This window comes from Ruegeria marisrubri, assembly GCF_001507595.1.
Classification (GTDB): domain Bacteria; phylum Pseudomonadota; class Alphaproteobacteria; order Rhodobacterales; family Rhodobacteraceae; genus Ruegeria; species Ruegeria marisrubri.
The window spans coordinates 114,707-169,688 of the sequence record NZ_LQBQ01000001.1; the positions used below are offsets into that span (position 1 = coordinate 114,707).

The following is a 54,982-nucleotide window of genomic DNA, read 5'->3' on the forward strand; positions in this document are numbered from 1 at the left end:
CGGCTGTTCGTGCGGCCTCGGGGGCGATCTACTCGGGGTGCAACGTGGAAAACGTGTCCTACCCCGAGGGGACCTGCGCCGAGGCCGGTGCAATCGCGGCCATGGTCGCGGCGGGCGACACCGAGTTGACTGAGGTGTTCGTCGTCGCCGACAGCCCCGAGCCCGTTACCCCCTGCGGCGGTTGTCGGCAGAAACTGGCGGAATTCGGCAAGGGCGACGTGGTGGTTACCATGGCCAACACTGGCGGTGTGGAACGGAAAATGACCATAGCCGAACTGCTGCCGGGTGCTTTCGACACCTCTCACATCGTGGGGCGCTGAGCATATGGATGCACGCTCGATCATCGCGAAACTGCGCATGCGCGAAGTGCCCACGCCAGAGGAACTGACATGGTTTGCCCAAGGCCTCGCCGATGGCAGCGTAAGCGACGCTCAGGCGGGCGCCCTTGCCATGGCGGTCTGCATGGGCGGTCTTGGCCGCGAAGGGCGGACGGCCCTGACGCTGGCGATGCGCGACAGCGGCCATGTTCTGACATGGGACCTTGATGGCCCGGTCATCGACAAGCATTCGACGGGCGGGGTGGGCGATTGCGTCAGCCTTGTGCTGGCCCCGGCGCTGGCCGAATGCGGGGCCTATGTGCCGATGATCTCGGGGCGCGGGCTGGGGCATACCGGCGGCACGCTGGACAAGCTCGAATCCATTCCCGGTGTCACCACGCAGGTGGGGCAGGCCCGTCTGGAACGGATCCTTCGGGACACCGGCGCGGCGATCGTCGGGGCGACCGCGCAGATCGCGCCGGCCGACAGGCGGCTTTACGCGATCCGCGACGTGACGGCGACCGTGGAAAGCCTGGACCTGATCACCGCCTCGATCCTGTCCAAGAAACTGGCCGCGGGGCTAGAGGCGCTGGTTCTCGACGTCAAGGTCGGCAGCGGCGCCTTCATGAAAACCATCGAGGATGCCCGCGAATTGGCGACGGCGCTGACCGAAACGGCGAACGCCGCGGGGTGCAGGACTTCCGCCCTGATCACCGACATGAACCAGCCGCTTGCACCCGCCTTGGGCAATGCGCTGGAAGTGACCGAGGTGATGAAAGCGCTCACGGGCGGGCAGGAGTCCCCGCTGGTCGAAGTTTCGGCGGAACTTGGTGGGGTGTTGCTCGCCGACGCCGGGCTGGCCGAGGATGCAAAAGAGGGTCGTGCAAAGATCAGCGAGGTAATCCGCGACGGGCGCGCTGCCGAGAGATTCGGCCGGATGATGGCCGCCGTTGGCGGCCCCGTGCACTTTGTCGAGGATTGGGCAAGGTTCTTGCCCGAGGCCAACGTGATCCAGGAGGTCACTGCACGGGAAACAGGTTATGTTACCGCGATAGACGGAGAGGCTCTGGGCCTTGCCGTCGTCGCGTTGGGCGGAGGCCGGCAGGTCGAGAGTGATATCATCGACCCCGCGGTTGGCCTGTCGGGGATCGTGCGACTTGGGCAGACGGTTTCCAAGGGCACCCCTCTGGCGGTCGTCCATGCCGCACGCGAGGATGCGGCACGCCATGCCGCTGCGGCGGTGACGCAGGCGATCACGATTGGCCCGAAACCGCTCGAGGTGCCGAGCCTCATTCACGAAAGGATCGGATCGTGACGCGCGCGTTTCTCGTGGTGATGGATTCTGTCGGTATCGGCGGGGCGCCGGATGCCGATCAATATTTCAACGGCAGCCTGCCTGATACCGGCGCCAATACGGTCGGCCATATCGCGCAGGCCTGCGCCGAGGGGCGCGCCGAGGAAGGGCGCTCTGGCCCGCTGCACCTGCCCAATCTTGACGCGCTGGGTCTGGGCGCGGCGGTCCGGCTGGCCTCGGGCGATGCCACGCCGGGGCTGGAGACTGCGCCGACCGGGCTATGGGGCTGCGCGCGCGAGCATTCGCGCGGCAAGGACACGCCTTCGGGCCATTGGGAACTGGCAGGGCTGCCGGTGCCGTGGGAGTGGCACTATTTCCCCGACACGGTTCCGGCCTTTCCCGAAGACCTGACCCGCGCCGCCGCCGAGGCGGCCGGGACCAAGGGCATTCTCGGCAATTGCCATGCGCCCGGCACCGCCATCATCGAAAGGCTGGGGGCCGAGCACATGCGCACCGGCTGGCCGATCTGCTACACCTCTGCCGACAGCGTGTTCCAGATCGCCGCGCATGAGGAAAGCTTTGGCCTCGACCGTCTGCTTGCCATGTGCAAGGCCCTTGCCCCGCGCCTGCACGCGATGAAGGTGGGGCGGGTGATCGCGCGTCCGTTCATCGGCTCGCCCGAGCAGGGGTTCACGCGCACCACCAACCGCAAGGATTTCGCCATTCTGCCGCCCGCGCCCGTGCTGACCAACTGGGTGCAGGACGCCGGTCGCCGCGTACACGGCGTCGGCAAGATCGGCGACATCTTCTCGATGCAGGGTATCGATTCCTCGGTCAAAGGCTCGGATGCCGAGTTGATGACGCATCTGTCGCGACTGGTTGACGAGGCAGAAGAGGGCAGCCTGACCTTTGCCAATTTCGTCGAGTTCGACAGCGTCTATGGCCATCGCCGCGACATCAGCGGATATGCCCGGGCGCTGGAATGGTTCGACCGCGAGATCGGCGTGATCGTGCAAAAGCTGCGCGAGGGCGACCTGCTGGTGCTGACCGCGGACCATGGCAACGATCCCTCCTGGAGTGGCACCGACCACACGCGCGAACAGGTCCCCGTGTTGATCGCCGGTCGCGGCGCGGGAGAAATCGGGCAGGTAAACTTTGCCGACGTGGCCGCCAGTGTCGCCCGGCATCTCGGCGTTCCGGCGCAAGGACCGGGAAGGAGTTTTCTGTGACCGTCACCGAGCTTCCCAAGATCGAACTTCACCTGCACCATGAAGGCGCGGCGCCGCCCGCGTTCATCCGGCAGCTCGCGCATGAAAAGCGGGTGGACCTGAGCGGGATCTTCAAGCCGGATGGATCCTATGATTTCAGGGGCTTCGCGCATTTTCTTGAGGTATATGAAGCCGCCTGCGAGGTGCTGAAAAGCCCCGAGGATTTCCGCCGCCTGACGCTTGCGATCCTCGAGGAAAGCGCGGCCAATGGCGTGGTCTATTCGGAAACCTTCCTCAGCCCCGATTTCTGCGGCGGAGGGGATCTGCACGCCTGGCGCGACTATCTGAACGCGATTCAGGATGCGGCAGATGAGGCCGAGCGCAAGCTTGGCATCACCCTGCGCGGTGTCGTCACCTGCGTCCGCCACTTCGGCCCCGAACAGGCCAAGGCCTCGGCCCGGTGTGCGGCGGAAACGGCCGGCGACTGGATTACCGGCTTTGGCATGGGTGGAAACGAGGGCGTCGGGCGGCAGGGCGATTTCGCCTGGGCCTTTGACTGTGCCCGCGAGGCCGGGCTGCGTCTGACCACGCATGCCGGTGAATTCGGCGGCCCCGACAGCGTGCGCGAGGCAGTGCGCGAGTTGGGGGTGGAACGCATCGGCCACGGTGTCCGGGCGATTGAAGACCCTGATCTAGTGCACGAGCTGGCCGACCGGGGCGTCACGCTGGAAGTTTGCCCCGGCTCGAACGTCGTTCTGGGCCTGTATGATGATTTCGCCTCTCACCCGATCGCCAAGCTGCGTGATGCGGGCGTGAAAGTCTCCGTTTCCACCGACGATCCGCCGTTTTTCCATACCACCATGCGGCGGGAATATGAGATGCTGCACAAGGCATTCGGCTGGCAGGCCGAGGATTTCGCCGCGATCAACGAAACGGCGTTGAGCGCGGCCTTCTGTGACGAGGAAACCCGGGCGCGGGTCAAGAAAAGACTGGAGAAGACATGAGCGAACACCTGACTGTCGTCGATCACCCGCTGGTTCAGCACAAACTCACGCTCATGAGGGAAAAGGGCACGTCGACTGCCGTGTTTCGGCAGCTGCTGCGCGAAATCACCCTGCTTCTGGCTTATGAGATCACCCGCGAGATGCCGCTGACCACGCGCCATATCGAAACCCCGCTGGAAGAGATGGACGCCCCCATCCTGGCCGGCAAGAAGCTGGCGCTGGTGTCGATCCTGCGCGCCGGTAACGGGATGCTGGACGGGGTTCTGGAACTGGTCCCGTCGGCGCGCGTGGGCTTTGTCGGCCTTTACCGCGATGAAGAGACGCTGAAGCCCGTTCAATACTATTTCAAGGTGCCCGAGGGGCTGAAGGACCGGCTGGTTATCGTCGTGGACCCGATGCTGGCCACCGGCAACAGTTCGGCCGCGGCCATCGACCTGCTCAAGGAGGCCGGGGCCAACGATATCCGCTTCCTCTGCCTTCTGGCCGCACCCGAAGGCGTCGGCCGCATGAAAGAGGCGCATCCCGACGTGCCTATCGTGACTGCAGCCGTGGACCGTCAGCTGAACTCCAAAGGCTACATCATGCCCGGTCTGGGAGATGCGGGCGACCGGATGTTCGGCACCAAGTAAGGTGACGCCTATCAGCTATCCGCCGCAGATGTTCTGCAGGATCACCCAGTCACGGTCGGGCAGGATCTGTTCCAATGCCCGGCCGGCCATCGGGTCGGCTTCGATCAGGCCCAAAACGGTTTCCCCAGTGACATCCAGCGCGTAGGCGTAGGGCGTCGAGGGCAGGGCGGTCTGGGCAAAGACCGAAAGCAGTTCCTCGTCATCGACGGCGGGGCGCGGTTCCGCCAAAATGCGCTCGCCATACTGATCCAGGGTCTCGGGGGTCAGTTCTCCGGTCGTCAGCAGCCGGAAAGAAGCCGCCGGCCCCGCGCGACCGAGAAGATCGGAAAGCGGCTTTTGCTTCATTGCCCGGGCGCGCTCGGCAAGGACAAAGCCGGCGGCGACGGCGGGGTCTTCGTAGTCCTCGATCAGTTCCCGGTTCAACAGAACGGTTCCACCGGGCAGGATCACGCTTTCGGTGACGCCGGAGGGTAGGATGACGATCCGGCGCACCCCCGTCCGCTGCGCGAGGCGATCCAGGATCGGCCGAGCGTCTTCGGAGGTGCAGGCCTTGCCCGACACGCGTTCGATCCGGCGCAGGATGGCGTCTCCGATCTCCTCGCTTTTGACCGGCGGCACGACCGATACGACGTGACGTTTCAACGCGCCCGGAAGCCAGAAGACCAAAAGCGCAACAACGCCCGCCAGAACCCCGGCGGCACTGAGCCACCGCAGGCGCCCCGGGCGCGGACGCGAGCGTTCGATGGCCTTTTGCAGCCGGTCGATGGCCTCGAGCATGATGGTTTCGGATTCCGCAAGTTCCAGCGTTTCGCCCGGATCCCCGTCGGGATGGAAGATCGCGGGAAAATCCCCGGGGTTCTGCCGCACCAGGGCGGCAAGCGACCAATGGGCCAAGGCCTGTTCCTTGAAGTCGGAAATGGTAAGCGTCGCCTCGCCAATGGAAACAACAACCTCGCGCCGCTGCTCGTCCGGCGCTGGCCGCCACAGACCTGTTGCTTCGATCCGCTCGTATTGTTTCAGGGCCGTCATGCGGGTGACTACTGCTCGTTTTTCTTTGTCTGCAACTTAACATGGTCAATTCTGACACGGCAAACGAGTAGAGAGTCGGCAGCCCCGTTTTTTTGCTAGTTGGCCGGAAACCGGCAGCCGGTGTCGCGTTGAGGTCAGGATGGCAGGGAAACCGGTGATAGAAGGCGGCTCATGCAGGCAGTCCAACGAACATCGCCGATGACGGCATCGTTTCTGATGGTCGCGGCGATGGCGATCATCGGTGTCATCGACAATTTCGTGATCCGTCTGGCGGAAGACATCGGGCTCTGGCAGTTCCACTTCACGCGCTCGCTGCTGATGCTGCCGCTGGTCGGAGGCCTGTCGTTGTTGGGGTTGGGTGGCCTGAGACCGCAACGCCCGTGGGTGGTTGCCCTGCGCAGCGCCTTGATCGCGACCGCGATGCTGTTCTATTTCAGCGCCCTTGCCCTGATGCCGATCGCACAGGCGTTGGCGGGCCTGTTCACTTCGCCGATCTTCGTTCTGCTGATCTCCTCTGTCGCCTTGGGGCAGAGGATCGGCCCATGGCGCATCCTGGCGGTAATCGTCGGATTCGCCGGGATACTTTGCGTTCTTCAACCCGATCCGCAGGCCTTCGACGCCAAGGTGCTGATCCCCGTTGCTGGCGGGCTGTTCTACGCCATGGCGGCCGTCATAACCCGGACCTCCTGCGCAGGTGAAAGCACCGTGGCGCTGTTGGGCGGAATGGTTCTGGCGCTTGGCATTGCCGGGGCGGCCGGGCTGATCGGGTTTTCACTCTTCCCGGTCGAGCCTGTTCCCGGCCCCGAAGGGTTCGTCCTGCGCGGGTGGGTCTGGCCTATGGGCGGGGCCGCGCCGTGGGTCTTGTTGCAGGCGGTGGGTTCGTCCATCGCCGTTTTCATGCTGATCAAGGCCTACCAGCTGGGCGAGCCGTCCTATGTCGCCGTTTTCGAGTATTCCGTGATGATCTTTGGCCCGCTCTTTGCATGGATCGCGCTCGGGCAGGAACTCGGAGTGCCCCAGATCGTCGGGATCGGGCTGATCGCCTTTGCTGGCGGGACAATTGCCCTGCGGTCGAACTGAGGTTTCTTCATGGTGGTCAGACGGGTTAGCGTGGCGCCATGATCATCTCGCCCGGTCGCGCATATGTCTTTGTCCACATACCCAAGACGGGCGGAACGTCCCTGGCGCAGGCGCTGGAAACCCGCGCGATGAAGGACGATATCCTGATCGGCGACACGCCGAAGGCCCGGAGGCGGCGCAAGCGCCTGAGGGGTGTGCAGGCCCGGGGGCGGTTGTGGAAACACGCGACGCTGGCCGATATCGACGGTTTGGTTTCACCGGATGATCTGGCTGGCCTGTTCGCTTTTACCTTGGTGCGGAACCCTTGGGATCGCGTCGTAAGCTATTACCACTGGCTGCGAAAGCAGAGCTTTGACCACCCGGCGGTGGAGCTGGCGGGGCAGTTGGATTTCGAGGGGTTCGCGTTGCATCCGCACACGCTCGCCTCGTTGCGCCATGCCCCGGCGCGGCACTACATGCAGCGCGCGGACGGCATCGAGCAATGCGCCGCCTATATCCGTATCGAGAATTTCTGGGAGGATGCAGAACCGCTGTTCGAGCATCTGGGGTTTGCGGTCGAGCTGCCTCGTCTCAACCGGTCGGAGCGGGCAGGGGATTACCGGGTATACTATTCCCCACGTAGCGTCGAAGCCGTGGGCGATGCCTGTCAGGAAGATATCGCGCGGTTCGGTTATCGGTTCGAGTGACACGCGCAAAGGAAAACCGGCGCATCGGGTGATGCGCCGGTTCGATTTGCCTATCAGGCCGCCTTGGCTTCGGGGTTGAAGCGGCCATAGAAGGTCTGGCCCTTCTCGGCCATCTCGCGCAGCAGCGGCGGGCAGGCGAAGCGTTCGCCATATTTCTCGGCCAACTGGTCGCACCGCTCGGCCGCATAAGGCGTTCCGATGATGTCCAGCCAGCTGAGCGGGCCGCCCGACCACGGCGCAAAGCCCCAGGCGAGGATGGCGCCGACATCGCCTTCGCGGATGTCCTCGAGCACACCTTCTTCCAGCGCGCGAACGGCCTCCAGGACCTGCGCGAACATCAGGCGTTCCTGCACTTCGATCAGGTCCGGCTGTTCTTCGGCCAGCGGATACTTCTCTTGCAGGCCCTTCCAGTAGCCGATGCGCTTGCCCTTCTCGTCGTAGTCGAAGAAGCCGGCGTTGGCCTTGCGGCCCAGTCTGCCCAGTTCCTCCATCCAGAAGATCAGATCGTCGGCGGGGCTTTCGGGATAGGCGTCGCCCATGGCCGCCTTGGTCGCCCGCGCGATCTTGGCGCCCAGATCGATCGAGGTCTCGTCGGTCAGCTGGATCGGCCCCACGGGGAAGCCCAGCTGACGCGCCGCGTTGTCGATCAGAACCGGGCTGACGCCTTCGGTGATCATCCGAGCGCCTTCGTTGACGTAGGGAATGATGCAGCGGTTGCAGTAGAAGAACCGGGCATCGTTGACCACGATCGGCGTCTTGCGGATCTGGCGCACATAGTCCAGAGCCTTGGCCACGGCGCGATCACCGGTTTCCTTGCCCTTGATGATCTCGACCAGCAGCATCTTCTCGACCGGCGAGAAGAAGTGGATGCCGATGAACTGATCGGGCCGCTTGCTGGCCTTGGCCAGTTCGGTGATCGGCAGGGTCGAGGTGTTCGAGGCAAAGATGCAATCCTCGGGGATGATCTCTTCGACCTTCTTGGTCATCTCGGCCTTGACCGCCGGATCCTCGAACACGGCTTCGATGATCAGGTCACAGCCTTCCAGCTTCTGCAGGTCGGGCGTTGCGGTAATCAGGCCCAGCATGGCCTCTTTCTTTTCCGCCGTGACCTTGCCGCGCTTCATGCCCTTGTCCAGATAGGCTTCGGTATAGGCCTTGCCCTTGTCGGCGGCGGCCTGATCGCGGTCGATCAGCACGACCTCCATGCCCGCCTGCGCCGAGACCAGCGCGATGCCCGCGCCCATCATGCCGGCGCCCAGAACACCGATCTTCTTGACCGACTGATCCGGGATGCCCTTGGGGCGCACGGCGCCTTTTTCCAACGCCTGCTTGTTGATGAAGAGCGATCGGATCATTGCCGAAGAACTGGGGTTCATCAGGACGTTGGTGAACCAGCGTGCCTCGATCCGCAGGGCGGTGTCGAAATCGACCAGCGCGCCTTCGTAGATCGCGCTCAGCAGCGCCTTGGGGGCCGGGAAGGCGCCCTGGGTCTTGCCGTTCACCATCGCGGCCGCGCCGACGAAAGTCATGAAGCCCGCCGGATGATAGGGCGCGCCACCGGGCATCTTGTAGCCCTTGGCATCCCACGGCTTGACCAGATCGGCATCCTTGGCGTTCAGCACCCATTCCTTGGCCGCGGCGACCGGGTCATCGGCGACCGCATCGACAAGGCTTGCGCCCTTGGCCTTGGCCGGGTCCATCATCTTGCCTTCCAGCAGAACCGGGGCCGCCGCCATCGCGCCCACCATGCGCGAATACCGGGTGGTGCCGCCGCCGCCGGGGAAGATGCCCACCAGGATCTCGGGCAGGCCGATCTTGGCCTTGGGGTTCGAGGTCATCACGCGGTGATGGCAGGCCAGAGCGATCTCGGTGCCGATACCGGCGCAGGTGCCGTTGATGGCGCAGGCCACCGGCTTGCCGCCCTTCTTGGTCTTGGGGTCCATGCCCGCCAGTTCCAGCTTGCGCAGGATGTGGTGGCCACCCATGACAAAGTCGAAAAGGGCCTGGGCCGGGTTGTCGCCCGCTTCCTCGCGGACAACGGCCAGCGTGTTCAGGTCCATGCCGCCGGCAAAGTCCTTCTTGGCGCTGGTGATGACGATGCCCTTGACCGCGTCGTCGGCAAGCGCCTTGTCGATCATGCCGTCCACGAGTTCAAAGGCCTCGCGGGTCATGACGTTCATCGACTTGCCTTCGGCGTCCCAAGTGATGAAGGCGACGCCGTCCGCGTCCACGGAGTATTTGAAATCAGCCATTTGTTCTTCTCCTTACACGCGCTCGATGATGGTTGCCGCGCCCATGCCCGAGGCAATGCACAGCGTTGCGAGGCCGGTTTCCTTGTCCTGGCGTTCCAGCTCGTCCAGCAGGGTGCCGATGATGATGGCGCCGGTTGCCCCCAGCGGGTGGCCCATGGCGATCGAGCCGCCGTTGACGTTGACGATTGCCGGATCGACGTCGAAGGCCTGCTGGAAACGCAGCACGACCGAGGCAAAGGCCTCGTTCACCTCGAACAGGTCGATATCGCCGATCTTCATGCCGTTCTCGGCAAGGATCTTCTCGGTCACCGGAACCGGGCCGGTCAGCATGATGGTCGGGTCGGTGCCGATCTTGGCCGTGGCCTTGATCCGCGCGCGCGGCTTGAGGCCGTATTTCTCACCGAATTCCTTGTTGCCGATCAGAACGGCCGCCGCACCATCCACGATGCCCGACGAGTTGCCGGCGTGGTGGATGTGGTTGATCTTTTCCAGGTGCGGGTATTTCAGCATCGCCACCTTGTCGAAGCCGGGCATTTGTTCGCCCATCATCTGGAAGGACGGGTTCAGCGCGCCCAGCGATTGCATGTCGGTGCCGGGACGCATGTATTCGTCATGATCGAGGATCGGCAGGCCGTTCTGGTCCTTCACCGTGATGACGGATTTCGAGAAACGACCCTCGTCCCATGCCTTTTTCGCGCGGCGCTGGGATTCAACGGCCAGGGCGTCGGCCTGGTCGCGGGTAAAGCCGTATTCGGTGGCGATGATGTCGGCCGAAATGCCCTGCGGCACGAAATAGGTTTTCATCGCGATGCTCGGGTCAACGGCGATCGCCGCCCCGTCGCTGCCCATGGCCACGCGGCCCATCATCTCGACACCGCCCGCGATATAGGCGTCGCCCGCGCCACCCTTGACCTGGTTCGCGGCCAGGTTCACGGCCTCCATGCCGCTTGCGCAGAAGCGGTTGATGGCAAGGCCGGGGATGGACTCGTCGAGATCCGAGGCCAGCACGGCCGAACGGGCAAGACAGCCGCCCTGTTCCATCACCTGGGTGACGTTGCCCCAGATCACGTCCTCGACGGCGTGACCGTCCAGATTGTTGCGCTCTTTCACCGCGTTCAGGGTCAGGGCGGACAATCGCAGCGAGGTCACCTCGTGCAGGCTGCCATCCTTGCGGCCCTTGCCGCGCGGGGTGCGCAGGGCGTCATAGATATAGGCTTCGGTCATAATGCTCTCCTTAAGCTCGATCCGACGGGTTGCCGGGCATCAGGTCATAGGGGGATTTCCAGCCGGGCTGCTCGCTGAGGCGGGTCAGCCAGGCGTCGATATTGGGCCACTCGGCTCGGTCAAAGCCGAAGGGCTCGGGGTAATAGAGGTAGCCGCAGCAGCTGAGGTCGGCGTTGGTCACACCGTCGCCAACGATCCAGTCGCGGCCCTCGAGATGCGCGTTCAGCACTTGGTAGGCGGCTTTCAGGCGGCCTTGGTTGAACGCGATGACGTCGGGATTGCGGTGCTGTTCGGGCAGGAAATTCATCAGGAAACGGGTCATGCCGGCCATCGAACTGAGCTTGTGATTGTCCCACAGCACCCAGCGCAGAATGTCGTAATTCTCTTCCCGGGTCCTGCCGCCGAACTTGCCGGATTTCTCGGTCACGTAGGCCTGGATCGCGCCTGACTGGCTGGTGCGAAAATCGCCATCCACCAGAACCGGCGCCTCGCCCATCTCGTTGACGTTGGCGCGGTATTCAGGCGTGCGGGTTTCGCCGTTGAAGAAATCCACGAAAACCGGTTCCCATTCGAGTCCGGACAGCTCCAGCGCCAGAGCGGCCTTGTAGGAATTCCCGCTTTCTCCAAAGCAGTATAGTTTGATGGTCATTTCTTGTTCCTCCCGTGGCGTGTGTGGCGAAGCCGGAATTGAGTATTTGGAAAAAGGTGAAGTGGCTTCGGTTACGCTCGATTAACTTTCGTCTGCTTTGGTGACCTTGCGGTACAGGCTGGAGAGCCGATGACCGCAAAAGGTGAAGTCGTCCCTGTCCTGATGGCGAGAGCGCCCGGTGGCAGGGGCGCATCTCTGCTTCATCTTTTCCCAAATACTCCCGCCGGAGGCTCCCGACCGCGCCGCGCGCGCAATCGTCGATGTGATGCGGTGACGTGTTCAGCGTTTGCGCTCCTCCAGTTCCGCGTTGAACAGGCGCAGCCTGTGAGTCAGGTTTTCGCCGTCGATCACGCTGTTGAAATTCTCGAAAAGAAAGGACAGGGCCTCGCCTTCGTCCAGACCTGCCTCGCGCGCGAAACTCTTGAGCTTGCGATAGCCATCCTCGGTCATCGCGACGGGGAAGCGGCGGGTCAGGCGGAAACGTTTCGGCATGGGTGTCCTCCGGGGTTCTGGCTCCGGGCGATGGTGCCCGGAGCCAGACTGGGATCAGAAGTTCGCCGCGTCCAGAGCCATCACGGTATCCGCGCCCGACTGGATGCGCGTCAGGTGCATGGCCGTGGCAGGCAGGCGGCGCGCCATGTAGTAGCGGCCCGTTGTGATCTTGGTCTCGTAGAAATCCTTGTCGGACGTGCCGGCATCCAACGCCTCTTGCGCGGCCTTGGCCATCTGCGCCCACATCAGGCCCAGGCAGACATGGCCGAACATGTGCATGAAGTCGTACGAGCCGGCCAGAGCGTTGTGCGGGTTGGTCATGCCGTTCTGCATGAAATACATGCCCGCTGCCTGAAGATCCTTGGATGCGGCTTTCAGCGGTTCTATGAACGCCTTGTCATAGGCCTCGTCCTTGCCGGCGTTTTCCTTGCAGAAGGTTTTGACCATGTCGAAGAAGGCCATGACGTGCTTGCCGCCGTCCTGTGCCAGCTTGCGGCCGACCAGGTCCAGCGCCTGAACGCCGTTGGCGCCTTCGTAGATCATGGCGATGCGGGCGTCGCGGGTGTATTGCGACATGCCCCATTCCTCGATGTAGCCATGGCCGCCATAGACCTGCTGGGCCTGAACGGTCATGTCATAGCCCTCGTCGGTCAAAAAGCCCTTGATGACCGGGGTCATCAGCGAGATCAGCCCGTCTGCGTCCTTGTCGCCAGCGCGGTGCGCCTTGTCGATCAGGGTTGCCCCCCACAGGATGAAGGCCCGCGCGCCTTCCACAAAGCTTTTCTGGTCCATCAGGCTGCGGCGGATGTCGGGGTGCACGATCAGCGGATCGGCCGGGCCGTCGGGGTTCTTGGCGCCGGTCACGTCGCGGCCCTGCAGACGGTCCTTGGCGTATTCGAGAGCGTTCTGATAGGCGGCTTCGGCCTGGCTCAGGCCTTGCATGCCCACGCCCAGACGCGCTTCGTTCATCATGGTGAACATGGCGCGCATGCCCTTGTGTTCCTGACCCAGCAGGTAGCCGGTCGCGCCGTCATAGTTCATCACGCAGGTCGAGTTGCCGTGGATGCCCATCTTTTCTTCGATCTTGCCGACCGAAACGCCGTTGCGCTCGCCCAGGCTGCCGTCTTCGTTCACCAGGAACTTGGGCACGATGAACAGCGACACGCCCTTGATGCCTTCGGGGCCACCGGGGATCTTGGCCAGAACCAGGTGGATGATGTTGTCCGCCAGATCATGGTCGCCCGACGAGATGAAGATCTTCTGCCCGGTGATCTTGTAGCTGCCGTCCGCCTGCGGTTCCGCCTTGGTGCGCATCAGGCCCAGGTCGGTGCCGCAATGGGGTTCGGTCAGGTTCATGGTGCCGGTCCATTCGCAGGACACCATCTTGGGCAGGTAGGTGTTCTTCTGCTCTTCCGAACCGTGGGCCAGGATCGCCGAGGCCGCGCCGTGGGTCAGGCCCTGATACATGACGAAGGCCTGGTTCGCGGCCGAGAACATCTCGCCCACCGCGGTTCCCAGAACGTAGGGCATGTTCTGACCGCCATATTCCTCGGGCATGTCGAGACCGGTCCAGCCACCTTCCTTGACCTGCTCGAAGGCCTCCTTGAAGCCGGTCGGCGTATAGACCACACCGTTTTCGAAACGGCATCCTTCCTTGTCGCCGACAACGTTGAGGGGGTGCAGAACATTCGTTGCAAGCTTGCCGGCTTCTTCCAGCACGGCGCCGGTGAATTCGGCCTCAAGCTCGCTGTAGCCCGGAATATCGGATTCCGAGATTTTCAGGAAGTCGTGAAGAATGAACTGTGTGTCTTTGGTCGGGGCGTTGTAGACGGGCATGTGATGCTCCCTGATTGTCTGAAGTCCGGGGAATTCAGGCCGGCGATCTCATTCGGCGGCCTTCTTTTTTTCCTTCATCGAGGCGATCACCTGCTCGCCCCATTTCAGTTGCTCCTTAAGATCTTCGATGGCCTGCGTCAGCTCTTCACGGCGCGCTTCCATGTCACGCAGCCGCTCGCACGCGATCTCGTAGGTGCGGGTCAACTGGGTCAGCTGCTGGTCGCCTGTATGGTACAGGTCCAGAAGCTGCCGGATTTCCTCGAGGCTGAAGCCGAAGCGCTTGCCGCGCAGTATCAGTTTCAGCCGGGCCCGGTCGCGCTTGGTGAAAAGCCGCTTCTGACCTTCCCGGATCGGGAACAGAAGCTCTTTCGCTTCGTAGAAACGCAAGGTGCGGGGCGTGACGTCATAGGCCTCGCACATTTCGCGAATGGTCATCAGTTCTTCGGTCATGTCTCAAACTCTCATCACTTGCGCCATGGGCATGAGGTGCGCAGTTGATGGGCGTTTTACAACATGTGATTGACGTTAACGTAAGCTCGACGCTGCGTCACGAAATTGTTGACGTAACATCAAGTCGCGTAAGCTTACCTTGCGGCAACAAAATTGCGCCTGAAACTGCGTTGATCGCAGGGATTCGGCGGCAGGGAAAACGTTATCGGCCGGTCATTCCGCCGCGCGGACCCCTATAGAAATCCCGCCGCGCCTGGCGTTTCGCCGCGACTTGGGCGTCCCATTCTTCCTGCGACACGCCCGGGGGCGCCGTTCCGTATCCGTTCGGACCAGTGTCGCAGCCGGACAGGCTGAAGGCGAGGCCAATCAGCAAGAGGGCGAAAAGGAATCGTGTCGGCCGCATCGGGAAACCTCCCGCGTAGATGTCCTGCCCCATCGCGCCAGCGTCTGGAATCGCAGGCGGATCGGCATCAATTAAGAGGATTGCTGCGTTGGCGTCGCGGTTCAATGGCGAAAGAGCCCGGATAACGGCGACGTGACACATCGTCAGCGAAACGAGTCAGGCCAGGCTTTGGGCCGTCTGATCGCGCAGCCGCTGCAACTCGTCCATCGCCTCGTCCAACTGTTCCCGCTGCTTGCGGAGTTCCTCCATCTGCCGATCGGCCATTTCGACGAAGGCCGCCATCTGGGCCTGATTGCCCTCGTCCTCGTAGATCAGCAGCCACTGGCGGATTTCTTCCAGCTGAAAGCCGAACTTGCGGCCCCGCAGAATCAATTTCATGCGGGCACGTTCCCGCGGGCCGTAGAATCTCGAGCGCCCCTCGCGGTCGGGCTGCAGGAGTTCGATGTATTCATAATAGCGAAGGGTGCGGGGGGTGACATCAAACTCCGCGCACATCTCCTTGAATGACAAACGGGTGTCGGACATTCCTATTCTCCTCGACTGCAACCTATGGCGTCGTGCTGACGAGCGCAACAGGTGGGCTTGCTCTTTGCATCGCGGACGGAACATAAAGGGACAACGCAGGGACAGGATCCAAGCATATGCAGGACAAGACAAAACTGGCGCGTCAATTCATCGAGGCGATCCCTCATGCCAAGGCATTGGGGCTGGAACTGACGTATATCGGTGCGGGCGAGGCGGAAATCTCGATGCCCTACAACGAGGACCTGATCGGCGATCCGCGCACCGGCGTGATTCACGGAGGCGCCGTGTCGGCCATGATGGACACCTGTTGTGGCGCGGCAGTGATGAGCCACCCCTCGGCGCCGGGGGGAACTGCCACGATCGACCTGCGGATCGACTACATGCGCGCGGCCACGCCGGGCCAGCGCATCACCACCCGGGCCACCTGTTACCATATCACCCGGAACGTGGCTTTTGTCCGCGCGACCGCGATGGATGACGATCAGGATCGGCCCGTCGCGACCGCGTCGGGATCATTCACGGTGGAGGGCAAGTAACATGGCGCGTTCCCGTCCAGAACCGATGCAGGTGGTTAAGCAGCGCCGAGACGCGGCCCTCAAGGCGCTGGTCGAAGGTGTGCCCTATATCCGTTTTCTCAACATCAGCTTCGACCGCCGCGGCGACGAGCTGACCGGTGTGTTGAATTTCGACGAAAAGCTGATCGGCAACCCGTTCCTGCCGGCGATCCACGGCGGCGTCACGGCAGCTTTCCTGGAGGTCACGGCGGTCATCACCCTCAGCTGGGAGCACCTGTTCCCCCGGATCGAAAGTGGCGAGATCGACGCCGACGACATCCTGAAAGACGAGAACATCCGCTTTCCCAAGACCATCGACTTCACGGTGGACTACCTGCGCTCGGGCCTGCCCCGCGATGCCTATGCCCGTGCATTCATCAGCCGCTCGGGCCGCCGCTATGCCTCGGTGCGGGTCGAGGCCTGGCAGGACAACCATGCCAAGCTGTTCGCGCAAGCCTCGGGGCATTTCCTGATGCCGCAGCCCAAGCCTGGCAAGGGCTGACTGAACATGCAGGACGCTTCGGCGCCGATCACGCTCCGCCGTGTGCTGCACATTGCGCTGCCGATCGTTCTGTCCAATGCAACGGTCCCTTTGCTGGGGGCGGTGGATACCGGTGTCGTCGGCCAGATGGGCGAGGCGGCACCGATCGGTGCCGTGGGTATCGGCGCCGTGATTCTGTCCACGCTGTATTGGGTGTTCGGGTTCCTGCGCATGGGAACGACCGGGTTGGCGGCTCAGGCCCGCGGGGCAGGGGATACGGCCGAGACCGGCGCCCTGCTGATGCGTGGCCTGCTGCTGGGCAGCGCCGCCGGAGCCGCCTTCATTCTGTTCCAATCAGCCCTGTTCTGGGGCGCTTTTGCCCTGGCCCCGGCCAGCGCCGAGGTCGAGACGCTGACGCGCGACTATCTCGAAATTCGTATCTGGGGCGCCCCGGCCACGATCTCGCTTTACGCGGTGACGGGCTGGCTGATCGCGATCGAGCGCACGCGGGGCGTTTTCATCCTGCAGGTCTGGATGAACGGGCTGAACATCCTGCTGGACCTCTGGTTCGTTCTGGGGCTGGGCTGGGGGGTCGAAGGGGTCGCCACCGCGACGCTGGTTTCGGAGTGGACCGGCCTTGCACTGGGGCTGTGGCTCTGCCGCGATGCTTTTGCCGGGGACCAGTGGCACGACTGGGCCCGGATATTCGACCGCGCCCGGCTGCGCCGCATGATGCAGGTGAATGCCGATATCATGGTGCGCTCGGTTCTGCTGACGCTGTCCTTCACCACGTTCCTGTTCATCGGCTCGGATCTGGGTGACGTGAACCTGGCGGCCAACCAGGTGTTGTTGCAGTTTCTCTCGATCACCTCCTACGCACTCGACGGCTTTGCCTTCGCCGCCGAGGCGCTGGTCGGGGGCGCGGTGGGGGCCAAAGATCGGCACCAGTTGCGGCGGGCCGCAATCGTTGCCTCGCAATGGGGCATCGGTGGCGCGGCGGTGTTGAGCCTTGTTTTCCTCGCCGCCGGCCCCCTCATCATCGACCTGATGGCAACCGCGCAAGAGGTGCGCGCGGCGGGGCGGGAATACCTGGTCTGGGCCGCGATTGCGCCGGTTCTGGGGGTCGCCAGCTGGATGCTGGACGGCATCTACATCGGAGCAACCTGGACCCGCGCCATGCGGATGGCGATGATCCAGTCGGTCGTCGCCTATGTGGTCGCTTTGGTCATTCTTGTGCCGACCCTCGGCAACCACGGACTGTGGGCCGCGCTGATGGTGCTGAACATCACGCGGGGACTCACGCTCGGGCTGCGTTACCCGAGGCTCGAGGCGCAGATCACCTGAGCGTCAGAGCAGATCCAGCAGCTTTTCCGGAGGGCGGCCGATCACGGCCCGCTCGCCCCGTATGGCAAGTGGACGTTCGATCAGGATCGGGTTGGCGGCCATAGCGGCCAGCAGGGTATCGTCCGGATCGGTCTTTGACAGCCCGAGTTCCTTGAACATCTTTTCGCCGGTCCGCATCATCTCGATGGCGGAAGTACCCAAGGCGGCCTTGGCGGCCTTGAGTTCCTCGAGCGTCGGAGCATCCTCGAGATACTTCCTGATCTTCAGTTCCACGCCGCGCTCTTGCAACAGCGCCAGCCCCGCGCGGGATTTCGAACAGCGCGGATTGTGCCAATATTCGATCACAGCCAGTCCTCTCTCTTGCTGCCCACGGCCTGGGCCACGTTGTCGAACCCGTCGCGGGCCAGCAGGGCGTCCAGCCCATGCGCGATCTCTGCCGCCAGCGACAGGCCACCGAACACCATCGCGGTGTAGAATTGCACCGCCGAGGCGCCGGCGCAGATCTTGGCATAGGCCTGCTCGGCACTGCTGATGCCCCCGACACCGATCAGAGGGATGCTGCCCTCGGTCAGCTGGCTGAGCCGCGCCAGAACGCGGGTGGATCTTTCAAACAGCGGCGCGCCCGACAAACCACCCGCCTCGGTCTTGTGGGCGCTCTTGAGACCCTCGCGGGACAGGGTGGTGTTGGTCGCGATGACCGCATCCACCCCTGTTTCCTTCGCGACCTCGGCGATGTCCGCCAGCTCGGCCTCGGTCAGATCGGGGGCGATCTTCAGGAAGATCGGCAAGGGGCGGGGAAGGGCATCGCGGGTGTCGATCACCCCGGCCAGCAGCGCCGTCAGCGCCGCCTTGCCCTGCAGATCCCGCAGCTTTTCGGTGTTTGGCGACGAGACGTTGACCGTGGCGAAATCCAGATACTCGGCACAGTGGGCCAGCACCTTGGCGAAATCGCCGGGGCGGTCGGTGCTGTCCTTGTTGGCGCCCAGGTTGAGGCCGATCACCGCGTTCTTCGGGCGCTGGGCCAGACGTTTCGCCATCGCCTCCATGCCCTCGTTGTTGAAGCCAAAGCGGTTGATCGCGGCCCGATCTTCGGTCAACCGGAACAGGCGCGGCTTGGGGTTGCCTGGCTGCGGGCGTGGCGTGACGGCGCCCACCTCGATGAAACCGAAACCGGCGCGCGACAGTGGCCCCAGGGCCACTCCGTTCTTGTCGAACCCGGCGGCAAGCCCGACGGGGTTGGGCAGGTCCAGCCCGGCCAGCGTGGTGCGCAGCCGGGGCGAGGTCACCGGGCCGGGCAGGGGGACGAGCCCCAGTTTCAGCGCCTTGATGGACAGGCCATGCGCTGTTTCCGGGTCCACGCTGTGCAGCGCGGCAAGCCCCAGCTTTTCGATCAGCTTCATCCGAACGCCTTTCCGCCCTCGGCCGGGGCACAGCGAATCAGCCGCGAGGTTTCCACCGCCGCCTGCCGGTGCACGACCGCCTTCTGGTAGGCCGGGTCCGTCACCATTTCGAGGAACGCGTGCGCAGTGGGGTAGCGGGCGACAAATATCTCGTCCCACGCCTCGTCACCCGGCCCGATCAGCGTGGTCTGAAACGTTCCCCGCCAGATGATCGAGGCGCCAAGCCGGGCGATGATCGGCGCGGTTTCGGCGCCATAAAGCCTGTAGGCCTCGGCCCCGCTCAGTCCCGCCCCGGCCTTTTCGTGCCCGTCCGGATAGACGGCGATGGCGCGGAATTTCACAAGGTTCAGCATCTCGATCGGGTGGTCCCGGTCGAGCGACTTGAACGCTTCGAACTGCGCGCGCTCGGGGTCGATATGGTGGCTCATTCCATTTCCTCCGGGAATTGATGCACGCCGTCTTTCAGCGGCAGGGGGCGCGACCAGACCACGTCGGCCATGCGCATGTTGCGGTAGAGATGGGGAAACAACGCGCCGCTGCGTGACACCTCCCACTTCAACTCGTCGCCCATGGCTTCGGCGTCGCAGGCGACAAGGGTCAGCCCATCGGCTCCGGCAAAGTGCTTTGCGGCGGTTTCCGCCGCCTGCGCCGCGGTCGAGAAATGCACGAACCCGTCCGCCACATCGACTGGCGCGCCCTGGGTTTCGCCCTGGGCCTGCAATGCGGCCCATTCGTCCGCCCTGAATATCTTGTAGATCAGCATGGCCCCGTGATGCCTTGGGGCACGGCCGGATTCAAGCCGCAATTCCCCGGCGTCACCTGGACAGAGTCTTTGACAGAAACCGGCTCTCGGCGCACCATCCCGAAAACAACAAAAGGGAGAGTAATTTCATGTTCGCACGTTTCATGACGTCGGTTGCGGCGTTGGGACTGACTGCGGGAATGGCCGCTGCTGACTACAAGCTGACCATCCTGCACACCAACGATTTCCATTCCCGCTTCGAGCCCATCAACAAATACGACAGCGGTTGTGGCGAGAAAGACCAGGCCGAGGGTAAGTGCTTTGGCGGAACCGCGCGTCTGGTGACCGCGATCGAAGAGGCCCGTGGACGCGCCGAAAACTCGATCCTCGTGGATGGGGGCGACCAGTTCCAAGGCTCGCTTTTCTACACCTACTACAAGGGCAAGGCCGCGGCCGAGTTCATGAACAAGCTGGGCTATGACGCGATGACCGTGGGCAACCACGAATTCGACGATGGCCCCGAAGTGCTGCGCGGTTTCATCGACACGGTGGATTTTCCCGTTCTGATGTCGAACGCGGATTACAGTGCCGAGGAGCTGCTGGCCGATACGCTGATGAAATCCACCGTGATCGAGGTCGGGGGCGAAAAGATCGGCCTCGTGGGCCTGACACCCGAGGACACGCATGAAATCGCCTCGCCGGGGCCGAACATCACCTTCAGCGACCCGGTTCCGGCGGTTCAGGCCGAGGTGGATCGGCTGACCGCCGAGGGTGTGAACAAGATCATCGTGCTCAGCCATTCGGGTTATGGCGTCGACCAGCGCATCGCGCAGGAAACCAGTGGCGTTGACGTGATCGTGGGCGGCCATTCCAATACCTACCTGTCGAACGTGGCTGAAAAGGCCGCAGGCCCGTATCCGACCGTGGTCAACGGGGTGCAGATCGTGCAGGCCTATGCCTATGGCAAGTTTCTGGGCGAGCTGAACGTGACCTTCGACGACGACGGAAACGTGGTCGAGGCCGTTGGCGAGCCGTTGATCATGGACAACACGGTGGCCGAGGACGCCGCCACGGTCGAGCGCATCGCGGAACTGGCCAAGCCGCTGGATGAAATCCGCAACAAGGTCGTCGCCACCGCCGCCGCGCCCATCGAGGGCGACAGGTCGGTCTGTCGGGTTCAGGAATGCCAGATGGGCAACCTTGTCGCCGACGCCATGCTTGCCCGCGTGGCCGATCAGGGCGTGACCATCGCGATCGCCAACTCCGGCGGTCTGCGGGCCTCGATCGACGCAGGCGACGTGACGATGGGAGAGGTGCTGACAGTGCTGCCGTTCCAGAACACGCTGTCGACCTTCGAAATCAGCGGGCAGGGCATCATAGATGCGCTGGAGAACGGCGTCAGTCAGGTCGAGGACGTCAAAGGGCGTTTCCCGCAGGTCGCGGGGCTGACCTTTGCCTGGGATCCCTCGGTGCCGCCGAACGAGGGCCGCGTCTCGGACGTGATGGTGGCCAAGGATGGCGGTTTCGTCCCCATCGACCCGGATGCAACCTATCTGGTGGTGACCAACAACTATGTCCGCAATGGCGGGGACGGCTATTCGATGTTCGCGGGCGACGACAAGAATGCCTATGACTATGGCCCCGACCTGGCTGATGTCACGGCTGAATATCTGGCTGCGAACGCCCCGTATCAGCCGTATGTGGACGGGCGCATCACGCGCAAGTGAACCCAAGCTGAGGGAAAGGCCGCTTCGGTGGGAGCGGCCTTTTTTGCTCGAGACGCCGATCAGGTGCGGGGAACTCGCGCGTTGCTTGGCAAAGGAACACGGCAGTTGGGCTTGCAGGCGCAAAGCGCGCCGGAGATACTCGATCCGATTTCCTGACAGGATGGCCCGACAGCCATGTGCGGACGATTTGCGATAACCTTGCCGAATGACGCCATGGCGCAGCTGTTTTCGGCGCAGCCCGCCAACGCGCTTCCCAAGGTGCCAAATTACAATGTCTGTCCGACCAACCAGGTTCATGTCGTCCGAACCGGAGAAACCGGCAGGCGGCTTGTCCAGATGCGCTGGGGGTTCCTGCCGCATTGGTACAAAACTGAAAATGCGGGGCCTCTGCTGATCAATGCCCGCGCCGAAACCATCGCCGAGAAACCGGCCTTTCGTGCGGCCTGCCGCGAGAGGCGCTGCCTTGTCGTCGCCAGCGGGTTCTACGAATGGACCAAGTCCGAAGACGGGGCGCGGCTGCCCTGGTATATCTACCGTCGCGATGGAGGGACGATTGCATTTGCCGGGATCTGGCAGGATTGGGGGGCTGAGCAGGCCCGGCAAAGCACCTGCGCCATCGTGACCACGCCGGCCAACCGGCGCCTGAGCGCGATTCATGACCGAATGCCGCTGATCCTCGAGCCGCAGGACTGGCGCCTGTGGTTGGGGGAAGAGGGCAAGGGCGCCGCCACGCTCATGCGGCCCGGAGGCGACGACATCCTTGATTTCCACCGCGTCGGAACGGCCGTGAACTCGAACCGGGCCAGCGGGCCCCAGTTGATCGAGCCGCTACGGGCCGAACGGGGCTGAACCAATGGCGACCGGCCTTGCCGCCGCCTCTTCCCCTTCCGTTTCGCGCGGGATAGACCTCGAACCATGTCTCTGAAATTCACCACGTTGCCCGAACTTTACGCGCATGGTTTCGACACCGTGATCGATGTGCGCAGCCCGGCCGAATATGCCGAGGACCATCTGCCCGGCGCCATCAACCTGCCGGTGCTGGACAATGAAGAAAGGGCAAGGGTCGGCACCATCTACGTGCAGCAAAGCCCCTTCCTGGCCCGCAAGCTGGGTGCGGCGTTGGTCTTTCGCAATGCGGCCAATCACATCGAACAACACCTCAGCCACCATGAAGGCGGCTGGCGGCCGCTGGTCTATTGCTGGCGTGGCGGCCAGAGGTCGGGGTCATTCACCTGGATGCTGCAACAGATCGGCTGGCGCGCCGAGGTGATCGAAGGGGGCTATCGCACCTACCGACGCTTGGTGAACCGCTATCTCTATGACGATCCGCTGCCGCATCGGCTGGTGGCGCTCGACGGCTATACCGGAACCGCCAAGACCGAGTTGCTCTCGCTGCTGGCAGCGCGGGGCGTTCAGGTGGTGGACCTGGAGGGGATGGCCAATCACCGCGGGTCGTTGCTGGGCGAAATGCCAGGCGGGCAGCCCAGTCAGAAAGCCTTCGAGTCGGCGCTGGCCGGCGCGTTCTGCGCGCTGGACCCGTCGCGGCCGGTGGTCGTCGAGGCCGAATCCTCGAAGATCGGAGAGCGCATCCTGCCACCCAGCCTCTGGACGGCCTTGCGCTCGGCCCCCCGGATCGAGGTGACCGCGCCGCTCGAGGCGCGCACCGACTACCTGGTGGCGGCCTATGACGACATTCTTTCGGATGCCGAGCGACTGAAAGAACGGCTGGACCCGCTGCGATACCATCGCGGCCACGAGATCGTAGACGACTGGTTTGCCCTGATCCAAGCCGGAGACAAGCACGCGCTGACCCGCAGCCTGATGGAACGGCACTATGACCCGGCCTACCTGAAATCCCGCAAGAGCCACGGGACGACCCCGGTGGCGCAGGTGTCGGCGCGGTCACTCGATGCTGCCGGGCTGGAGGCAACGGCGGTCGAGATCGAAACCGCCTTGGCTCAGTTCTGAAGGCTCAGTCCCGGTTCTTCGGTCAGGCGCCCGATGATCTCGGCGGGGTATCCCGCGCCACGCAGCCTGTCGCACAGTTCCCCGGCCTCAGCCGCCGGAACCGCTGCCAGCAGCCCGCCCGCGGTCTGCGGGTCGAACAACAGGTCCGCCCTGCCGCCCGTCGGCAGGTCCGGCACCAGCATCCGGTTGTCGGCAAAGATCGTCGAGCGGATGCCCTCGGCGACCAGTTCCAGCGCGCCTTCCATCACCGGAACGGCCTCCAGTTCCAGAACCGCGCCACAGCCCGAGGCCTCGCACAGGCCCTGCAGATGCCCGGCCAGGCCAAAGCCGGTGACATCGGTCATCGCATGGGCGCAAGAGAGGATCCGCGCGGCCTCGCCTTGCGGTCGGGTCATCTGGTCATAGGCCGCCGCGACCCAATCCCCCTTGGCCGCTCCGGCCATTTCCGCCGCCATCAGAACGCCGCTGCCCAGCGGCTTGGTCAGGATCAGCGCGTCGCCGGGCTGCCCGCCTGACAGTGTGACCGGATCCCTGTCGCACAGACCGGTCAGGGTGAAGCCGATGGTCATTTCATCGCCCATCGAGCTGTGGCCCCCCACGATTTCGGCCCCGGCCTCGCGCATGACCTCGGTCGCCGTGGCCATGATCTCGGCCATCGTGCGCCGTTGCATAGTCCCGGACATGCGGGGCAGGATCAAAGTGGCGGTCGCCGCCTGAGGCCGTGCGCCCATGGCCCAGATATCGCCAAGCGCGTGAACGGCCGCGATACGCGTCATCAGCACCGGGTCATTGGTCAGGCTGCGCAAGTGATCCGAGGTCATGACCTGCCGGACACCGCCCGTGGTCATCAGCGCGGCGTCATCGCCGGGCAGAGGAGTAATGTCCTCGCGTTCCGGCCTCGGCAGTTCACTCAGCGCGGCCTTCAGGGCGCCACGCCCGACCTTTGCGCCGCAGCCGCCGCACATGGGCTTTTCGCCCACCGCCTCGGGCAGCCCGTCGGCATGAAGATCGGGAAGGGCCGGTGCCGCCATCTGCGGCAGATCGCGGAAGCGGTTCATGAATTTCTGGTCGATATGGTCTTTCCACCGCCACATGAGCGGGCCGCTAAAGGCCGTGCCGAACCGCTCTGCCAGGGCTGATTTGCCGCCAAGCGAAATGAGTTTCAGATAGTCCTTCTGCGGGGCGTAGCGGCGCATCCGGCCCGCCCCCAAGGCCGCCCTGAGATTGTCGAACAGAACCGGGGCCTCGCGCACGGCATAGACGCCCGCCTTGGGGCGCGGGTCTTCGCTCAGATGGGCGCAGTCGCCGGCGGCGAAAATCGCCGGGTCGCTTGACTGGAGGAAACCGTTTACGGCGATGTATCCGTCGTGCAGTTCCAACCCTGTGGACGCGACCCAGTCATAGGGCCGCGCCCCGGCGGCGCCGGTGATGAATTCGGCCTCGATATGTCGGCCGTCCTCCAGGACCAGATGCTTGTCCGCGACCCGCGCGATTGGTGCATTCTCGATCAGTTCGACGCCCAGATCGCTCAGCGCGCGCCGGACGGATGCGGAAGCCTTCGGCCCTACCGAGGTCAGCGCCGCTGCGCTGTCGACAAGGGTGGCGCGTGCAGGACGGCCCTTTGTGCGCAGGGCGTGAGCCATCGCCATCACCAGTTCCGCCCCGGCGACGCCGCCTCCGATCACCGCGACCGAGGCCGGGCCATCACCGGCCAGATAACCGGCCCAACGCGCCGCGAATGGCCCGAGCGGTTTCGCGGGGACCGCGTGTTCGGCAAAGCCGGGCAGCGCGGGCATATCCGAGGTGATGCCCACATTGACCGAGGCCACGTCGAACGCCACCGGCGGCCTGCCGGCCACATGAACCTCGCGTCTTGCAAGATCGATCCCCTCGACCGCACCCAGGATCACGCGGGCACCGGCGAACCGGGCCAGCTTCACCAGGTCGATGTCCAGTTCTTCGCGGTCATAATGTCCCGCCACATACCCCGGCAGCATTCCGGAATAGGGTGCCGTAGGGCCAGGATTGATCACCGTGACACGCGCGCCGGGCAGGGGCAACATGCCCCATTTCCGCAGCACCAGCGCGTGGGAATGTCCCCCGCCGACCAAGACCAGATCGCGGGTGAGGGGCAGTGGAGGCGTGTGCATCGGAGTCACTTCGTCGTGTGTTCCGGTATGTCTTCGTCGTGCTGAACGGCGTGGGTGGCCCAAAGCTCATCCTCGCCGACGTCCGGCAGGTTTTCCGGCTTTTCGTGCCGGTGAATGTGCCATTTGGCAATGAACAGCGCCGTGATCGGCGCGGTCAGGAACAGGAACAGCGTGATCAGCAGCTCGTGCAGGGACAGGTGGCGTTCGATCAGAAGCGAGTGACCGATCGAGGCCAGCAGAACACCTCCGACCCCCAGTGTCGTGGCCTTGGTCGGGGCGTGAAGGCGCGACATCGGGTCTTTCAGCTTGATCATGCCGAAGGAGCCGACAAAGCCGAAAACGCCCGATACGATCAGGAAAAAGGCGATCAGAAGTTCGAACAGGAATTCCATGGCCGCCTCACTCGATGATGTTGCCGCGCAGCATGAAGCGCGCATAGGCGACGGTCGAGACGAAGCCCAGCATGGCGATGATCATCGCCGCCTCGAAGAATATCTCGGTTCCAAGCGCAAGGCCGTACAGGATCATCAGGGCGATCGTGTTGATGACCATCGTGTCGAGCGCCAGCACCCGCGTGCCCACGCCTTCGGCGGTGATGATCCGCCACAGACACATCATGACCGCCGCGCCGAAACAGGCGAAGGTGAAGTAGATGGCGTAGGTGATCATTCGAAAATCTCCTTCAGGCGGCGTTCGTAACGGCTCTTGATCTGGTCGCGCACCGCGTCGGGGTCGGGCGCGTCGAGGCAATGCACCAGCAAATAGTGGCCCTGCGCCGACAGATCGCAGCTGACCGTTCCCGGGGTCATGGTGATCGTGCCGGCCAGAACGGTAATGGCTTCGGGCGTGCGCAGTTCCAGCGGGATACAGACCCAGTTCGGCTCGCGATCTTCGTCGCGCTTGAACAGGATGATCCGGGCCACGGCGATATTGGCCATGACGATATCCCACAAAACGACCAGGATGTATTCGACGACCATCGGCCAGTTGCGAAGCTTTGGTCGGTCGGGCCAGTAAGGCTGGGTGATGAAAGGGATCACGATTCCCAGCAGCAGCCCGAAGACCAAGGAATTCAATGACGGTCTGTTTGCAAGCAATATCCAGACCAGCGTGAGCAGGATGGTCAGATGCGGGTGCGGAAATATCCGGCGCAGCAGCTTCATTCCTGATCTCCTCCCAGAACCGCCTCGATATAGGATTCCGGTGCAAAAAGCTGATCGGCGGTGCTTTCAGCATAGTCCAGAGCAGGCCCGGCGAAAATTGTCAGCACAACCAACCCGGCCAGACTGCCGAAAACCGCGGAAAAGGCCAGTCCCGGATTGGGTTCCGGTGCCGGCAGGTGAGGAAGTTCGTCTGCGTTTTCCGGGTCTGCTTCGGTGTTGTGCCTGCCCTCGTGGCTCTTCCAGAAAATGAGAGAGCCCGCTCGGGCCAGCCCGACGATGGTGACGAACGAGCTGATCAGGATCACCGCCCAGATCACGGCAAAGTCGGTCGCATCGCGTGATGCATCCAGAATCAGGAGTTTCCCGACAAAGCCCGACAGGGGGGGCATCCCGGCCAGCGCGATGGCGCCGGCAAAAAACAGCGACGCGATCAATCCGCTCTGCGCCATTGGCGCAAACCCGGCAATTGCCCCGCCTTGGCGCCGCATCACAAGGTCGGCGGTCAGGAACAACAATGCAGCCGCGAAAGTCGAGTGAACCGTATAATACAGAGCCGCAGCCGTGGCTTCCTCGGTGAAAAGCGACACGGCGATCAGCAGAGTCCCCATGGAGGCGATCGCTCCGAACGCCACCATTCGAGCGATATGCTGCGCGCCCAGAATGCCGATCGTGCCGACGGCCAGCGTCAACAGGGCTGCGGGCAAAAGCCAATCGCCGATCAGGCCCGCCGTGGCGTTCACGTCGGGACCAAATACCAGAGTGTAGACCCGAAGGATGGAGTAGGATCCGACCTTGGTCATGATGGCGAACAGGGCCGCCACCGGCAGAGGGGCGTTGGCATAGCTGGCCGGCAGCCAGAAATGCAGCGGCAGGACGGCAGCCTTGACGCAGAAGACCAGCAGCAACAGCACGGCTCCCACCCGCAACAGCGCGGTATCCTCGTCCGGAATCTCGGCCACGCGCACCGCCAGATCGGCCATGTTGAGCGTGCCCGTGACTGCGTAGATCGTCCCCAGTGCGAAAAGAAATAGTGTCGAGCCAAGCAGGTTGTAGGTGACATACTGGACACCGGCCTTGAGCCGCACCGCCCCGCCACCATGCGTCATCAACCCATATGAGGCGATCAGCAGCACCTCGAAAAAGACGAACAGGTTGAAGGCGTCGCCAGTCAGGAACGCGCCGCAGACGCCCATCAACTGAAACTGGAACAGAGGGTGGAAGTGCCTCCCCCGTTCATCCCAGCCGGACCCTATGGCGTAAAGCACCACGGGCAACGCCAGCACGGCAGTCAGCAGCACCATCATCGCCGACATCCGGTCGAGCACGAGAACGATGCCGAACGGCGCGGGCCAGTTGCCCAGCTCGTAAACCTGAATCTCGCCGCCCGAGGCCTGGGCCGTCAGCGTCAGCGCGATGCCAAGCAGGCCGACCGTTCCGGCAACCGAAAAGATGCGCTGAAGGTCCAGGTGATAGCGCAGCACCATGATGATGAAGGGGGCCAGGATCGCGGGCAGGACGATCGGGGCAACGATCCAGTGGCTCATGCGTCTTCTCCTGCCTCGTCCACGGTTTCATGAGCGGTCATGTCGATATGGTCGTTCTTGGTCGACAGATAGGCGCTCAGCGCGATCATCACGATCACGGCCGTCATCCCGAAGGAAATGACGATGGCCGTCAGCACCAGCGCCTGCGGCAGCGGATCGGTATAGGGCACATCGGCGTATTTGTTCAGCACCGGCGGCGCGTTCAGCGCCAGTCTGCCCGTCGCGAATAGAAAGATGTTCACCGCATAGGTCAGCAACGACAGGCCCAGGATGACCGGAAAGGTGCGCCGGCGCAGGATCAGGAAAACTCCGGCAGCCGTAAGGACGCCAACGGCGGATGCAACGAGCGCTTCCATGTCAGGCTTCCTTTTCCTGTTGGGTTTCCTCGGCGTCTTCTTCCTCTCTCTGAGGATTGATGTCCATCGCGTGCTCCTGTGCGATGCCCGGTTGCCATGCAAAACGCGACAGGCTTTCCAGCGCCAGCATCACCGCGCCGAGAACGGCCAGGAAAACCCCTGTGTCGAACAGCATTGCGGTGGCCCATTCGAACTCTTCCAGTGGGGGCCAGTGCAGGTATCCGAAATCGCTGGTCAGGAAGGGCTTGTTGTTGAACCAGGCGCCAAGGCCGGTGGCCGCCGCGATCAGGACCCCCCATCCGATTGTCGCGTGATAATAGAACCGCTGCCGCTCGGCCGCCCAGGTGAAACCGCTGGCCATGTATTGCATCAAAAAGGCGATCGCCACGATCAGGCCGGCGATGAATCCGCCCCCCGGCTGGTTGTGCCCGCGAAAGAAGATGTAGGCGCCGACCATCAGGGCGATCGGCATCATCACGCGGGTGACGACGACCATCATCATCGGGTGCGCGTCGCCCGACTGCGGCCAGTGCGGTTTGCGGTTCAGCAGATAGGCGCGGACCTTGGTGGCCAGCACGCCCTCGGTAAGCGAAAAGATGACCAGCGCGGCAATGCCCAGAACGATGATCTCTCCGAATGTATCGAAGCCTCTGAAATCCACCAGGATCACGTTCACCACGTTGGTGCCGCCGCCTCCCTCGTAAGAATTCGCAAGGTGGAAATCCGAAATCGTCGGAAAGGCAAAGTCACGCATCATCAGCGCATAGATCAGCCCGCCGGTGCCCAGCCCGGCCACGACCGAGATCGCCGCATCACGCCAGCGCCGTCTGGCGGAACTGTCCCAAGGGGTTTCGGTCGGCAGGAAGTTCAGCGACAGCAGCAGAAGGATCATCGAGACGGTTTCCACCGAGATCTGCGTCAGGGCCAGGTCGGGTGCGGACAGGTAGTTGAACGCCATCGACACGATCAGTCCGACCACGCCGATCAGAACCAGCGACAGCAGGCGGTTGCGGTGGAAATACATGATGGCCAGAGTGGCGCCGACCAGGCAGATCCACCCGATGATCGGAATGATCGGCGCGGGCAACGGAATGCGGGTCGGAACGCCGATGCTGCCCGTGGAAAAGGCGTAATAGCCCAGCCCGACCGTGAAGGCGATGAAGATGACGGCGTAACGGCTGATGACCCCGTTGTGCAGCTTGTCCGTGATCCAGCGGCTGAGCGCCGTCATCGCGCCGATAACGGCATCGAAAATCGTCTTGGCCTCGGGGCGTGGCAGTGCGTTCCAGAGCCGCTCGAGATACCCGTGAAACCCCAGCAAAAACATGCCGCCGATCACGGCGATGATCGACATGTAGAGCGCAGGGGTGAACCCGTGCCAAAGTTTCAGCGAGTAATAGGGCAGGTCCTCGCTGCCGATGACCGCGCTCGACGCGATGGCGACGAGAGGGCCGACAATGGCCTTGGAAAACAGACCGATTGCGACGACCAGCACCACCAGAAAGGCCGGCGCCAGCCACATGCCCGCGCCCGGATCGTGCGGTGTGGTGGGATAGTCGTCCCGCTGGGGGCCCAGAAAGACGTGCGAGATGAAGCGGAAGGAGTAGGCCGCCGAGAACAGGGCCGCGATCAGCGCCAGCCCCGGCACAAGGTAGTGGGAATTGTTCCAGACCGTGTGGACGGTTTCCTCCAGCATCATCTCCTTGCTGAGGAACCCGTTGAACGGAGGGATCCCGGCCATCGACAGGGCCGCGATCGTGCCGATCGTGAATGTGACCGGCATCAGGTGCCGCAGCCCGCCCAGACGCTTGATGTCCCGGGTATGAGCCTCGTGATCGACGATGCCCGCGGTCATGAAGAGCGCGGCCTTGAACGTGGCGTGGTTGATGATGTGGAACACCGCCGCCACTGCCGCAATCTCGGTGCCAAAGCCCAGCAGCATGGTGATCAGGCCCAGATGGGACACCGTCGAAAAGGCCAGCAGCGCCTTGAGGTCGTCCTTCATCAGCGCAATCACCGCCCCGATCAGCATCGTGAGAAGGCCCGTGGTCGCGACGATGTAGAACCATTCCTGCGTCCCGGCCAGCACCGGCCACATCCGCGCCATCAGGAACAGCCCGGCCTTCACCATCGTGGCCGAGTGCAGATAGGCCGAAACCGGTGTGGGGGCGGCCATGGCGTGGGGCAGCCAGAAATGGAACGGGAACTGCGCCGACTTGGTGAAACAGCCCAGCAGGATCAGGATCAGCGCCGGCAGGTAGAGTGGCGATGACTGGATCAGCTCCTTGTTCTGCAGGATATCGCTGAGATCATAAGAGCCCACGATATGGCCCAGGATCAGCATGCCCGCGATCATGGCCAGCCCGCCAGACCCCGTGACGGCAAGGGCCATGCGGGCGCCCTGACGGCCTTCGGGCAGGTGCTTCCAGTAGCCGATCAACAGGAACGAACTGAGCGAGGTCAATTCCCAGAAAATGAGCAACAACAATATGTTGTCGCTCAGTACGATACCCAGCATCGCGCCCTGAAACAGAAGCAGATAGGAATAGAACTGCCCCATCGGATCTTCGCGTGTCAGGTAGAACCGGGCATAGAGTATGATCAGCAGGCCGATCCCCAGAATGAGCGAGGCGAACAGCAGGCCAAGACCGTCCAGCATGAAATGCGCGTTCAGCCCCAGCCCGGGGATCCAGTCGAAATGGGCCGTCACCAATTCGCCCCGCATGACCGTGGGAATGTGGATCAGCAACCCGGCCAGCGCTAGGAAAGTCGTCAGGCCCGCGCTGGACGCCGCCACATTGCGTCCTGCACGGATCAGCAATGCGGGAAAGACTGCTCCGAGAAAGGGAAGGGCCGCGATGAGGAAAAGGGACACCTGCAAACTCCAGTCTTGCCGCGCAAAATTAGTGCTGATTCAGTAAGGATTTTTTCCCGGCTGTCCACCTATTGAAACCGGGGCGTCCGTTTCTAGTTGGAACGGGTTGCGTCAATGCCTCCGATCTGACCATTGCCGAGTTGACGTGATATTGATCGGATTGCCCGCTCGTCGTCGGTTCAGAAGGCCCGATCTCGTGCTAAGAAAAGCGCGATCGCCGGTTCTTCGGAGGCCCAATGACAAGCAGAGGCGGAAATTCAGGCCTGTTCACGCGCCGGGCCTTTCTGATCGGCGGCGGTGCCTTGGCTGTGGTTTGGGGGGTGCGCGAGTATCGCCTGACGCCGCCGGACCATGACGGGACGAAGCTGTCTGCCAGCGAAGCGCACGAGCGTGCGGTCGCGGGCGCGCTTTTGTTGATCGATATCCGCACGCCTCGGGAATGGCAGGCGACCGGAATTGGCGAGGGTGCCCATCCGATCGACATGCGGCGCAGCGACTTCGTCGAGGCCCTGACGGCTCTTGCAGGACCGGACCGCAATCGCGAGATCGGAGTGATCTGCGCACGGGGCGTGCGCTCGGCGCGGATGAGCATCGAACTGGCCCGCGCGGGGTTCACGAAAATCGTGGATGTTCCCGAGGGGATGCTTGGGTCGCGTGCCGGGCCGGGTTGGCTGAAATCCGGCTTGCCGGTGCGCGCCTACCAAGGAAACTCGGAATGAAATGGGGTTTGTGGCTTGGCCTTTGCCTCGGGCTTGTGCCCTTGGCTGCGCATTCTGACTGCGCCGGAGAGGCAGCGGCCTGTGAAATTGAGACCGGATCCTACCATATCGAATTGCCTGCACATGCAAGGGCTCCGCTTTTCATTCTGCTGCACGGCTATGGCGGCAGCGGAGCGGGCATGATGAAGAACCGTGCCGTGGTTGATCGGCTGTTGGCTCGCGGATATGCCGTATCGGCCCCCGAAGGGGTGGCCGAAAACGGGCGGCGGCGGAGTTGGAACTTTCTGCCTGCGCACCAAGGGCGGGACGATTCCCGTTTTCTGGCTTCGGTCGTTCGCGATGCAGCTCGACGTTTCGGGATAGACGAACAGCGGGTGATATTGGCCGGGTTTTCCGCAGGCGGGTTCATGGTCAACTATCTTGCCTGTGCTGCACCCGAGGCCTTTTCCGCCTATGCCCCCCGTGTCGGGTGGCTTCTGGCGGCCACACCCAGAGGGCTGCAACGGCCCTGTCAGGCTGTTTCACACGCATGGATGGGCGGACAGGGTGGTGCCACTCGAAGGGCGCTTCCTGGGGGGTGGCCGGTTTCAGCAGGGCGACATTTTCGCCGGGCTGGAGATTTGGCGGAGGGCCAACGGCTGCGCCGAGAATGCGCCAGATGGTTTTGCCTCGACCGGGCAGTTTCTGCGTCGCAAGTGGACGCATTGCGCCAAGGGTGGCGCGCTGGAGCTTGCGCTGTTTCCTGGCGGCCACGGGATTCCCGAAGGCTGGGCGGACATGGTCGCGGATTGGTTTGAGGGCCTTCCGGGTGGCTGATTACTCGGCCGGGGTCATCGGACCCTTGCCTTCGATAAGGTCCTTGATTTCGTTGCGATAACGTTTTGCCGCGCGGGTGATTGCGGGTTCGTGATATTCTTCTCTCATGCCCAGCAGCCTGCGCGCCATGCCCGCCGAAACGCCGCTGAGCGCCGACAGAGGCACCGCCAGCGTCAGGCTGATCGCGATGGGGGCAAGCCAGACCGAGACAAGACCGGCCAGGATGCCGGCGCTCAGGGCCAAGCCGCTGACCGTCTCCAAAGCGTGACAGATTATCAGCGTCCGCAGGCTGTAATGTCCGCCATCCCGCGCCTGTGGGGCCCATCCCCTTTGCACGCCCAAGACAGTGCGGAACACGGCAATCATCTGCTGCACCATCAGGATCGGGGCGTAGAGCACCGACAGGATCACTTCCGAGAGGAAAGACAGGGCAAACCGCGCGCCTCCTCCGAAATCGGCATAGCTGGCGCCGCTCAGCGGCAGGGCGAGGATACCCAGCAGCTTGGGCGCCAGCAGCATGGCATACATCACCAGAATAATCAGAACCTGCCGCCCTTCGGACATTTCCGGCCATTGGGGGAACATCGGATTGTCGGGGCTGAAGTAATGCAGGACCGAGGCCTCCTTGCCATGCCCGATCAGCGCCCACATCGCCAGCAGCGCGAACCACAGCGGCGACATGAGATAGCCCACCGCCCCGTGGAACATGTGAAACCGCGAGATCGGTCGGAACCCGCGCGAACCCAGCAGTTTGAGATGTTGCAGATTGCCCTGGCACCAGCGCCGGTCGCGCAGCACATGGTCGATGAGGGTGGGCGGGGTTTCCTCGTAGGATCCACGAATGCGCGGCAGGAAACGGACGGTCCAGCCGGCGCGTCGCAACAGCCCGGCCTCGACGAAATCGTGGCTCATGATCAGCTTTTCCACGCCGTTCAGTGAACGCAGCTTGGGCAGGCCCGCGCAACTGGCGAAAGCGGCGGTGCGGATGATCGCGTTATGGCCCCAGTAGTTGCCTTCCTGCCCGCACCAGCGGGCAAGCCCCTCGGCGAAGGCGACGCCATAGACCCCATTGGCGAATTGCTGCATCCGGGCAAAGACAGACTGCGCGCCGATCAGTTGCGGAAAGCTCTGGATCAGGCCCGCAGCCGGGTCGCGGGCCAGTTCCTCTGTCAGGCGCGCGATGGCCCGACCGGTCATCAGGCTGTCGGCATCCAGCACCAACATCGCATCCCAGTCGCCGCCCCAACGGCTGACCCAGTCGGCGATATTCCCCACCTTGCGGTCGGTGTTCTGTTCGCGGCGGCGGTAGTAGAGTTCCAGTCCCGGAGCCAGTGTCGCACGCAACGCCTCGATGCTGGCCTGTTCCTGGGCGGCGATGTCGTCGTCTCGTGTATCGGACAGGATGAACATGGCATACCGATGCCTGCCACCGCGCGCCCGCAATTCCTCGAGCATCGACCGGGCGTTGCCGAGAACGAACCACGGCACCTCGTTGTAGATGGGCATCAACAGCGCGACGCGCAGCGGGCGTGGGGCTGTCCGACGTTCGGGCTTCGACTGTCTGGCCAACGAAACCATGCCCAGCAGCACCGTGCTGACGGTGAACGCGATCCAGAAGAAGTTGAATGAGATCAGCGCAATCAGAACCGCTTCGACGGCGGTGATCCCTTCCCCGGAAAGCCAGTCCTGCATGATCCAGACCAGCGCCAGCGTCGCCGCCATCGCAGGCGAAAACGCCAGCGCGCGCCAGAGCCCCACCGAGGCAGCAGACGGCGCTTGGGGCGCCCGACTGTCCTTGTAGGCACGGTCGAAATCCTGCACCGGCATCGGCAGTGGCGCCTCGGGGGGCGTGATGCGCAGGTCGCGGCTCATGCGGTCCACCTGTAGAGCCAGACCTCGGATGCGGGCTGTTCGCCCTTGCGCAACTGGGCGCGCAGTTCGACATGGTCCCGGTCGCTGGGGTCAAAGGAAAAGGCAAGCCGCAGGCCGCCGGTCTCCGGATTGCGCTGCAAGACGCCCGGCGACACCTCGACATGCGGGGATTGCGTGAACGCGGTCAGCGCGTCGGGATCGTCAAACAGGTCGCTGGCTTCGTAATCGATGACCACGAGACGCCCGGTGCCGAACGTCTTTTCGCCCATGGCGGTCTTGATGACGCGCGGCATGGCGGTGCGATAGGGCTCCTCCCCCCAGATGAGACGATAGGACAGGTCCAGGCGGCTGCCCGGCGCGTAGGGTTCGGCGGGTCGCCAATGGGCAACGATGTTGTCATATATCTCCTGGTCTGCCGGTATTTCCACAAGGGCGACGGTGCCGCGGCCCCAATCCCCCTTGGGTTCGACCCAGAGGCCCGGGCGCTTGTGATACATGGCCTCGAGGTCGGCGAAATCCGAAAATGCGCGGGCGCGCTGCATCAGGCCGAATCCGCGTGGGTTCCTATCCACGAAGGACGAGACCTGCAGCCGCGTCGGGTTTGCCAGCGGACGCCAGATGACCTCTCCGGCACCGTTGGCGATCATCAGCCCGTCACTGTCATGCACCGCCGGGCGGAAATCGTCGAAGCGCGCACGGTTGGTGCGGTCGTAAAGGAACATTGAGGTCAGCGGCGCGATCCCGACATGGTCCAACTCGTTGCGCGGAAACAGCGTCGCCTCGACCTCCATCACGCAATCCGCGCCGGGGGTGATGTCGAACCGGTAGGCCCCTGCGACGCTGGGGCTGTTCATCAGCGCGTGAACGATGATGTTGCGCTGCCCTGGTTCCGGGCGCTCCAGCCAGAAGCGGATGAACTCGGGGAATTCCTCGCCCTCCGGGTCGCCCGTTTTGAGCGCGAGGCCGCGGGCGGACAGGCCGTAAACCTCGTTCAGCCCGATGGCGCGGAAATAGCTGGCCCCCTGAAAGACGCAGAACTCGTCGGTAAGACCGGGGCGATGCATCTCGGCGCGCAGGCGAAGCCCCGAAACGCCCAACGTGTCATCCACCGGAAGATCTGGGACTTCATCGGATTTGTCGAACATCGACAGGTCGAAGGCCACCGGATTGGCGAGGCCGTTCTCGACGCTGAACACCTTGACCGCGCGGGGGAAGTAGAGGCCCGGTGCAAAGAAATCGACGCTGTAGGGGGTCTCGGTGCCATACCAAAGCCCTTTTTCCAGCCGGAAGCGGATCGAGCGATACTGCTCATAGGTCAGATCGCGCCAAGCCTGCGGGACAGCTTCGCGCTCGACATAGGGCCGGCTTGCCAGATCGCGGGCCTCGGCAATGACAAGGTCGCGGTCAAAGGGTATCGCCCCGTCGGTCGCAAAGGCGGCGGGAGCCAGAGCAAGCATGGACGTCGATGCAAGAAAGGCGCGGCGTGTCAGGTTCATTTCTGAGACCTCCACGGATGCGACTTGTACCAGGCAACGAGATAGGCGACCCCGGTTATCATTGCAAAGCCAAGCAGGTTGAAGAACAGGGCGCTGGCAGGATTCCGCCCTGTCAGGTCCAGGCCGACGCCGATAAGCCGCGCGGCGGCCATGGAAAAAACGAACACCGCCAGCGATTGCTGGCCGACCTTCGTGACTATGGCCAGCACAATTCGCCAAGCTTCCGCCCCCAGCCCCCGCCCGGTGGCGACAAGGCGGGAGCCTCTCTCACCTGTGGCCACCCATCCGAGATAAGCCAGCGACAGAAAGTGCAGATAGCGCAGCAGGCCGAACTCGGTCTTGTTCTTCAGTTCTGCGATCGCGGGCCATGTCTTGAAAATCGACTTCGCGATGTCGCTGTTCCAGGCATCGATCCAGTTCAGAACCTTCCACGAGCCGAAGGGGGACGAGACGATCAGGAACAGAACGGCGATCCAGATCAGCGTTTTCGACACCGGCGGGGCGGGAATCCAGCCGCGCATGAAGGCGAAGCCGGTGAAAAACAGAAGCTGCCAGCCGAAGGGGTTGAAAAACCATTGCCGGTCCGACCAAGGCTCGGCCGGCAGGGCCAGCGCGCCGGTCTGCGCGACCAGCCAGATCGTGACCGAGGTCGCGGCGACCGCCCAGAACCCGATCTGCGAAAGCGCCATCATCAGCGGCATCATCGCCAGCACCACCAGATACATCGGCAGGATGTCGAAATAGTTCGGCACGTAGGTCAGGGTGAACAGCCCGACCATCTGCGGCATCGGATCATTGAAGAAGTGCTGCAGGTTCAGTGAGGCGACGTAGCTTTTCTCGAAACTGCCCGACAGATCCAGCGCGGCCAGGGACATGGCGACAAAGAAGAACAGACCGATATGGGCCCAGTAAACCTGCCAGATCCGATAGGTGACCCGGGTGGTACCCATCCACCAGCCCCGACGCAGGAAGGCGCCTCCGAAAGCGATGGCCGAGGCCATGCCCGAGCAGAAGACAAAGATCTCGGCGGCATCCGAGAACCCGAAACGCGCCGGAATCCAGCCGGCCCAAGGGTTGCCGGGGATATGGGCGATCAGGATGATGAACATCGCGATGCCACGGTAGAAATCCAGCCGCGGGTCGCGTGTGCGCGCAGGCGCGTCGGGCCTGGCCGCAGCCTGAGCAAAGTCTGTAACGGGCGAAACGGTCGCCATGCGCTTGCTGTCCTTCATGATCCCGTATTATTCGGCGGGTACGCTCTGTGCGCCTTTCCCTCCGCGCGCCGCGTCGATCAGGGCGCGGCGGGCAAGGGCATAGTTGTCTTCGCCGCCCGATCGTCTCGCGCGGCGGTCATCCAGTATCCGCAGCACCTCTTCCAGCCGGCCGGCGCGGATCCCCGCGTCGATCGTGATGCGTTCGAACACGTCGCGCTGGGCGTGCGATCCACCCGCCAGTTGCATCGAGTTGCGGGCGGCAAGCAGGTTGTCGAATGCGGCCCCGTATTGCGCCTCGCCGAAGGCCTCGAGCCCCCGCGCCGCCGCGACACCCGGGTTCGCCATGCGGCAGGTGATCTCGGTATCCGCGCGTGAGGCGTCCCGGTGGATTCGCCTCAGCAGGTTCGTGGTCGCTTCGGCCCGGTTGTCTCCGATCAGGGCCAGCAGATAATGCAGGTCGGCAAAGATCAGGCAGCCATCCTCGGTGCGTGCGGCGCTCAGGTCGGCCAACTCCTCCCAGCGGTTGCCGATATCGACGCCTTCGAGTTCCAGCCGCATGAGCAGCGAGGTCGCGTTGGATATGTCGCGATAGTCGTCCGTCTTGTCCTTGCGGATTTCCGTGTCATAGAGGTCAAGCACCCGGTCGATCTGACCGAGATCCAGATGCATCAGCGCCTTGTGCCACCAGACGTGGTAGCGGAAATTGTTGCAATGCGCCCATGCGCTTTCGCGCCCGGCGAACCATTCCAGCCCGCGCGCCGCACGGCCTGTCATGTCGTGGACATGGGCAACCGCGTGCAGTCCCCAGGCGTCGTCCGAAACCATCCACAACGCCTGACGCCCGGCGATCTCGGCCTTTTCATACGCGCCGGTTTCCTCCAGCGCGAAGGCATGGCAGCCCAGCAGGTAACCGCGCCCCGGATGATCGGGCTCGTAGGCGGGCATTACCCGTTCGATCGAGCGCCGCATGCCCGCGCTGTCCCCCAGAACGAACCGGATCGCGTGGCTGAGTTTCATCGCCAGCGTGTCCTGCGGGTGATCGCGCAGGACGGCCTCGAACTCCTGCACCGCCAGGCTGGGGCTGCCGGCCAGCCAGAGCCGCAGCGCCTCGACATAGTGCCGCTCGCGGGGAGAGGCCGGGTGAGCGGCCATTGCGGCATCGGCGGCCGCCAGCGCCTCGGTGGCGACCGGATACAGCTCGCGCCGCCCCAGCAGCAGCATGAACAGCCCCTTGGTGGCGTGGCCCAGAGTAAAACCGGGCTCCAGCTCCAGAACCTTGCCCAGATGTTGCGGCGTAACGGCGGCATGGGCCATGAACCCCAGCAGAACGCCGTTCCACGCCTCGATGCTGTCCGCGTGGGTCAGGCTGTTCATCTGTCCAAAAACGTCTTGCTTCATGCCAGGGTCCAATCCGTCTGCGAGAAAAAGGTGCGACTTGCTTAGCCGACAGTATTGGGTTGCCGCTCCGGGATCGACGCCGCTCGCGAATTGGTGAAAGGCCGTGTGCAAAAGCGAGAAAAAAACCGCTTGTTCAAGCACATGTTTCAGCGGCGTTCCGCCGGTGGAGCAACAAGTGTTTCAGTCTTCGAAGGGATACTGCGCGTTCAGAACCGCCTGAGTGTCTGCCCCGAAGGAGGGCGGGGCATGGCGGTAGGTGACCGGCGTGCGCGACAGTTTCAGCGGATTGCCGATCAGACGGGCCTCAGCGGGCGCGGCCTGCATCGAAATCTGCATCCCGCGGGCGGCCACCTGATCCGAGGCAAAAACCTGATCGAGCGTCTGAACCGGCCCGACCGGGACCTTCAGCGCCTCAAGTCCGGCGATCATGTCCTCTGACCGCCGCATCTGAACGGCCGGTCGCAGCACGGCATTGAGGGCATCGCGATGTTCCAGCCGCGCCGGGTTGGTGGCGAAACGCGGGTCATCCGGCAACTCGCCCAGTCCGAGATATTCGCAGAGCCGCCGGAACTGGCTGTCATTGCCAACGGCCAGAATGACATGCCCGTCGGAGGTCTCAAAGACGTCGTAGGGCACGATGTTCGGGTGCCCATTGCCCCGCCGCTGCGGAACCTGTCCGGATGTCAGGTAGTTCACGCCCTCGTTGATCAGCCACGCAATCTGGGTATCCACCAGCGCCAGGTCGATCCACTGGCCCTCGCCGGTCAGATCGCGGTGGCGCAGCGCTGCCAGAATGCCGACGGCCGCGTACATCCCGCACATCACGTCGGCGATGCCCACGCCCACTTTCATCGGCATTCCGTCGGGTTCACCGGTCAACGACATGATCCCGCCATAGCCCTGCGCCATCAGGTCGTAGCCCGGCTTGGCCGCGTTCGGCCCGGTCTGGCCAAAGCCCGAGATCGAGCAATAGACCAGACCCGGCAAGTCGCGCGACAGGGTCTGGTAGTCCAGCCCGTATTTCGCCAGCCCGCCGGGCTTGAAATTCTCGATCAGAATGTCCGCATGTGACGCCAGCCGCCGGATCGCCTGCTGCCCCTCGGGCGTGGTGATGTCCACGGCCACCGATTTCTTGTTCCGGTTCGCGGCCATGAAATAGGCGCTCAGATCGGAACGGTTCCCCTCGGCATCCTTCAGATAGGGCGGCCCCCATTGCCGTGTGTCATCTCCGCCCGTGGCGGGGTTTTCGATCTTGATGACGCTCGCGCCGAGATCGCCCAGCAACTGCGTGCAGGTGGGCCCGGCCAGGATGCGGCTGAGGTCCAGAACCTTGACACCCTTCAGCGGTCCTTCAGATGCGGCCATCATATCCTCCACGGTCGATCTCGGCGGCGATGACGGTAAAGGTTTCGGCCTGCATCGCCTGTTCCAGCGCTGCCCGCAGTTCGGCCCGGTTGCGGACGGTGTGGCCACATCCACCGAAGGCCCGCCCCACGGCGGCGAGGTCATGCCAGCCGAAATCCACGCCCCGGTTCGCCATCTGTCGTCCGCGCTGCTTCATTTCGATCAGGGCCAGGCTGGCATCGACGAAGACAAGGAAAATGGGGTTTCCGCCCATTTCCGAGGCCGTGGACAACTCTCCGGCCGTCATCAGGAAACCCGCGTCGCCGGTAAAGCAGATGACTGGACGATCCGGCGCGGCGAGTTTTACCCCGATGGCCATCGGCACCCCGCAGCCCATGGTGCAGAGCGCCGAGGACTGGATCAGTTCGCGCGGTTCGGAACATTGCCACATCTGCGACAGCAGGATGCGATGCGCCCCGGTGTCGGCCGTCGCAAGGGTGTTCGCGGGCATCACCCTGTGCGCCTCGTCGATCACCGCGGCGGGCCCCCAGTCATCATCCCGCGGAAAGGCCTGTGCCAGCGCGTCCTTGACGGCCTGCGGTTCGCCGCCTTCCCAGGTCTTGCGCGCGGGATTGCCCTTGGCGAGCGCCTCGAGGGTCGCCCCTGTATCGGCCACGAAATTCAGCCCGGCCTGATGCATGTAGTGGTCGTTCACCGCCGCAGATATGTCGATCACGCGCTGGCGGTCCGGATCCCATGCCTCGCGCCAGCCCGGCCGCATCTCGATCGGGTCGTAGCCAAGGCAGAGGATGAGATCGGCCTTTTCGACCAGCGGCAACAGGTGTTTGTCGGCCAGCGGCGACAGGCCCGCCCCTCCAAGGCACAGCGGGTGGTCCTCGGGAACCACCCCTTTCGCCTTGTAGGTGGTGACGAAGGGGATGTTGAAATGCTCGACAAAGGCGCGCAGGACCTGCGCAGAGCCATCGTAGAGCACATCCAGCCCGATGACGGCCAAGGGCCGCTGGGCCGCGGCCAGCCAGCGGCGCGCCTGCTCGAGGCCCGTGCCCTGGGGAACGACCGGCGCAGCCGGAACCAGCCGGCGCCGTTTCGGTGACTCCACCCGCGTTTCCGCGACCGAGATCGGAACGTCGATATGCACCGGGCCGGGGCGTGCTTGCGTGGCCAGCGATACCGCCTTGTCGGCGATGATGTCCGCGCCACCGGGCGTCAGCCGGAACGTGCCCTTGGTGATCGGGTCGAATACCCGCTCATGGTCGATGATCTGATGGGTATAGGTCAGCGCCTCGTCCGCATCGACGCAGCCGGTCAGCACGATCATCGGCACCCGGTCCTGCAAGGTGTTGGCGACCACGTTGATCCCGTTCATCGCGCCGGGCCCTAGGGTCGCGACCAGAATGGCGGGCGCTCCGTCGCGATGATGCACGCCCTCGGCCATGAATCCGGCCGCGTTTTCATGCTTGGCAAGGTGAAAGGTGATCCCCGCCTGTTCCAGCGCATCCACCAGCGTCAGCACCTCGCCGCCCGGCATGCCGAAGGCATGGCGGCACCCCGCCTCGTAGAGCCGCCTTGCCAGAAGATCCGCGGCGCGGGGCATCGTTTCGTCCATCATCCATGCTCCAGTTCAGTCCCTCTGCCGCAGAATGCGGTGGCGGGGGCAGGGCGCAACCCGCATCACGGCAGTGTGACTACTCGGTGGCCGCTTGGGCGATGGCCTGAAAGCGGTCATCCAGTTCCCCGGCAATCGACGCAAGCGCATCGCCGCCTTCGTTCATGTAGGGCGCAAAGACGAGGCTGGGCGTCTTGTAGGACAGCGTCGCCGTGCCGTCGGCATTTTCCGTCACATAGAATCGGATCGGCGCCTCGATCATGGCCGCGGTCGAGCTTTCCAGCACCCGCACGGCGTAGTCGTTGTTGAACACGCCGATCACGCGGTTGCCCGGAATGGTTATGCCACGCGCGGCGGCGGCCTTGGTCGGGCCGGCCTGCGTGACCACGATCAGCCCCCGCGCCTTGACCGCCTCGGTCACGTCGGAAACCAACACGTCATAGGATTTCGCGGTAGGCATGACGACCCACCCCTCGCGCGGCCCAAGGTCGCCGGACCATAGGGGCGATGCGGCAAGGCACAGGGCGGCCCAAAGAAATCTCATTGTCTCGCCTCCAACTGGTTTCCCTGAACTTGATGCCAGATTTCCGGCTGTACCGGCGTCACAATCTCGTGCTTCAAGCGCGAGGCGCGCCTTGCGTCCGGCGCGGGAAACCCGCAGAAACGGCACCAGCCACGAAAAAGGAGTCCGGCATGAATGCCGCTCGTATCCGCCTGTCGATCTGCACCAGCTGCTCGGGCCAGCGCGACCGCGCCGCCGAACGGCAAGCCGTGGCCGAGGCTCTGGCCCATGCGGGGTTGGCGGATCGGGTCGATCTGGAAGAGCACGCCTGTTTCAGCGCTTGCGCGCAGCCCGTGGCCGTGGGGCTGCAGGGGCAGGGGATGGCGTCGTATGTCTTCGAGGGGATCGATCCGGTCGCGGACGCCGCCGACATCGCGGCGACCTGCCGGACCTACCTGGACAGCCAGTCGGGCTGGATCGAAGACGCCCGGCCTTGCGGGCGGATTCGCGAGTGTCTCAGGGCGCGGTTGCCCGCGCTTCAGTCCACCTGAACTGTCACCGAGGCGCTGACCGGCACGTTGTCCACCGTCAGCGGGCTGTGGCTGTTGGCGTTCAGTGAGACTTCGACCTCGACCGCGCCCTTGGGCAGGTCGGGGATATGCATCCAGTTGCCATAAAGGCGCGCCAGCTTGGTGCCGTTCACATAGACATGGGCGTGCCCTTCGCCGGGTTTGTCCTCGAGCGAGGCATTCTCGGGCGAAAAGCGGAAGTTCCGCGGCATGACATGCAGGTTCCAGCCGGACATCGGATCTTTCAGCAACTCGATCTCGAGGCCCGGGGCATTTTCGCCGGCCGGAAGGTTCACGGCCGCAGCATGTGAATGGTCGTGGGACGCTGTCGCGCCGTGGTGGGACGGGTCGGAATGGTCGTGACCGTCAAGCGTGACGCCGTTGGCGGCGGCGAAGAGAAAGCCTGCACCTCCACCAAAGACCAGGCCGATCGCGAACAAAGCGAGTGATCGGGACATTTCGATTCCTTTGGACATGGAAAACCCGCCGAATTTCTCCGGCGGGCGTTTTGCGTGGTTGTCAGGCAGTGACCGAGGCGTGTTTGCCTTCGCTCTGCCAGAAGTAACCTGCAAAGCTGCCGACCAGCACCCATGCCGCCATACCGACGCCAAAGGCGCGGGCGGCGAACAGGGCGCCGATCTCGGTCGGAACGGGGCCTGCGAAACTGTCGGGCTCGGGCGCTCCGATCAGGTGCGGCGCCATCAGCAGGATCGCCGCGATGACATAGCTGGCGACGTTTCCGCCAAAGGCGATCAACCACATGGCGATGCCCGCGGCAGCCACCGTCGCGGTCCACCAGATCTGGCGCGCGCCGATTTCGGCGGCGGCCACACCCGGCACTTCGGGGGCCAGCGACAGGCCCGGGGCAAAGTGAAAGGTGACGAAACCCGCAAGCCCCCACAGGATGCCGGTGCGGGCGTTGACCTCATGCCCCTGGCGTTCGGCCAGCGACATCAGCGCCACCAGAACCAGCGCATAGCCGGTGTAGGTCAGCATCGAGAAGACGACGCTGAGCGCATCCCGCATGGGCTCGGCGAACGGGCCGGGAAGCTCGGGATGGGCGGATACATAGCCGCCTCCGAAATGCACCAGTTCGCCGGATTCATACAGTTCGGCGTGGAGCAGGACGGGTTGAACGAATACAAGCTGCAGCAGAGCGGCAATTAGCCCTGCTGCAGCGCCAGCGAACAACGCGCTGGTCAGAATACGACTGAACATGGTCTTAGTGGCAGGGGAAGCCGGTTGCGTGGCGCACATCATGAGCGGCGTCATGCAGGGCGGATGCCTGAACATGGCCGGCTACGGTGATGATCCCGAAGCCCAGAACCACGGCAAACAGTGCCGACAGATAGGTCGAACCGGCAGCGGATGCCTTGAGTGTTTTGGTCGTCATTTCTTGTCCTCCTGAGCCGCCGCACCCGACGGCTGGTCTTGCGTTTCTCGCCTGGCAGGTCTCCTGGCTCGCGGGTCGCTGCCTCTGTTCGCCTTCCCCCCGGGTTGGGCCGGGAGTGGCTGGTTGAACAGAGGCTAACCGCTTACAGTCGCGGGGGCGGCTTTGGCCTGACCGCATCGGCGGCGCACCAAATTCCCTCTTAGCAGCCGGATTGCCCCGGCATGACCAGACATTTCCTTTCTAGCCGCGAAGCCCCTTTTGGCGCAATCACCATTTGCGACCTTTCGCGTCAAATCCCGCGCTTTTTCAGCAGATATATGTCCATGATCCAGCCGTGATCGGCGCGCGCCCTGGTCCTTGTTTCGACGATTTCTTCGGCCACGTCCCCAAGTGGGCCGCTGATCAGGATCTCTTCCTTCATGCCGACATAGGCGCCCCACCAGATGTCATAATCGCCCATGTCGAGGCTTTGGAACGAGCATTCCCCATCCAGCATGACGGCCACCTTGCCGAGGTTTTCGGGCCAGCCTTCCTCGCGGATTCGCCGGCCGGTGGTGACGAGGTAGGGGGCCCCGATGTCATTTATCGGAATGGCATGGGCTGCCGTCAGGGCCTGCAATGCGGTGATGCCGGGGATGACCCGCGTCTTGGGCTGCGGGTTCAGGCGTGACGCGATTCGCAGCGAACTGTCATAGAGCGACGGGTCACCCCAGATCAGCAGCGCCACCTGCGTTGCCTCGGGATGGGAGGCAATCGCTTCTTGCCAGCGGACGGCGATGGCATCGTGCCATTCGTCCACGCCACGCAGGTATCCGTCATCCGAGCGGCGCCTGGGAATGTCGAAATAGGCGATCCGGGGCGGCGTTTCGGTGACTTGTGCGATGATCTCTTCGCGCAGACCGGCCAGATCGGCCTTGTTTTCTCCCTTGCGGGGAATCAGGATCAGGTCCGCCTCACGGATTGCCCTTGCGCCCTGGAAGGTCACGTGGTCCGGGTTGCCGGTGCCGATCCCGATCAGGCTCAGCTCATACATCCTCGAACTCCGCCAGCGGGCCATAGAGGATCAGGGCCGGGGTGCTGGCGATCTGGCCTTCCAGCCGGTCTGCCAAATCGCCGATGGTCGAGCGCACCAGCAGCTGTTCGGGCGTCGAGACCGCCTCGGCCAGCAGCGCAGGCGTGTCGGCGGACAAACCGTGCGCCACCAGCAGCTTGACGAACTGCCCGAAGGTGCGCTTGCCCATGAAAACCACGGTCGTCGCCTCGGGGTCGGCCAGCGCCGCCATGTTGAGGTTGTCGGGCAGCTTGCCGGTGACGTCGTGACCGGTGACGAACTGCACGCGTCGCGCCGTCAGGCGTCGGGTCAGGGGAATACCCGCCGCGGCGGCCGCGGCGCAGGCCGAGGGAACGCCGGGGATGATCTCGAACTCGATGCCGGCCTCACGCAGGGCGGTCAGTTCTTCCTCGAGTCGGCCGAACATGCCGCTGTCGCCGGATTTCAGCCGCACCACCCGCGCGCCGGTCCGGGCATAGTCGACCAACAGCTTGCTGACATATTCCTGCTTGGGCGAGGGGCGGCCGGCCCGTTTTCCGACGCCGACCAGATCGGCATCCTCGCGCGCGTGGCCCAGGATCGGGCCGCTGCTGAGATCGTCGAACAGCACCGCATCGGCCCTTTGCAGGCGGTCCACCGCCTTGAGTGTCAACAGTTCCGGGTCGCCCGGACCCGATCCGACGAATGAAACGAAGCCGGTCATGAGGTGGCCTCCGCAATCAGGTGAAAGAAGGTGCCCGAGACATGACCGCGCACCGAGCCGGTTTCCGGGACATCCGCCCCTTCGGCATCGAGCACGCGCGCCAGCGGCGCATCGGGCTGTTCGAGAATGGTCGAGTAGTGGAACTCGTGGCCGCGCAGAACCGCGCCGGCGGCGTGACCGGGCATCGGCGCCTCGAGATGCGCCTTGCGGTAGCCCAGGTGAAACTTGCGCTTTTCATAAGAGGTGACGAGGCCCAGCAATCCGGCCATGCGGTGGCGCACCCCGTCCTTGTCGATCAGCGCCTCGCCAAGGGCCATGTAGCCGCCGCATTCTCCGTGAACGGGTTTGGTTTCGGCGTGCTTGCGAAGGCCGCTCATGAAGGTCTCGGCCGCCGCCAGCCTGCCCGCGTGCAACTCGGGATAGCCGCCCGGCAGCCAGACCAGATCCGCGTCGGGCGAGGGGGCCTCGTCGGCCAGCGGCGAAAATGGCAGCAATTCGGCCCCGGCTGCGCGCCAGCCTTCCAGAAGGTGCGGATAGGTAAAGGAAAAGGCCGCGTCCCGTGCCAGCGCGATCCGTTGCGCCGGGGGGCGCGGCAGCGCGGCCGACGACGGCCCCATGGGGCCCGAGGAGGCCGCCCGTTTGATCGCCTCCAGATCCACATGTTCGCGCAGAAAGGCCGCGTATCCGGCAATCGCGCTTTCCAGATCGGGATGCTCGACCGCCTGGATCAGGCCCAGATGCCGCTCGGGCAGGGTCAGGTCGCCGCGCCGGGGCAGCACGCCCAGAACCGGCAGGCCCGCGCGCTCCATCCCCAGCCGGGTCAGACGTTCGTGGCGTGGACTGGCGCAGCGGTTCAGGATCACGCCCGCAAAGGGCAGGTCGGGGTTGTACATGCGGAACCCCAGCGCCGTGGCCGCGGCCGATTGCGCCTGACCGCCCACGTCCAGCACCAGAACCACCGGCCAGCCCATGCGCAGCGCGGTTTCGGCGCTGGACCCGTGGCCCAGTTCGCCCGGCTTGGCAACGCCGTCGAACAGGCCCATCGACCCTTCGGCGACAACGATGTCGGCCCCCGCCGCCTGCGCCGCAATCGCTCCCACCAGATCTTCGTTCATCGCCCAGCTGTCGAGGTTGAACGAAGCCCGTCCCGCCGCCGCCCGGTGAAAGGCCGGGTCGATGTAGTCTGGTCCGCTCTTGAACGGCTGCACGGTCAGCCCGTCCTCGGTCAGCGCGCGCAGCAGGCCCAGCATGACCGTGGTCTTGCCGGTGCCCGACGACGGGGCCGAGATCAGGACACCCGGTGGATTAGTCATCGCCATGGCTCCAGCTCGACCACGGGCTGTCGGCGCTTTGCGGGCGATAGCGACGGTCGTATGTCTTTGAATAGAGACAGCTTTCGTCGAAACCCTCTCCGGTCAGTGCGGGGCCGACCATGATCAGGGCGGTGCGCGAGATGCTGTCGTCCAGTTCGTCCTTCAGTGTCGCCAGCGTGGCGCGGATGATCCGTTCGTCGGGCCAGCTGGCGCGATAGACCACGGCCACCGGGCAATCCGCGCCATAGGCCGGGGTCAGGTCGGCAATCACCTTGTCCAGATTTCCGATCGACAGGTGAATGGCCAGCGTCGCGCCGGTGCGGGCGAAATTTTCCAGCGTTTCACCCTCGGGCATCGACGAGGCGCGCCCCGGCGTGCGGGTCAGAACCACCGACTGCGCCAGACCGGGCAGGGTCAGCTCGGTGCCCAGAGCGGCAGCGGCGGCCGCGAAGGAAGGCACGCCGGGCGTGACGCTCACGGGAATGCCTTCGGCCTTGAGACGGCGGATCTGCTCGCCCATCGCCGACCAGACCGACAGGTCGCCCGAATGCAGGCGGGCGACGTCGTGGCCGGCCTCGTGCGCAGCCTTGATCTCGGCAATGATCTGGTCGAGATCCATCGGCGCGGTATTCACGATCCGGGCGCCTTCGGGGCAGTGGCTCAGGATCTCTTCGGGCACCAGCGACCCGGCATATAGGCAGACCGGGCAGGACGCGATGATGTCGCGCCCGCGCAGGGTCAGCAGGTCGGCGGCGCCCGGTCCGGCGCCGATGAAGTGAACGGTCATGTCTGTCCTCCGATGGCGACCGCGCAGGTGGCCCGGCGGTCGGTCGAGATATGTCGGGTGGAAACCAGCCGCGCGCCTTCGCCGGCGGCGGCCAAAGCTGCGGCCTCGGCCACGCTGCCGGCGCCGCGTTCGGTGAGGCTGCGCGCGGAATGGGTGAGCGGGTTGGCCGCTTCGAGTGCTGCCTGCGAGACCGGGTGGACCGGCAGTTGCAGACGCGCGGCCAGATCGGCAAAGGCCGGATGCGTGGCCTTGTCCTCGACCGTCGCCAGCGCTGTGACGGCCTGTCCTTCGCTCGCGGCAAGGTAAGCCTCGTGCAGGCTCTGCCCCGTGGCCGTCGTGGAAAATCCGAAACCCGCGACGATCATAGGGTGACGCTCCACTGCACGACCGGATAGGCCGATTTCCAGCCGCGCCGGGGGCCGAGGGGTGCAGCCTGCGCCAGCTCGATCCGCAACAGGTCGCCGCCCAGCTTTTCGTGCCACACGGCCAGCAGCGCTTCGCTTTCCAGCGTCACCGCATTCGCCACCAAGCGCGTTCCCGCATTCAGATGGGCCGAAAGCCATTCCAGCAGCGCATTGCTCAGGCCGCCGCCGATGAACACCACATCCGGCAGGCGCAGCCCGCCCAGAGCCTCGGGCGCTTGCCCATGAATGACCTCCAGCCGGTCCTGCCCTAGCGCATCGGCATTGCGGCGGATGCGCTCGGCCCGGTCGGCGCGGGGCTCGATGGCGGTGGCGGTCAGGGACGGATCGCAGGCCAGCCATTCGATGCCGATCGAGCCGGTCCCGCCCCCGATATCCCACAGGTGTTCACCCCTCTGCGGCGCCAGCGCCGACAGGGTCAGCGCCCGCACCGGGCGCTTGGTGATCTGCCCGTCGGTTTCGAAGGTGTCATCCGGCCAGCCGGATGCCTTGGGTATGGCAGTGCCATTGCCCGCGACCTCCAGCCCGACGCAAACAGGGTGGGCGATGTCGTCAAACCCCAGATCGGCGGCCTTGCCCGTCCGAACCCGCTCGCGCGGACCGCCAAGCGCTTCGAGGACATGCAGTGTGCTGTCCCCGAACCCGAGTTCGGTAAGCCATTCCGCCAAGGCCGCAACCGCCGCACCGTCGCGCAGCAAAACGATGGCGCGTTGCGATTGCGCCAGATGCGGGCGCAGCCGCGTCAGGGGCGCGGCGTGCAGGCCGAGCGTCAGAGTGCGTTCCAACGGCCATGCTAGCCGGGCGGCCGCCAGAGAAAAGGTCGAAGGGCCGGGCAGGGCGGTCCATTCACCGGCGCCGAAATGGCGGGCGATCACGCTGCCCGCGCCGAACCAGAAGGGATCGCCCGAGGCCAGAACGACCACACGACGCCCCCGATGGCCTTGCAGCAAGGGGATGCCGTCCGAGAAGGGCACGGGCCATTCTATCCGTTCCGCATCGCCTTGAGGGATCAGAGACAGGTGGCGGGGCGGACCCATCACCACCTCGGCCCGGTCCAGCACTTGACGGCTTGCGGGCGGCAGGCCATCCAGTCCATCTTCGCCCAGTCCCAGAACGGTCAGCCACGGAGCTTCAGACATGCCTCACCTCTTGATTCTCGGCGGCACGACCGAGGCGAACGCATTGTCCAACGCCCTGGCCGAGCGGGGGGTGAACGCGACCTACTCCTATGCCGGCCGGGTGGACAACCCGCGACCGCAGCCGCTGCCGACCCGGGTCGGCGGTTTCGGCGGGCCTGTGGGGCTGGCGCGATACATGGTGGAGAATGGCATCACCCATGTCATCGACGCCACGCATCCTTTTGCCGCACAGATGAGCGCGAATGCGGCGCGCGCCTGTGCCGAGACGGGCACCCCGCTTGCGGCTCTGACACGCCCGGCGTGGGAGGAGGGCGAGGGAGACAACTGGACCCACGTTCCCGACATCCCCGCCGCGGTTGAAGCCCTGAGTGGCGCCCGCAGGCGCGTCTTTCTTGCCGTCGGCCGGATGCATCTGCAGGACTTCGCCGCCCAGTCGCAGCACCATTACCTGCTGCGACTGGTGGACGAGCCCGGCGCGCTGCCGCTGCCCGACCGCGAGGTCGTGGTCTCGCGCGGCCCGTTCACCGTCGAGGGCGACCGGGACCTGATGCAACGGCATGGAACCGAGATCGTGGTGTCCAAGAACGCAGGCGGCACCGGCGCGCGGGCCAAGCTGGATGCCGCGCGGGAACTGGGCTTGCCGGTGCTGATGATCGACCGCCCCGTTCCGCCGCAGCGCACCGAGCTGACAAGCGTGGCGCAGGTTCTGGACTGGCTGGTTCATTCAGGTGTGAACCTCGGCGTGTAAACGATTGGGTTTCCGTTTCTTTCGATGGTCCTGGTGCGCGAGGATCCCACTATGACCATGGTGCGCATGTCAGCCATTTCCGGCGTCGCTTCGGCCAGGGTCGAGATGTGGATCTCTTCCTCGGGTGTCGAAACCGCTCGCGCGAACAGGATCAGGCGTTCGGGGTCACATTCCTGCCGCAGGATTTCCAGTGTCTTTACAAAGCCTTCCGGGCGAGACTTCGAGCGCGGATTGTAAAAGGCCATGGCAAAATCCGCCTGCGCGGCAAGGCGGAGGCGTTTCTCGATCAGCGCCCAGGGCTTGAGGTTGTCGCTGAGGTTGATGGCGCAGAAGTCATGCCCCAGCGGCGCACCTGCCCGGGCCGATGCCGCCAGCATGGCGGTGATGCCGGGCAGAACCGAAACCTCCAGATCGCGCCATTCCGCGGGGCCTTTCTCAAGCGCTTCGAACACGGCGGCGGCCATGGCGAAAACGCCGGGATCGCCCGAGGACACCACGACTACCCGCTTGCCTTCGGCCGCCATCTGCAACGCGTGCTGCGACCGGTCGATCTCGACCCGGTTGTCGCTGGCGTGCAGCGTCAGCCCCTCGCGTTCGGCGACGCGGGCGACATAGGGGATGTAACCCACCACGTCGGTCGCCTCGGCCAGCGCCTCGGTCACTTCGGGGGTGATCAGCGCATCGTTGCCCGGCCCCAGACCGGCGATCCTGACCCACCCGCTCATGGCCGCCGCCCCTGTCCGTGCACGATGATGATCGAGAAATAGGGTGTGACCTTGTCGCCGGCCTCGCTGAGCTTGGTGACCGCCTGGTCGGGCATCTGCGCGTATTCCACCAGCCAGGCGCGATCATAGAGACCCGCCGTTTTCAGCGCCCGCTTCACCTTGTCGAAATTGCGCCCGATCTTCATCACCACCAGCGCGTCGGTCTGCGCCATGCGCGTGGCCAGCGCCTCTTCGGGCAGGGTGCCCATCAGCACCGTCAGAACGTCGTCGCCCCAGGTGATCGGATCGCCGGTCGCGGTCCAGGCGCCGGACATGCCGGTGATCGCCGGGACGACCTCGACCGGGGCCCGTTCGCGCAGGCGCGAGTAGAGATGCATGAACGAGCCATAGAAGAACGGGTCGCCTTCGCACAGCACCACCACGTCCTCGCCATTGTCCGACAGCGCCTTGAGCCGCTGCGTGCAGTCCTCGTAGAACGCGGCCAGAAGCGCGTTGTAACGGGGATCGGTCACCGGGATCTCGGTGGTCACCGGGTATTCCATCGGGATTTCCATGGCCTCGGCCGGGATCATGCCGTTGACGATCTTGCGGGCCTGACCGGTGCGGCCGGCCTTGCGGAAATAGGCCACGTTCCTGGCACCGCGCAACAGACGGTCGGCCTTGACGCTCATCAGGTCGGGATCACCGGGGCCGAGCCCCACGCCGTATATTGTTCCCACGTTCATTCCGCCCTGCTTGCGATGGCATTGATGGCCGCCACGGTGATGGCGCTGCCGCCCAGGCGGCCCTTGACGATGCAGCAGGGCACCGGCTGCGCCTCCCACAGGGCGTCCTTGCTTTCGACCGCGCCGACAAAGCCCACGGGGCAGCCGATGATCGCGGCGGGCCGGGGGCAGTCGGGGTCCTCGAGCATGTTCAGCAGGTGGAACAGGGCCGTGGGCGCGTTGCCGATGGCGACCACCGCGCCTTCCAGTTTCGGCCGCCACAACTCCAGCGCCGCGGCCGAGCGGGTGTTGCCCATCTTCTCGGCCAGCGGGCGCACGCGCTCGTCCTGCAGGGTGCAGATGACCTGATTGTCGGCGGGCAGGCGAAAGCGGGTGACGCCTTCGGACACCATCCGCGCGTCGCACAGGATCGGCGCGCCGTTTTCCAGCGCGGTGCGGGCGGTCTGCACGAAACCGGGTGAGAAATGGAGGAATTCCTCAAGGCCGACCATGCCCGCCGCATGAATCATCCGAACGGCGACCTGTTCCTCGTCCGCGTCGAACCGGCCCAAATCCGCTTCGGACCGGATCGTCGCGAAGGATTGCTTGTAGATCGCCGCGCCATCTTTTTCGTATTCATAAGGCATCAGGTGAGGTCCATGCTCATCAGTGTTTCCATATCCAGACCGCGCAGGCTGGGTTCATCCCCCGCGCGGCCATTCTTGACAAGATCAAAACGCCCGTCGTTTCCGACGAGGGTCACTTTTGCCGGGCTCATCCGGGCGCATCCCTTGGCACAGCCCGAGACATGCAGGCTGCCGGACACGCGCGGGGCCAACGCGCGGGCGATGGCGCGGGTCTCGGCCTGAGCCTGCGGGCAGAATGGCGCGCCGGGGCAGGCGTCGGTGGTCAACAGAGGGTCGGCGCCGTCCGTCACGAAGGCCGGGGCTGGGATCACCGCCCCACCTTCCAGCAGGAACAGCCGCCAGGGCGTGACGCGCAGGGCGGCGGCGCCCGAGGCCTCGACCAATGCACGCAACTCGGCGGCGGGCAGTTGCCCGAAGGCCGCGCCGTAGATAGGGCCGATATCGTTGTTGCTGGGTTGTGGCGCCGGTGCCGTGGGGCCGGGGGCGTGGCCCTGCCATTCCTGGGGCAAGTCGTGCACAGCGATCAGGCGGGCCATGCGGCGGGTGTCAGAAGTGAAGCGGTCGGAAAACCACCGGGCCAGTTCGATCACGCGGTCGATCGCATCATCTTCGGTCACCAAGCAGCCGGTCTCGGCCCCGTCGGCACGCAGGATCAGGCCCAAAGGCCCCCGCTCCAGCCGGATGTCGGCCGAGTCGCCGGCCAACAGCCGCGCCACGCCGGTATCCACCGCAAAGCCGAACTTGGCGGGAAGGGCGGGCAGATCAACCAGGCGGTCGATCAATGCCTGAGTCAGACGTGCAGTCAGGTCGCCCGGCTGATACAGCGGCGACACAAGGATGTTGCGCCGGGTCTCAAGGTCAGGTTCGGCATCCAGCAGGTTCAGCGCCGACAGTTCGGCCAGCAGCGCCTGATGGTCGGCCTCGGCCACGCCGCGCAGTTGCAGGTTGGCGCGGTTGGTCAGGTCGATGGTGCCGTTGCCGAACCGCAGGGCCAGATCGCACAGCCCCAGCGTCTGCGCGGCGCTCAGCCGGGCCAGACGCGGGCGTACCCGAACCACCAGCCCGTCGCCGGACATCATCGGGCGATGCGCGCCGGGGCACCAGCCCTGAACGACGGGTCTGGTCATGACGAACCCTCCAGATCCGCCCGGATCGAGTTGCGCCGCGTATTCCACAGCCCGGCCTCCAACAGAGCGCGGAAGCGGTCTTTCATTGCTTCATGTGCCTGCGGGTTGGCTTCCTGCAAAAAGGCGTCCACTTCTGGGTTTCCAAGGGTCGCGTCGTGGAACAGGTCGAACAGGTGCGGGCCGACCGTTCCGGACAGATGCGCGAAGGACGCCATGTGGTCGAGCGTCGCCGCAATCTCGGCCGCACCGCGGAATCCGTGCCGTCGCATGCCGTCGATCCATCCTGGGTTGGCGGCCCGCGCATGAACGACGCGGCTGATTTCCTCGGGCAGGGTGCGGGCGCGCGGGGTGTCCGGGTTCGTGTTGTCCAGGTGATACAACTGCGCGGTTCCGCCGGCCGCTTTCTTGGCGGCGGCAAAGCCGGCCTCGTGCGTGGCATAGTCGTTGGCCAGCAGCAGGTCGGTCTCGGTCAGGTCCTGCAGGTGCACGAAACTGTCGGCCTGCGCCACGCGCTGGGTGATCCCGTCGGGGTCGTGGGCGATGTGCTCGCCCTCGAAGGCAAAGGCGCTGGCGTCCAGCCACGCCTGACCGGCCTGAGCGCGCGCCTCGTCGGTATAGTTCTCCGACAGGTGGGTCATGTTCAGCCCGTAGCTGCCGGGCGCCGGGCCATAGACCCGCGCGGCGGGCGGCTGGCCCGCATAGGGGTTCCAGTCGGGCGCTTCATCGCGGTCCGACAGTGCCCGGACCGCCTGACCGAACAGCGCCGACAGGGTCGGGAACACGTCGCGGAACAGGCCCGAGACGCGCAGGGTTACGTCCAGCCGTGGGCGTTCCAGATCGGTGATCGGCAGAACCTCGATCCCGCTCACGCGCTCGGAGCCCGGATCCCAGACCGGTTTGACGCCCAGCAGGTGCAGCGCCATGGCGAATTCCTCGCCTGCCGTGCGCATCGTGGCCGAGCCCCACAGATCGACGATCAGGCCCTTGGGATAATCGCCTTCCTCCTGCAGGTGGCGGCGCACCAGCTCTTCTGCCAGTTTCACGCCCTGCGCATAGGCCGCGCGGGTGGGGACCGAGCGCGGATCGGTGGTGAACAGGTTGCGCCCCGTGGGCAGCACGTCGGTGCGTCCGCGATAGGGCGAGCCGGACGGGCCGGCCTCGATCCGCTTGCCGGCCAACGCGTCCAGCAGAGCCTGCCGTTCGGCCTGCGCCGAGGCGGCGGTGTCGAAATTGCCCGCGACCTGCGGCGCGCGGCCAAAGACATGCAGCCCGTCGCCGAACTGG

The 54,982-nt window shown here is 64.4% G+C and carries 58 protein-coding genes, 1 pseudogene and 1 riboswitch (2 of these 60 cut by a window edge); of the genes and pseudogenes, 18 read left to right on the plus strand and 41 right to left on the minus strand.

Annotated elements, in window-relative coordinates:
• The 5 genes in view from AVO45_RS00505 to upp are tightly spaced (at most 4 nt apart) and all read left to right on the plus strand, a layout consistent with a single transcriptional unit that may run on beyond the window.
• Positions 1-320 carry the 3' portion of a cytidine deaminase gene (locus tag AVO45_RS00505; protein WP_068343282.1) on the plus strand. It extends 73 nt beyond the left edge of the window, so 320 of the gene's 393 nt are visible here — the last part of the coding sequence; its start codon lies beyond the left edge, outside the window; the stop codon is at positions 318-320.
• A gap of 4 nt (positions 321-324) precedes the next feature.
• Positions 325-1,632 carry a thymidine phosphorylase gene (locus AVO45_RS00510; protein WP_068343284.1) on the plus strand — a complete coding sequence of 436 codons (1,308 nt, stop codon included), beginning with the start codon at positions 325-327 and terminating at the stop codon, positions 1,630-1,632.
• Positions 1,629-2,840, plus strand: a complete 1,212-nt coding sequence (locus tag AVO45_RS00515; protein ID WP_068343287.1) for a phosphopentomutase — start codon at positions 1,629-1,631, stop codon at positions 2,838-2,840. The genes AVO45_RS00510 and AVO45_RS00515 overlap by 4 nt, the downstream gene beginning before the upstream one ends.
• Complete coding sequence (locus tag AVO45_RS00520; protein ID WP_068343290.1) at positions 2,837-3,823, plus strand: adenosine deaminase; 987 nt, start codon at positions 2,837-2,839, stop codon at positions 3,821-3,823. The genes AVO45_RS00515 and AVO45_RS00520 overlap by 4 nt, the downstream gene beginning before the upstream one ends.
• A complete protein-coding gene (gene upp, locus AVO45_RS00525) occupies positions 3,820-4,452 on the plus strand; it encodes a uracil phosphoribosyltransferase (RefSeq protein WP_068343293.1) in 633 nt (210 codons plus the stop codon). Before AVO45_RS00520 ends, upp begins: the two co-directional genes overlap by 4 nt.
• A 15-nt stretch (positions 4,453-4,467) precedes the next feature.
• On the opposite strand, the gene AVO45_RS00530 is transcribed toward upp, so the two are convergent.
• A complete protein-coding gene (locus tag AVO45_RS00530) occupies positions 4,468-5,481 on the minus strand; it encodes a hypothetical protein (protein WP_068343295.1) in 1,014 nt (337 codons plus the stop codon).
• Between the two features lie 198 nt (positions 5,482-5,679).
• Between AVO45_RS00530 and AVO45_RS00535 the strand changes: the two genes are divergently transcribed.
• Together AVO45_RS00535 and AVO45_RS00540 are read left to right on the plus strand one after the other, a co-directional pair.
• Entirely contained in the window at positions 5,680-6,561 is an 882-nt protein-coding gene (locus AVO45_RS00535) for a DMT family transporter (RefSeq protein ID WP_240482032.1), read from the plus strand.
• 38 nt (positions 6,562-6,599) lie between these two features.
• Positions 6,600-7,247: a sulfotransferase family 2 domain-containing protein gene (locus AVO45_RS00540; RefSeq protein WP_068343299.1), complete on the plus strand. Its 648-nt coding sequence runs from the start codon at positions 6,600-6,602 to the stop codon at positions 7,245-7,247.
• Between the two features lie 53 nt (positions 7,248-7,300).
• Here the strand turns inward: AVO45_RS00540 and AVO45_RS00545 are convergent, their stop codons facing one another.
• The 8 genes from AVO45_RS00545 to AVO45_RS00580 all read right to left on the minus strand — a co-directional run bounded on the left by AVO45_RS00545 (position 7,301) and on the right by AVO45_RS00580 (position 15,078).
• A complete protein-coding gene (locus AVO45_RS00545; protein WP_068343303.1) occupies positions 7,301-9,499 on the minus strand; it encodes a 3-hydroxyacyl-CoA dehydrogenase NAD-binding domain-containing protein in 2,199 nt (732 codons plus the stop codon).
• Between the two features lie 12 nt (positions 9,500-9,511).
• On the minus strand, positions 9,512-10,723 hold the full coding sequence (locus AVO45_RS00550; protein ID WP_068343305.1) for an acetyl-CoA C-acetyltransferase: 1,212 nt from the start codon (positions 10,721-10,723) through the stop codon (positions 9,512-9,514).
• A 10-nt stretch (positions 10,724-10,733) separates the two neighbouring features.
• Positions 10,734-11,372, minus strand: a complete 639-nt coding sequence (locus AVO45_RS00555; protein ID WP_068343307.1) for a glutathione S-transferase family protein — start codon at positions 11,370-11,372, stop codon at positions 10,734-10,736.
• 279 nt (positions 11,373-11,651) lie between these two features.
• Complete coding sequence (locus AVO45_RS00560) at positions 11,652-11,864, minus strand: hypothetical protein (protein ID WP_068343309.1); 213 nt, start codon at positions 11,862-11,864, stop codon at positions 11,652-11,654.
• Between the two features lie 54 nt (positions 11,865-11,918).
• The gene (locus AVO45_RS00565) at positions 11,919-13,700 is read right to left on the minus strand and encodes an acyl-CoA dehydrogenase C-terminal domain-containing protein (RefSeq protein ID WP_068343311.1); all 1,782 of its coding nucleotides are present in this window, start codon (positions 13,698-13,700) and stop codon (positions 11,919-11,921) included.
• A gap of 48 nt (positions 13,701-13,748) precedes the next feature.
• Positions 13,749-14,150 (minus strand): MerR family transcriptional regulator, encoded by a 402-nt coding sequence (locus tag AVO45_RS00570; protein ID WP_068343314.1) that lies wholly within the window; start codon positions 14,148-14,150, stop codon positions 13,749-13,751.
• Between the two features lie 202 nt (positions 14,151-14,352).
• A complete protein-coding gene (locus AVO45_RS00575) occupies positions 14,353-14,694 on the minus strand; it encodes a hypothetical protein (protein ID WP_068343317.1) in 342 nt (113 codons plus the stop codon).
• Between the two features lie 15 nt (positions 14,695-14,709).
• Entirely contained in the window at positions 14,710-15,078 is a 369-nt protein-coding gene (locus AVO45_RS00580) for a MerR family transcriptional regulator (protein ID WP_068343320.1), read from the minus strand.
• A 116-nt stretch (positions 15,079-15,194) separates the two neighbouring features.
• Here AVO45_RS00580 and AVO45_RS00585 point away from each other — a divergent pair, with 116 nt between their 5' ends.
• From AVO45_RS00585 to AVO45_RS00595, 3 genes are read left to right on the plus strand one after another with little or no spacing between them, the layout of a single operon-like run.
• Entirely contained in the window at positions 15,195-15,614 is a 420-nt protein-coding gene (locus AVO45_RS00585; RefSeq protein WP_068343326.1) for a PaaI family thioesterase, read from the plus strand.
• 1 nt (position 15,615) lies between these two features.
• Entirely contained in the window at positions 15,616-16,134 is a 519-nt protein-coding gene (locus tag AVO45_RS00590; protein WP_068343329.1) for a PaaI family thioesterase, read from the plus strand.
• Positions 16,135-16,140: 6 nt separating this feature from the next.
• A complete protein-coding gene (locus AVO45_RS00595) occupies positions 16,141-17,457 on the plus strand; it encodes an MATE family efflux transporter (RefSeq protein ID WP_068343331.1) in 1,317 nt (438 codons plus the stop codon).
• Positions 17,458-17,460: 3 nt separating this feature from the next.
• On the opposite strand, the gene arsC is transcribed toward AVO45_RS00595, so the two are convergent.
• The 4 genes from arsC to AVO45_RS00615 are packed head-to-tail and all read right to left on the minus strand — an operon-like array spanning position 17,461 to position 19,620.
• Positions 17,461-17,802 (minus strand): arsenate reductase (glutaredoxin), encoded by a 342-nt coding sequence (gene arsC / locus AVO45_RS00600; RefSeq protein WP_068343334.1) that lies wholly within the window; start codon positions 17,800-17,802, stop codon positions 17,461-17,463.
• A complete protein-coding gene (locus AVO45_RS00605; protein ID WP_068343336.1) occupies positions 17,799-18,857 on the minus strand; it encodes a quinone-dependent dihydroorotate dehydrogenase in 1,059 nt (352 codons plus the stop codon). Before AVO45_RS00605 ends, arsC begins: the two co-directional genes overlap by 4 nt.
• Positions 18,854-19,285: a DUF1330 domain-containing protein gene (locus AVO45_RS00610; protein ID WP_068343339.1), complete on the minus strand. Its 432-nt coding sequence runs from the start codon at positions 19,283-19,285 to the stop codon at positions 18,854-18,856. Before AVO45_RS00610 ends, AVO45_RS00605 begins: the two co-directional genes overlap by 4 nt.
• Positions 19,282-19,620 (minus strand): DUF952 domain-containing protein, encoded by a 339-nt coding sequence (locus AVO45_RS00615; protein WP_068343341.1) that lies wholly within the window; start codon positions 19,618-19,620, stop codon positions 19,282-19,284. Before AVO45_RS00615 ends, AVO45_RS00610 begins: the two co-directional genes overlap by 4 nt.
• Before the next feature lie 128 nt (positions 19,621-19,748).
• Between AVO45_RS00615 and AVO45_RS00620 the strand changes: the two genes are divergently transcribed.
• The 3 genes from AVO45_RS00620 (at position 19,749) to mnmH (ending at position 23,294) form a co-directional block, all read left to right on the plus strand.
• On the plus strand, positions 19,749-21,326 hold the full coding sequence (locus tag AVO45_RS00620; protein WP_068343343.1) for a bifunctional metallophosphatase/5'-nucleotidase: 1,578 nt from the start codon (positions 19,749-19,751) through the stop codon (positions 21,324-21,326).
• Positions 21,327-21,500: 174 nt separating this feature from the next.
• A complete protein-coding gene (locus AVO45_RS00625; protein WP_068343345.1) occupies positions 21,501-22,175 on the plus strand; it encodes an SOS response-associated peptidase in 675 nt (224 codons plus the stop codon).
• 66 nt (positions 22,176-22,241) lie between these two features.
• On the plus strand, positions 22,242-23,294 hold the full coding sequence (mnmH, locus tag AVO45_RS00630) for a tRNA 2-selenouridine(34) synthase MnmH (RefSeq protein WP_068343348.1): 1,053 nt from the start codon (positions 22,242-22,244) through the stop codon (positions 23,292-23,294).
• Here mnmH and selD read toward each other — a convergent pair.
• From selD to AVO45_RS00665, 7 genes are read right to left on the minus strand one after another with little or no spacing between them, the layout of a single operon-like run.
• Positions 23,285-25,444, minus strand: a complete 2,160-nt coding sequence (selD, locus tag AVO45_RS00635) for a selenide, water dikinase SelD (RefSeq protein ID WP_068343351.1) — start codon at positions 25,442-25,444, stop codon at positions 23,285-23,287. The two genes, mnmH and selD, sit on opposite strands and share 10 nt — an antisense overlap.
• Before the next feature lie 5 nt (positions 25,445-25,449).
• Positions 25,450-25,836, minus strand: a complete 387-nt coding sequence (locus AVO45_RS00640) for a Na+/H+ antiporter subunit G (RefSeq protein ID WP_068343354.1) — start codon at positions 25,834-25,836, stop codon at positions 25,450-25,452.
• Between the two features lie 7 nt (positions 25,837-25,843).
• Positions 25,844-26,113 carry a K+/H+ antiporter subunit F gene (locus AVO45_RS00645; protein WP_068343357.1) on the minus strand — a complete coding sequence of 90 codons (270 nt, stop codon included), beginning with the start codon at positions 26,111-26,113 and terminating at the stop codon, positions 25,844-25,846.
• Positions 26,110-26,607 carry a Na+/H+ antiporter subunit E gene (locus AVO45_RS00650; RefSeq protein ID WP_068343360.1) on the minus strand — a complete coding sequence of 166 codons (498 nt, stop codon included), beginning with the start codon at positions 26,605-26,607 and terminating at the stop codon, positions 26,110-26,112. Before AVO45_RS00650 ends, AVO45_RS00645 begins: the two co-directional genes overlap by 4 nt.
• A complete protein-coding gene (locus AVO45_RS00655) occupies positions 26,604-28,151 on the minus strand; it encodes a monovalent cation/H+ antiporter subunit D (protein WP_068343363.1) in 1,548 nt (515 codons plus the stop codon). Before AVO45_RS00655 ends, AVO45_RS00650 begins: the two co-directional genes overlap by 4 nt.
• Positions 28,148-28,507, minus strand: a complete 360-nt coding sequence (locus AVO45_RS00660; protein ID WP_068343364.1) for a Na+/H+ antiporter subunit C — start codon at positions 28,505-28,507, stop codon at positions 28,148-28,150. The genes AVO45_RS00655 and AVO45_RS00660 overlap by 4 nt, the downstream gene beginning before the upstream one ends.
• 1 nt (position 28,508) lies before the next feature.
• Positions 28,509-31,382 carry a monovalent cation/H+ antiporter subunit A gene (locus tag AVO45_RS00665; protein WP_068344652.1) on the minus strand — a complete coding sequence of 958 codons (2,874 nt, stop codon included), beginning with the start codon at positions 31,380-31,382 and terminating at the stop codon, positions 28,509-28,511.
• A gap of 236 nt (positions 31,383-31,618) precedes the next feature.
• On the opposite strand from AVO45_RS00665, the gene AVO45_RS00670 reads away from it, so the two are divergent.
• From AVO45_RS00670 to AVO45_RS20150, 3 genes and pseudogenes are all read left to right on the plus strand, one after another.
• Positions 31,619-32,101, plus strand: coding sequence for a rhodanese-like domain-containing protein (locus AVO45_RS00670; RefSeq protein WP_068343366.1), 483 nt, complete (start codon positions 31,619-31,621; stop codon positions 32,099-32,101).
• Positions 32,098-32,511 (plus strand): annotated as a pseudogene (locus AVO45_RS20145) (alpha/beta hydrolase family protein); the annotation flags it as partial. The gene AVO45_RS00670 and the pseudogene AVO45_RS20145, both read left to right, overlap by 4 nt.
• Before the next feature lie 139 nt (positions 32,512-32,650).
• Positions 32,651-32,917, plus strand: coding sequence for a hypothetical protein (locus AVO45_RS20150; RefSeq protein ID WP_338055954.1), 267 nt, complete (start codon positions 32,651-32,653; stop codon positions 32,915-32,917).
• On the opposite strand, the gene mdoH is transcribed toward AVO45_RS20150, so the two are convergent.
• The 7 genes from mdoH to AVO45_RS00710 all read right to left on the minus strand — a co-directional run bounded on the left by mdoH (position 32,918) and on the right by AVO45_RS00710 (position 42,412).
• Positions 32,918-34,789 (minus strand): glucans biosynthesis glucosyltransferase MdoH, encoded by a 1,872-nt coding sequence (gene mdoH / locus AVO45_RS00680; RefSeq protein ID WP_068344653.1) that lies wholly within the window; start codon positions 34,787-34,789, stop codon positions 32,918-32,920.
• Complete coding sequence (locus AVO45_RS00685; RefSeq protein ID WP_068343367.1) at positions 34,786-36,285, minus strand: OpgD/OpgG family glucan biosynthesis protein; 1,500 nt, start codon at positions 36,283-36,285, stop codon at positions 34,786-34,788. The genes mdoH and AVO45_RS00685 overlap by 4 nt, the downstream gene beginning before the upstream one ends.
• Positions 36,282-37,499, minus strand: a complete 1,218-nt coding sequence (locus AVO45_RS00690) for an OpgC family protein (protein WP_068344654.1) — start codon at positions 37,497-37,499, stop codon at positions 36,282-36,284. The genes AVO45_RS00685 and AVO45_RS00690 overlap by 4 nt, the downstream gene beginning before the upstream one ends.
• Before the next feature lie 27 nt (positions 37,500-37,526).
• Positions 37,527-38,897, minus strand: a complete 1,371-nt coding sequence (locus AVO45_RS00695; protein ID WP_068343369.1) for a tetratricopeptide repeat protein — start codon at positions 38,895-38,897, stop codon at positions 37,527-37,529.
• A gap of 180 nt (positions 38,898-39,077) precedes the next feature.
• Positions 39,078-40,262 carry a CaiB/BaiF CoA transferase family protein gene (locus AVO45_RS00700; protein WP_068343371.1) on the minus strand — a complete coding sequence of 395 codons (1,185 nt, stop codon included), beginning with the start codon at positions 40,260-40,262 and terminating at the stop codon, positions 39,078-39,080.
• Positions 40,249-41,868: a thiamine pyrophosphate-binding protein gene (locus AVO45_RS00705; protein ID WP_068344655.1), complete on the minus strand. Its 1,620-nt coding sequence runs from the start codon at positions 41,866-41,868 to the stop codon at positions 40,249-40,251. The genes AVO45_RS00700 and AVO45_RS00705 overlap by 14 nt, the downstream gene beginning before the upstream one ends.
• A 79-nt stretch (positions 41,869-41,947) precedes the next feature.
• Complete coding sequence (locus tag AVO45_RS00710) at positions 41,948-42,412, minus strand: DUF302 domain-containing protein (RefSeq protein WP_068343373.1); 465 nt, start codon at positions 42,410-42,412, stop codon at positions 41,948-41,950.
• Positions 42,413-42,561: 149 nt separating this feature from the next.
• Here AVO45_RS00710 and AVO45_RS00715 point away from each other — a divergent pair, with 149 nt between their 5' ends.
• A complete protein-coding gene (locus AVO45_RS00715) occupies positions 42,562-42,921 on the plus strand; it encodes a DUF1636 domain-containing protein (protein ID WP_082688612.1) in 360 nt (119 codons plus the stop codon).
• On the opposite strand, the gene AVO45_RS00720 is transcribed toward AVO45_RS00715, so the two are convergent.
• The 9 genes from AVO45_RS00720 to AVO45_RS00755 form a co-directional block, all read right to left on the minus strand.
• The gene (locus AVO45_RS00720; protein WP_068344656.1) at positions 42,909-43,397 is read right to left on the minus strand and encodes a hypothetical protein; all 489 of its coding nucleotides are present in this window, start codon (positions 43,395-43,397) and stop codon (positions 42,909-42,911) included. The two genes, AVO45_RS00715 and AVO45_RS00720, sit on opposite strands and share 13 nt — an antisense overlap.
• A 61-nt stretch (positions 43,398-43,458) precedes the next feature.
• Positions 43,459-44,157: a CbtA family protein gene (locus AVO45_RS00725; RefSeq protein WP_068343376.1), complete on the minus strand. Its 699-nt coding sequence runs from the start codon at positions 44,155-44,157 to the stop codon at positions 43,459-43,461.
• A 4-nt stretch (positions 44,158-44,161) separates the two neighbouring features.
• Positions 44,162-44,332 carry a CbtB domain-containing protein gene (locus AVO45_RS19275; RefSeq protein WP_082688613.1) on the minus strand — a complete coding sequence of 57 codons (171 nt, stop codon included), beginning with the start codon at positions 44,330-44,332 and terminating at the stop codon, positions 44,162-44,164.
• Between the two features lie 36 nt (positions 44,333-44,368).
• Positions 44,369-44,577: riboswitch (cobalamin riboswitch) on the minus strand.
• 44 nt (positions 44,578-44,621) lie between these two features.
• Positions 44,622-45,365 carry a precorrin-6A synthase (deacetylating) gene (gene cobF / locus AVO45_RS00730; RefSeq protein ID WP_068343379.1) on the minus strand — a complete coding sequence of 248 codons (744 nt, stop codon included), beginning with the start codon at positions 45,363-45,365 and terminating at the stop codon, positions 44,622-44,624.
• On the minus strand, positions 45,358-46,086 hold the full coding sequence (gene cobA, locus AVO45_RS00735; RefSeq protein WP_068343381.1) for a uroporphyrinogen-III C-methyltransferase: 729 nt from the start codon (positions 46,084-46,086) through the stop codon (positions 45,358-45,360). Before cobA ends, cobF begins: the two co-directional genes overlap by 8 nt.
• Positions 46,083-47,405 (minus strand): cobyrinic acid a,c-diamide synthase CobB, encoded by a 1,323-nt coding sequence (locus AVO45_RS00740; protein ID WP_068343384.1) that lies wholly within the window; start codon positions 47,403-47,405, stop codon positions 46,083-46,085. Before AVO45_RS00740 ends, cobA begins: the two co-directional genes overlap by 4 nt.
• On the minus strand, positions 47,392-48,186 hold the full coding sequence (gene cobM, locus AVO45_RS00745) for a precorrin-4 C(11)-methyltransferase (protein ID WP_068343385.1): 795 nt from the start codon (positions 48,184-48,186) through the stop codon (positions 47,392-47,394). The genes AVO45_RS00740 and cobM overlap by 14 nt, the downstream gene beginning before the upstream one ends.
• Positions 48,183-48,551, minus strand: coding sequence for a cobalamin biosynthesis protein (locus AVO45_RS00750; protein WP_068343386.1), 369 nt, complete (start codon positions 48,549-48,551; stop codon positions 48,183-48,185). Before AVO45_RS00750 ends, cobM begins: the two co-directional genes overlap by 4 nt.
• Positions 48,548-49,747 carry a bifunctional cobalt-precorrin-7 (C(5))-methyltransferase/cobalt-precorrin-6B (C(15))-methyltransferase gene (locus AVO45_RS00755; protein ID WP_068343387.1) on the minus strand — a complete coding sequence of 400 codons (1,200 nt, stop codon included), beginning with the start codon at positions 49,745-49,747 and terminating at the stop codon, positions 48,548-48,550. Before AVO45_RS00755 ends, AVO45_RS00750 begins: the two co-directional genes overlap by 4 nt.
• On the opposite strand from AVO45_RS00755, the gene AVO45_RS00760 reads away from it, so the two are divergent.
• Positions 49,746-50,495, plus strand: coding sequence for a cobalt-precorrin-6A reductase (locus AVO45_RS00760; protein ID WP_068343388.1), 750 nt, complete (start codon positions 49,746-49,748; stop codon positions 50,493-50,495). The two genes, AVO45_RS00755 and AVO45_RS00760, sit on opposite strands and share 2 nt — an antisense overlap.
• Here the strand turns inward: AVO45_RS00760 and cobJ are convergent.
• The 5 genes in view from cobJ to cobN are tightly spaced (each overlapping or abutting the next) and all read right to left on the minus strand, a layout consistent with a single transcriptional unit that may run on beyond the window.
• Positions 50,468-51,220, minus strand: coding sequence for a precorrin-3B C(17)-methyltransferase (gene cobJ / locus AVO45_RS00765; RefSeq protein ID WP_068343389.1), 753 nt, complete (start codon positions 51,218-51,220; stop codon positions 50,468-50,470). The two genes, AVO45_RS00760 and cobJ, sit on opposite strands and share 28 nt — an antisense overlap.
• Positions 51,217-51,945 carry a precorrin-2 C(20)-methyltransferase gene (locus tag AVO45_RS00770; RefSeq protein ID WP_068343391.1) on the minus strand — a complete coding sequence of 243 codons (729 nt, stop codon included), beginning with the start codon at positions 51,943-51,945 and terminating at the stop codon, positions 51,217-51,219. Before AVO45_RS00770 ends, cobJ begins: the two co-directional genes overlap by 4 nt.
• Positions 51,942-52,571 (minus strand): precorrin-8X methylmutase, encoded by a 630-nt coding sequence (locus AVO45_RS00775; RefSeq protein ID WP_068343392.1) that lies wholly within the window; start codon positions 52,569-52,571, stop codon positions 51,942-51,944. The genes AVO45_RS00770 and AVO45_RS00775 overlap by 4 nt, the downstream gene beginning before the upstream one ends.
• Positions 52,571-53,698 carry a precorrin-3B synthase gene (gene cobG, locus AVO45_RS00780; RefSeq protein ID WP_068343394.1) on the minus strand — a complete coding sequence of 376 codons (1,128 nt, stop codon included), beginning with the start codon at positions 53,696-53,698 and terminating at the stop codon, positions 52,571-52,573. The genes AVO45_RS00775 and cobG overlap by 1 nt, the downstream gene beginning before the upstream one ends.
• Positions 53,695-54,982, minus strand: partial view of a cobaltochelatase subunit CobN gene (gene cobN, locus AVO45_RS00785; RefSeq protein WP_068343395.1) — the end only. The gene runs 2,006 nt beyond the window's last position; the window shows 1,288 of its 3,294 coding nt (coding positions 2,007-3,294); its start codon lies beyond the right edge, outside the window; its stop codon occupies positions 53,695-53,697. The genes cobG and cobN overlap by 4 nt, the downstream gene beginning before the upstream one ends.

Coding starts and splice junctions, on each gene's coding strand:
- AVO45_RS00725 (WP_068343376.1), bottom strand. CDS start 44,157: ATGTTCAGTCGTATTCTGACCAGCGCGTTGTTCGCTGGCGCTGCAGCA.
- AVO45_RS00650 (WP_068343360.1), bottom strand. CDS start 26,607: ATGAAGCTGCTGCGCCGGATATTTCCGCACCCGCATCTGACCATCCTG.
- AVO45_RS00655 (WP_068343363.1), bottom strand. CDS start 28,151: ATGAGCCACTGGATCGTTGCCCCGATCGTCCTGCCCGCGATCCTGGCC.
- AVO45_RS00685 (WP_068343367.1), bottom strand. CDS start 36,285: ATGAACCTGACACGCCGCGCCTTTCTTGCATCGACGTCCATGCTTGCT.
- AVO45_RS00540 (WP_068343299.1), top strand. CDS start 6,600: ATGATCATCTCGCCCGGTCGCGCATATGTCTTTGTCCACATACCCAAG.
- AVO45_RS00720 (WP_068344656.1), bottom strand. CDS start 43,397: ATGTCCCGATCACTCGCTTTGTTCGCGATCGGCCTGGTCTTTGGTGGA.
- cobG (WP_068343394.1), bottom strand. CDS start 53,698: ATGACCAGACCCGTCGTTCAGGGCTGGTGCCCCGGCGCGCATCGCCCG.
- AVO45_RS00595 (WP_068343331.1), top strand. CDS start 16,141: ATGCAGGACGCTTCGGCGCCGATCACGCTCCGCCGTGTGCTGCACATT.
- mdoH (WP_068344653.1), bottom strand. CDS start 34,789: ATGAGCCGCGACCTGCGCATCACGCCCCCCGAGGCGCCACTGCCGATG.
- AVO45_RS19275 (WP_082688613.1), bottom strand. CDS start 44,332: ATGACGACCAAAACACTCAAGGCATCCGCTGCCGGTTCGACCTATCTG.
- AVO45_RS00750 (WP_068343386.1), bottom strand. CDS start 48,551: ATGATCGTCGCGGGTTTCGGATTTTCCACGACGGCCACGGGGCAGAGC.
- AVO45_RS00590 (WP_068343329.1), top strand. CDS start 15,616: ATGGCGCGTTCCCGTCCAGAACCGATGCAGGTGGTTAAGCAGCGCCGA.
- AVO45_RS00660 (WP_068343364.1), bottom strand. CDS start 28,507: ATGGAAGCGCTCGTTGCATCCGCCGTTGGCGTCCTTACGGCTGCCGGA.
- AVO45_RS00740 (WP_068343384.1), bottom strand. CDS start 47,405: ATGGCGATGACTAATCCACCGGGTGTCCTGATCTCGGCCCCGTCGTCG.
- AVO45_RS00710 (WP_068343373.1), bottom strand. CDS start 42,412: ATGAGATTTCTTTGGGCCGCCCTGTGCCTTGCCGCATCGCCCCTATGG.
- AVO45_RS00545 (WP_068343303.1), bottom strand. CDS start 9,499: ATGGCTGATTTCAAATACTCCGTGGACGCGGACGGCGTCGCCTTCATC.
- AVO45_RS00700 (WP_068343371.1), bottom strand. CDS start 40,262: ATGGCCGCATCTGAAGGACCGCTGAAGGGTGTCAAGGTTCTGGACCTC.
- cobA (WP_068343381.1), bottom strand. CDS start 46,086: ATGACCGGCTTCGTTTCATTCGTCGGATCGGGTCCGGGCGACCCGGAA.
- AVO45_RS00585 (WP_068343326.1), top strand. CDS start 15,195: ATGCAGGACAAGACAAAACTGGCGCGTCAATTCATCGAGGCGATCCCT.
- AVO45_RS00610 (WP_068343339.1), bottom strand. CDS start 19,285: ATGAGCCACCATATCGACCCCGAGCGCGCGCAGTTCGAAGCGTTCAAG.
- AVO45_RS00620 (WP_068343343.1), top strand. CDS start 19,749: ATGTTCGCACGTTTCATGACGTCGGTTGCGGCGTTGGGACTGACTGCG.
- AVO45_RS00510 (WP_068343284.1), top strand. CDS start 325: ATGGATGCACGCTCGATCATCGCGAAACTGCGCATGCGCGAAGTGCCC.
- AVO45_RS00640 (WP_068343354.1), bottom strand. CDS start 25,836: ATGGAATTCCTGTTCGAACTTCTGATCGCCTTTTTCCTGATCGTATCG.
- cobM (WP_068343385.1), bottom strand. CDS start 48,186: ATGACCGTTCACTTCATCGGCGCCGGACCGGGCGCCGCCGACCTGCTG.
- AVO45_RS00575 (WP_068343317.1), bottom strand. CDS start 14,694: ATGTGTCACGTCGCCGTTATCCGGGCTCTTTCGCCATTGAACCGCGAC.
- AVO45_RS00770 (WP_068343391.1), bottom strand. CDS start 51,945: ATGAACGTGGGAACAATATACGGCGTGGGGCTCGGCCCCGGTGATCCC.
- cobF (WP_068343379.1), bottom strand. CDS start 45,365: ATGTATGAGCTGAGCCTGATCGGGATCGGCACCGGCAACCCGGACCAC.
- mnmH (WP_068343348.1), top strand. CDS start 22,242: ATGTCTCTGAAATTCACCACGTTGCCCGAACTTTACGCGCATGGTTTC.
- AVO45_RS00555 (WP_068343307.1), bottom strand. CDS start 11,372: ATGACCATCAAACTATACTGCTTTGGAGAAAGCGGGAATTCCTACAAG.
- selD (WP_068343351.1), bottom strand. CDS start 25,444: ATGCACACGCCTCCACTGCCCCTCACCCGCGATCTGGTCTTGGTCGGC.
- AVO45_RS00605 (WP_068343336.1), bottom strand. CDS start 18,857: ATGAAGCTGATCGAAAAGCTGGGGCTTGCCGCGCTGCACAGCGTGGAC.
- AVO45_RS00705 (WP_068344655.1), bottom strand. CDS start 41,868: ATGGACGAAACGATGCCCCGCGCCGCGGATCTTCTGGCAAGGCGGCTC.
- AVO45_RS00715 (WP_082688612.1), top strand. CDS start 42,562: ATGAATGCCGCTCGTATCCGCCTGTCGATCTGCACCAGCTGCTCGGGC.
- AVO45_RS00615 (WP_068343341.1), bottom strand. CDS start 19,620: ATGCTGATCTACAAGATATTCAGGGCGGACGAATGGGCCGCATTGCAG.
- AVO45_RS00775 (WP_068343392.1), bottom strand. CDS start 52,571: ATGCCTTATGAATACGAAAAAGATGGCGCGGCGATCTACAAGCAATCC.
- AVO45_RS00580 (WP_068343320.1), bottom strand. CDS start 15,078: ATGTCCGACACCCGTTTGTCATTCAAGGAGATGTGCGCGGAGTTTGAT.
- AVO45_RS00755 (WP_068343387.1), bottom strand. CDS start 49,747: ATGTCTGAAGCTCCGTGGCTGACCGTTCTGGGACTGGGCGAAGATGGA.
- AVO45_RS00645 (WP_068343357.1), bottom strand. CDS start 26,113: ATGATCACCTACGCCATCTACTTCACCTTCGCCTGTTTCGGCGCGGCG.
- AVO45_RS00670 (WP_068343366.1), top strand. CDS start 31,619: ATGACAAGCAGAGGCGGAAATTCAGGCCTGTTCACGCGCCGGGCCTTT.
- cobJ (WP_068343389.1), bottom strand. CDS start 51,220: ATGAGCGGGTGGGTCAGGATCGCCGGTCTGGGGCCGGGCAACGATGCG.
- AVO45_RS00535 (WP_240482032.1), top strand. CDS start 5,680: ATGACGGCATCGTTTCTGATGGTCGCGGCGATGGCGATCATCGGTGTC.
- AVO45_RS00625 (WP_068343345.1), top strand. CDS start 21,501: ATGTGCGGACGATTTGCGATAACCTTGCCGAATGACGCCATGGCGCAG.
- AVO45_RS00695 (WP_068343369.1), bottom strand. CDS start 38,897: ATGAAGCAAGACGTTTTTGGACAGATGAACAGCCTGACCCACGCGGAC.
- AVO45_RS00560 (WP_068343309.1), bottom strand. CDS start 11,864: ATGCCGAAACGTTTCCGCCTGACCCGCCGCTTCCCCGTCGCGATGACC.
- AVO45_RS00760 (WP_068343388.1), top strand. CDS start 49,746: ATGCCTCACCTCTTGATTCTCGGCGGCACGACCGAGGCGAACGCATTG.
- AVO45_RS00565 (WP_068343311.1), bottom strand. CDS start 13,700: ATGCCCGTCTACAACGCCCCGACCAAAGACACACAGTTCATTCTTCAC.
- AVO45_RS00550 (WP_068343305.1), bottom strand. CDS start 10,723: ATGACCGAAGCCTATATCTATGACGCCCTGCGCACCCCGCGCGGCAAG.
- upp (WP_068343293.1), top strand. CDS start 3,820: ATGAGCGAACACCTGACTGTCGTCGATCACCCGCTGGTTCAGCACAAA.
- AVO45_RS00570 (WP_068343314.1), bottom strand. CDS start 14,150: ATGACCGAAGAACTGATGACCATTCGCGAAATGTGCGAGGCCTATGAC.
- AVO45_RS00530 (WP_068343295.1), bottom strand. CDS start 5,481: ATGACGGCCCTGAAACAATACGAGCGGATCGAAGCAACAGGTCTGTGG.
- AVO45_RS00690 (WP_068344654.1), bottom strand. CDS start 37,499: ATGGCGACCGTTTCGCCCGTTACAGACTTTGCTCAGGCTGCGGCCAGG.